Source organism: Winogradskyella sp. (genome assembly GCF_028289625.1).
Taxonomy (GTDB): Bacteria; Bacteroidota; Bacteroidia; order Flavobacteriales; family Flavobacteriaceae; genus Winogradskyella.
The window spans coordinates 1-48,456 of the sequence record NZ_JANQOM010000070.1 but is presented as its reverse complement, the minus strand read 5'-3'; the positions used below and the strand labels follow the sequence as shown (position 1 = coordinate 48,456).

General features: G+C 35.7%; 42 protein-coding genes and 1 riboswitch. Of the genes, 26 read left to right on the top strand and 16 right to left on the bottom strand.

The window, feature by feature from the left end; genetic code table 11:
• Both Q0992_RS14090 and Q0992_RS14085 read left to right on the top strand, forming a co-directional pair.
• A partial coding sequence (locus Q0992_RS14090) for a choice-of-anchor I family protein (protein WP_299525741.1) occupies positions 1-3,797 on the top strand: 3,797 nt, incomplete at its 5' end.
• Positions 3,798-3,854: 57 nt separating this feature from the next.
• Complete coding sequence (locus Q0992_RS14085; RefSeq protein ID WP_299525738.1) at positions 3,855-4,850, top strand: App1 family protein; 996 nt, start codon at positions 3,855-3,857, stop codon at positions 4,848-4,850.
• A gap of 114 nt (positions 4,851-4,964) precedes the next feature.
• Here Q0992_RS14085 and Q0992_RS14080 read toward each other — a convergent pair whose 3' ends face one another.
• The 5 genes from Q0992_RS14080 to Q0992_RS14060 all read right to left on the bottom strand — a co-directional run bounded on the left by Q0992_RS14080 (position 4,965) and on the right by Q0992_RS14060 (position 9,490).
• Positions 4,965-5,723, bottom strand: a complete 759-nt coding sequence (locus tag Q0992_RS14080; protein ID WP_299525735.1) for a flavodoxin family protein — start codon at positions 5,721-5,723, stop codon at positions 4,965-4,967.
• Positions 5,724-5,810: 87 nt separating this feature from the next.
• A complete protein-coding gene (locus Q0992_RS14075) occupies positions 5,811-6,425 on the bottom strand; it encodes a deoxynucleoside kinase (protein WP_299525732.1) in 615 nt (204 codons plus the stop codon).
• A 3-nt stretch (positions 6,426-6,428) separates the two neighbouring features.
• Positions 6,429-7,145: a hypothetical protein gene (locus Q0992_RS14070; RefSeq protein WP_299525729.1), complete on the bottom strand. Its 717-nt coding sequence runs from the start codon at positions 7,143-7,145 to the stop codon at positions 6,429-6,431.
• Positions 7,146-7,281: 136 nt separating this feature from the next.
• Positions 7,282-7,965 carry a response regulator transcription factor gene (locus tag Q0992_RS14065; protein WP_299525726.1) on the bottom strand — a complete coding sequence of 228 codons (684 nt, stop codon included), beginning with the start codon at positions 7,963-7,965 and terminating at the stop codon, positions 7,282-7,284.
• The gene (locus Q0992_RS14060) at positions 7,955-9,490 is read right to left on the bottom strand and encodes a sensor histidine kinase KdpD (protein WP_299525723.1); all 1,536 of its coding nucleotides are present in this window, start codon (positions 9,488-9,490) and stop codon (positions 7,955-7,957) included. Before Q0992_RS14060 ends, Q0992_RS14065 begins: the two co-directional genes overlap by 11 nt.
• A 124-nt stretch (positions 9,491-9,614) precedes the next feature.
• Between Q0992_RS14060 and Q0992_RS14055 the strand changes: the two genes are divergently transcribed.
• The 5 genes from Q0992_RS14055 to Q0992_RS14035 all read left to right on the top strand — a co-directional run bounded on the left by Q0992_RS14055 (position 9,615) and on the right by Q0992_RS14035 (position 15,740).
• Entirely contained in the window at positions 9,615-9,986 is a 372-nt protein-coding gene (locus tag Q0992_RS14055) for a hypothetical protein (RefSeq protein ID WP_299525720.1), read from the top strand.
• A gap of 10 nt (positions 9,987-9,996) precedes the next feature.
• Positions 9,997-10,848, top strand: coding sequence for a GLPGLI family protein (locus Q0992_RS14050; RefSeq protein WP_299525717.1), 852 nt, complete (start codon positions 9,997-9,999; stop codon positions 10,846-10,848).
• 110 nt (positions 10,849-10,958) lie between these two features.
• On the top strand, positions 10,959-11,840 hold the full coding sequence (locus Q0992_RS14045) for a GLPGLI family protein (RefSeq protein ID WP_299525714.1): 882 nt from the start codon (positions 10,959-10,961) through the stop codon (positions 11,838-11,840).
• Between the two features lie 156 nt (positions 11,841-11,996).
• Positions 11,997-12,881, top strand: a complete 885-nt coding sequence (locus Q0992_RS14040) for a GLPGLI family protein (protein ID WP_299525711.1) — start codon at positions 11,997-11,999, stop codon at positions 12,879-12,881.
• A gap of 75 nt (positions 12,882-12,956) precedes the next feature.
• On the top strand, positions 12,957-15,740 hold the full coding sequence (locus Q0992_RS14035; RefSeq protein WP_299525708.1) for a carboxypeptidase regulatory-like domain-containing protein: 2,784 nt from the start codon (positions 12,957-12,959) through the stop codon (positions 15,738-15,740).
• A 74-nt stretch (positions 15,741-15,814) separates the two neighbouring features.
• Here Q0992_RS14035 and Q0992_RS14030 read toward each other — a convergent pair whose 3' ends face one another.
• Together Q0992_RS14030 and metK are read right to left on the bottom strand one after the other, a co-directional pair.
• Positions 15,815-17,638: a hypothetical protein gene (locus Q0992_RS14030; protein WP_299525705.1), complete on the bottom strand. Its 1,824-nt coding sequence runs from the start codon at positions 17,636-17,638 to the stop codon at positions 15,815-15,817.
• 158 nt (positions 17,639-17,796) lie between these two features.
• Positions 17,797-19,050, bottom strand: coding sequence for a methionine adenosyltransferase (gene metK, locus Q0992_RS14025; RefSeq protein WP_299525703.1), 1,254 nt, complete (start codon positions 19,048-19,050; stop codon positions 17,797-17,799).
• Positions 19,051-19,295: 245 nt separating this feature from the next.
• Positions 19,296-19,396, top strand: a riboswitch (SAM riboswitch).
• Between the two features lie 44 nt (positions 19,397-19,440).
• Between metK and Q0992_RS14020 the strand changes: the two genes are divergently transcribed.
• The 5 genes from Q0992_RS14020 (at position 19,441) to Q0992_RS14000 (ending at position 26,142) form a co-directional block, all read left to right on the top strand.
• Positions 19,441-20,442, top strand: a complete 1,002-nt coding sequence (locus Q0992_RS14020; protein WP_299525700.1) for a homocysteine S-methyltransferase family protein — start codon at positions 19,441-19,443, stop codon at positions 20,440-20,442.
• Positions 20,442-23,132, top strand: coding sequence for a methionine synthase (gene metH / locus Q0992_RS14015; protein WP_299525697.1), 2,691 nt, complete (start codon positions 20,442-20,444; stop codon positions 23,130-23,132). Before Q0992_RS14020 ends, metH begins: the two co-directional genes overlap by 1 nt.
• Positions 23,133-23,135: 3 nt before the next feature.
• Entirely contained in the window at positions 23,136-24,092 is a 957-nt protein-coding gene (gene metF, locus Q0992_RS14010; RefSeq protein ID WP_299525694.1) for a methylenetetrahydrofolate reductase [NAD(P)H], read from the top strand.
• 215 nt (positions 24,093-24,307) lie between these two features.
• A complete protein-coding gene (locus Q0992_RS14005) occupies positions 24,308-25,402 on the top strand; it encodes an acyloxyacyl hydrolase (RefSeq protein WP_299525691.1) in 1,095 nt (364 codons plus the stop codon).
• Positions 25,399-26,142: a head GIN domain-containing protein gene (locus tag Q0992_RS14000; protein ID WP_299525680.1), complete on the top strand. Its 744-nt coding sequence runs from the start codon at positions 25,399-25,401 to the stop codon at positions 26,140-26,142. Before Q0992_RS14005 ends, Q0992_RS14000 begins: the two co-directional genes overlap by 4 nt.
• A gap of 21 nt (positions 26,143-26,163) precedes the next feature.
• Here Q0992_RS14000 and Q0992_RS13995 read toward each other — a convergent pair whose 3' ends face one another.
• Together Q0992_RS13995 and gldA are read right to left on the bottom strand one after the other, a co-directional pair.
• Positions 26,164-26,652, bottom strand: coding sequence for a CHAP domain-containing protein (locus tag Q0992_RS13995; RefSeq protein ID WP_299525677.1), 489 nt, complete (start codon positions 26,650-26,652; stop codon positions 26,164-26,166).
• A gap of 167 nt (positions 26,653-26,819) precedes the next feature.
• On the bottom strand, positions 26,820-27,713 hold the full coding sequence (gene gldA, locus Q0992_RS13990; RefSeq protein ID WP_299525674.1) for a gliding motility-associated ABC transporter ATP-binding subunit GldA: 894 nt from the start codon (positions 27,711-27,713) through the stop codon (positions 26,820-26,822).
• A gap of 362 nt (positions 27,714-28,075) precedes the next feature.
• On the opposite strand from gldA, the gene Q0992_RS13985 reads away from it, so the two are divergent.
• Genes Q0992_RS13985 through Q0992_RS13970 form a run of 4 tightly spaced genes read left to right on the top strand, consistent with a single transcriptional unit; the run spans position 28,076 to position 32,010 of the window.
• Entirely contained in the window at positions 28,076-28,903 is an 828-nt protein-coding gene (locus Q0992_RS13985; RefSeq protein ID WP_299525671.1) for a prephenate dehydratase, read from the top strand.
• A complete protein-coding gene (locus Q0992_RS13980) occupies positions 28,900-30,042 on the top strand; it encodes an aminotransferase class I/II-fold pyridoxal phosphate-dependent enzyme (protein WP_299525668.1) in 1,143 nt (380 codons plus the stop codon). Before Q0992_RS13985 ends, Q0992_RS13980 begins: the two co-directional genes overlap by 4 nt.
• 4 nt (positions 30,043-30,046) lie before the next feature.
• Complete coding sequence (locus Q0992_RS13975) at positions 30,047-30,898, top strand: prephenate dehydrogenase (RefSeq protein WP_299525665.1); 852 nt, start codon at positions 30,047-30,049, stop codon at positions 30,896-30,898.
• 29 nt (positions 30,899-30,927) lie between these two features.
• Positions 30,928-32,010 (top strand): bifunctional 3-deoxy-7-phosphoheptulonate synthase/chorismate mutase type II, encoded by a 1,083-nt coding sequence (locus tag Q0992_RS13970; protein WP_299525662.1) that lies wholly within the window; start codon positions 30,928-30,930, stop codon positions 32,008-32,010.
• 28 nt (positions 32,011-32,038) lie between these two features.
• Here the strand turns inward: Q0992_RS13970 and Q0992_RS13965 are convergent, their stop codons facing one another.
• The 7 genes from Q0992_RS13965 to Q0992_RS13935 form a co-directional block, all read right to left on the bottom strand.
• Positions 32,039-32,464: a hypothetical protein gene (locus Q0992_RS13965; protein ID WP_299525659.1), complete on the bottom strand. Its 426-nt coding sequence runs from the start codon at positions 32,462-32,464 to the stop codon at positions 32,039-32,041.
• Between the two features lie 123 nt (positions 32,465-32,587).
• The gene (locus Q0992_RS13960; protein WP_299525656.1) at positions 32,588-33,349 is read right to left on the bottom strand and encodes a LytTR family DNA-binding domain-containing protein; all 762 of its coding nucleotides are present in this window, start codon (positions 33,347-33,349) and stop codon (positions 32,588-32,590) included.
• Between the two features lie 6 nt (positions 33,350-33,355).
• On the bottom strand, positions 33,356-34,423 hold the full coding sequence (locus tag Q0992_RS13955) for a sensor histidine kinase (RefSeq protein ID WP_299525653.1): 1,068 nt from the start codon (positions 34,421-34,423) through the stop codon (positions 33,356-33,358).
• A gap of 10 nt (positions 34,424-34,433) precedes the next feature.
• Entirely contained in the window at positions 34,434-34,736 is a 303-nt protein-coding gene (locus tag Q0992_RS13950) for a hypothetical protein (protein WP_299525650.1), read from the bottom strand.
• 199 nt (positions 34,737-34,935) lie between these two features.
• Entirely contained in the window at positions 34,936-35,664 is a 729-nt protein-coding gene (locus Q0992_RS13945; protein WP_299525647.1) for a hypothetical protein, read from the bottom strand.
• A gap of 36 nt (positions 35,665-35,700) precedes the next feature.
• Entirely contained in the window at positions 35,701-36,339 is a 639-nt protein-coding gene (locus Q0992_RS13940; protein WP_299525644.1) for a DUF6515 family protein, read from the bottom strand.
• 198 nt (positions 36,340-36,537) lie between these two features.
• A complete protein-coding gene (locus tag Q0992_RS13935) occupies positions 36,538-37,026 on the bottom strand; it encodes a hypothetical protein (protein WP_299525641.1) in 489 nt (162 codons plus the stop codon).
• An 82-nt stretch (positions 37,027-37,108) separates the two neighbouring features.
• Here Q0992_RS13935 and rsgA point away from each other — a divergent pair, with 82 nt between their 5' ends.
• From rsgA to Q0992_RS13885, 10 genes are all read left to right on the top strand, one after another.
• A complete protein-coding gene (gene rsgA, locus Q0992_RS13930; protein ID WP_299525638.1) occupies positions 37,109-38,053 on the top strand; it encodes a ribosome small subunit-dependent GTPase A in 945 nt (314 codons plus the stop codon).
• Between the two features lie 47 nt (positions 38,054-38,100).
• Entirely contained in the window at positions 38,101-38,763 is a 663-nt protein-coding gene (locus Q0992_RS13925; RefSeq protein ID WP_299525635.1) for a hypothetical protein, read from the top strand.
• A gap of 14 nt (positions 38,764-38,777) precedes the next feature.
• Complete coding sequence (dtd, locus tag Q0992_RS13920) at positions 38,778-39,230, top strand: D-aminoacyl-tRNA deacylase (protein WP_299525632.1); 453 nt, start codon at positions 38,778-38,780, stop codon at positions 39,228-39,230.
• A gap of 137 nt (positions 39,231-39,367) precedes the next feature.
• On the top strand, positions 39,368-41,272 hold the full coding sequence (locus Q0992_RS13915) for a DUF3857 domain-containing protein (protein ID WP_299525629.1): 1,905 nt from the start codon (positions 39,368-39,370) through the stop codon (positions 41,270-41,272).
• 21 nt (positions 41,273-41,293) lie between these two features.
• Entirely contained in the window at positions 41,294-43,315 is a 2,022-nt protein-coding gene (locus Q0992_RS13910; RefSeq protein WP_299525626.1) for a transglutaminase domain-containing protein, read from the top strand.
• 1 nt (position 43,316) lies between these two features.
• Entirely contained in the window at positions 43,317-43,643 is a 327-nt protein-coding gene (locus Q0992_RS13905) for a nucleotide pyrophosphohydrolase (protein ID WP_299525623.1), read from the top strand.
• Positions 43,644-43,672: 29 nt separating this feature from the next.
• Positions 43,673-44,899 (top strand): 3-phosphoshikimate 1-carboxyvinyltransferase, encoded by a 1,227-nt coding sequence (locus Q0992_RS13900; protein WP_299525621.1) that lies wholly within the window; start codon positions 43,673-43,675, stop codon positions 44,897-44,899.
• Between the two features lie 71 nt (positions 44,900-44,970).
• A complete protein-coding gene (gene queA, locus Q0992_RS13895) occupies positions 44,971-46,020 on the top strand; it encodes a tRNA preQ1(34) S-adenosylmethionine ribosyltransferase-isomerase QueA (protein ID WP_299525619.1) in 1,050 nt (349 codons plus the stop codon).
• A 100-nt stretch (positions 46,021-46,120) separates the two neighbouring features.
• Complete coding sequence (gene rlmN, locus Q0992_RS13890) at positions 46,121-47,161, top strand: 23S rRNA (adenine(2503)-C(2))-methyltransferase RlmN (protein ID WP_299525616.1); 1,041 nt, start codon at positions 46,121-46,123, stop codon at positions 47,159-47,161.
• Between the two features lie 68 nt (positions 47,162-47,229).
• On the top strand, positions 47,230-48,285 hold the full coding sequence (locus tag Q0992_RS13885) for a T9SS type A sorting domain-containing protein (protein ID WP_299525613.1): 1,056 nt from the start codon (positions 47,230-47,232) through the stop codon (positions 48,283-48,285).
• Positions 48,286-48,456 lie beyond the last annotated feature (171 nt).

The window sequence follows — 48,456 nt, the reverse complement described above, 5'->3', positions numbered from 1 at the left end:
AGCCCGGCCATTTGGATATTGCCTTTGCCAACGCCTTCGGTGTTGACGTATCGACCTTTGGGAACCACGAGTTCGACCAAGGTCCGGGAGAGCTGTTCGACTCGGCTTTCCTTAGCGAATCGAGTGGTGGTGTGACCTTCCCTGGTTCTGAGTTCCCGTGGTTGTCCACTAACATTGACTTTTCCCAGGATGGCGATTTCTCAGGGATAATAGGAACGGACGGCAACGACATATCGACCTTGAACAGCCAAGTGGCTAAATATGCCGTGGTCACTATTGATGGTGAGACCATCGGAATTGTTGGGGCAGCATCGCCTAGCTTCCCCAATATCACTACATTGGGAGACGTCACGGTTTCACCGGCTCCGGATGCCACTGTAAACGCACTGGCCGCTGAAATACAGACCAGTGTCGACGCCCTTACAGGTAGCGGCGTGAACAAGATTATCCTATTGGCGCACATGCAGTCCATTGCCATCGAAAAGCAGTTGGCAACATTGCTTGATGGTGTTGATATCATCGTAGCGGGAGGTTCCAATACCAGAATGGGTGACGGCAACGATACGCTCTTTAGCAACACATTCGTAACCGACAACGCCTTTGACGAGACCTATCCATTCCAGACCACTGATGCTGGTGGCGACCCAGTGCTTGTGGTCAACGTTGACGGTGACTACAAATACCTTGGAAGGTTGGTCGTTGAGTTCGATACCAATGGTGTATTGGACCTTAGCGCCTTGGACGATACTATAAATGGGGCCTACCCGGCCACCGAGGCCTTGGTGGCTTCGTTTAGCGCAACACCTGACCCAGCGGTCGTCGCCTTGAGGGACGCCGCGCAAGGCGTCATAGATGCCCAGTTCAGTAATATTGTGGGATTCTCCAGTGTCTATCTGGATGGAAGGAGAGCACAGGTAAGGACCCAAGAAACGAACCTAGGGAACCTTACCGCGGATGCCAATCTTTGGTATGCCAACCTACTGAACCCTGATACCGACGCTGACGTTGATATATCCTTGAAAAACGGTGGGGGCATAAGAACTCAGATTGGTTCGGCGGTTCTTCCAGGTGGGTCCAATGACCCAGACGATATCGTGTTTTCCCCACCGCCGAACAACGAAGTTTCTGAGGGTAACTTAAGGGCAACATTGCGTTTTGACAACGGACTGGTGCGATTGACCATGACACCTGCGGAATTGATAACCATCGTTGAGCACGGTCTTAGCGGAGTTGCTCCTGGTGAGACCCCTGGCCGTTTTCCTCAGATTGGTGGTATGAACTTTGTGTACGATCCCAACCTTGCACCTGGAAGCAGGCTCGTTGAATTGGTTGTTGATCGAGGGGATATGGACGCTTCAAACGATGTTGTGGTCGTGCAGAATGGCGCGAACGTAGCCCCGGGCGGGATTACCTTCAACATGGTGACCTTGAACTTTTTGGCCAATGGCGGTGACGGTTATCCATTCGACCAATTGGCGTCACCGAACAGGCTTAACTACTACGACGGCTTAGGTTTTGGGGACCCGATGGACTTCCCTGACGGTGTTCTGGCCAACGATCCTGGCAACAATACCACGTTTAGCGATACCGGAGGTGAGCAGGACGCTCTGGCCGAGTTCATGTTCGCGTTCCACCCTGACAATGCTTCAGCGTACAACGTGGCAGAAACACCAGCTGACCAAGATATGAGGATTAGAACAGGGTCACTTCCAATAGTCACTTTTGATACTGATTACGCCTCTGTTTCAGAAGATGGAACAAGTATTACTGTAACGGCAACAATTTCTGAAGCACCATCTTCAGTTGTATCTGTTGATGTTGTATTGGTTTCAGGAGGTTCCGCTGTTGAGGGCACAGATTTTACATATCCCACAACGCAAACTATTACGTTCCCTATGGGATCTGACGCTGATCAAACAATCAGTATCCCAATTATAGATAACGGTGATGATGGATCTGATGTATTCTTTGTAATCGAGCTTCAGAACGCTAGTAATGCGGTTATAGGTGATGACGATACGTTTTCAGCCTATATTTTAGACGATGACACGATTGTTCCAACTGCCGATGCAACTGTTTTGAATGCCAATTATTTGACAAGTTATTTGGTCGATGCTAGTGGCACTGCAGAAATAACGGCTTATGATGCAACTACACAACGTTTATTTGTAACAAATGATTCTTCTATTGAAGTTTTAGATTTTTCAGATCCGAGTAATATCAGCTCAATAACGAGTATTGCGTTACCTCCAAATACAGATGGAGTTCAAAGTGTTGCAGTAAGTAATGGAGTTTTGGCTGCGGCGATTGCTGCTGACCCAGCAACTGACCCTGGATTAGTCATGTTTTCCGATACTGATGGTAACAATCAAGTGATGGTTACTGTTGGAGCCCTACCAGATATGATTACCTTCACACCAGATGGTACCAAATTATTAGTGGCCAATGAAGGTGAACCTAATGATGATTATACAATTGATCCAGAAGGCGGTGTATCTGTTATCGATGTCACTGGTGGATTAGGTGCAATCGACCAAAGTGATGTAACCAACTTGGGCTTTACGGCCTTTAATGGGGATTTGGCAGCATTATTAGCCGCTGATGTGAGGATTTTTGGACCTGGTGCCACAGTTGCACAAGACTTGGAGCCTGAGTATATTGCAGTTTCGGATGATAGCAATACAGCCTATGTAGCACTTCAAGAAAACAATGCTTATGCCATTGTCGATCTTACAGTACCTACTATCACTCAAATTGTACCATTCGGTCTAAAAGATCATAGCATCGCATCCAATTCCTTAGATACCAGTGATGAACCTGACTTTATTTTCAATGCGTCTTGGCCAATTTTTGGTATGTACATGCCAGATGGTATTGACTATTACAATGTTGGTGGTACAGCTTACATCGTTACAGCCAATGAAGGTGATGCACGCGAATACGATACCTTTGAAGAAGAACGCAAATTAGATGACTCAGATTATAATTTAGACCCAGCGGTTTTTCCTAACGCGTCCATACTGGAACTAGAGAATAATCTTGGCGATATTAACATTTCGAATGCATCTGGTAATACGGATGGTGATCCAGAGTTTGAAGAAATTCATGTATATGGAGGTCGTTCCTTTAGTATTTTTGAAGCGAATTCTGGAAATATCGTTTATGACAGTGGTAATGACTTTGAAGTGATTACAGCAGCAGATGCAACCTATGGAGGTATTTTTAATGCAAGTAATAGTAATAACAACTTTAAAAATAGAAGTGATAATAAAGGACCTGAGCCTGAGGCTGTAATAGTAGAAGAAATTGAAGGTGCGTTTTATGCCTTTGTTCTTCTAGAAAGAGTTGGAGGTGTTATGATTTATGATGTGACAGATCCAAATGCTCCAGTTTTCTTGCAATATTTGAACAATCGTGGTAGTGTAGAGGGTGATCCAGAAAGTGGTGACCTTGGTCCTGAAGGTATCGTTTTTGTTGATGCGGATGATAGCCCAACAGGAACAGCCTTAATAGTGGTGTCTAATGAAGTGAGTGCTACCTTAAGTATTTATTCACTAGATAATATTTTGAATGTAGAGGATTTTGAAAATCCAAACAACGAATTTAAAATGTTTCCAAACCCAGCAAAAGAAATAGTTCATTTTAGCATAGCAGATGATTATAAGCTTTTTGATATATCAGGTAGATTGGTGAAACAAGTTAGTAATCAGGATTATATAAATATTGAAGGTTTAGGTGCCGGAGTTTATATAGTGAATAATGCCAATGGCCTATCAAAGAAACTGTTGATTGAATAATTTTTTAAATTGTGAATTTAAAGCCTCATTTTTAATGGGGCTTTTTATTTTTGTATTGTGTTCAAGAAAGACCCACTACAAATTATTCCATTTGATTCCTACGGAACATCTTCGCAGTTGTATCTTAGAGGCAGGGCTTTAGAAGATGAAGGTATCGACTTAAAAAAGAAAAGCTGGATAAGTCTTTTTATAAACTCTTGGAAACGATTCGAAACTGATGAAATTCGAAACACGCCTCTATCTATCAAGCTACCCAACAATGAAATTATAAATTTTAGAACAGATGCCGAAGGCTATTATCTAGCAGATAAAACTATTAAAGATTTAGAAAGCTTTGTTTCAAACGATAGATGGCTAGACTATGAGGTGTCTTATGCATCTTCGCACAAGAATAAAATACAGAATGATAATAGGTTCTTTGGAAGAATGCTCGTTCCAAATGCAAATTCATCCTTTGGTGTGGTCAGTGATATCGATGATACTATTTTATACACAGGAGTAACCTCTAGATTAAAATGGCGTGTTATTATTAATACATTTTTTAAAACACCACATAAGCGTCAGGCCTTGGAAGGTGCCGCAGATTTTTATAAACTGCTCCATAAAGGAAAATCGGGAAACGGTAGTAATCCCATCTTCTATGTAAGCAATAGTCCTTGGAACTTATATCTTTATTTGAGCATGTTTTTATCGGTGAATAAATTTCCAGATGGGCCTATTCTTCTTAGGGATATTCGAATGCCTTATGATAAAACTCCAAAACCGGAATTGGCGCATAAGTATAATGAGATCTATAAAATTTTAAATACCTATCCTAATTTAGACTTCATTCTTATTGGCGATTGCGGTGAGAAAGATGCCCATATTTATTTAGACGTTGTAAAAAAGTTTCCCAATAGAATTTTGACCATTTATTTAAGAGCTGTTAAACACAACAGACGTATGCAACGAATTAAAAATCTGTTTTTAGACTATGACGAAGTCCCTGTTTTAATTGTTGAGAGTGGTGAAGAGGCATTGGCTCACGCAAAAAAACTTCAGTTTATTGTTTGAGATAATTGCGAATAGGTTTCTTAAAAAAAGATTTGTGTCTTCTTCTGAAATTACTGAAACTGGAAGCGCAAAGTCTGAACCTTGTATAATGGAGCTAATTATAGAATTAAAAGTTTACCTTTTATGCTCTGGGCTATCGAAGCCTGCTTTGCAACCGGCACTCCACTCGTCTGGCATGTTGCCGTAAGCCGGAATACCACCATTATCTTTCAACATTCTGGCAAGATGAAGACAGTTCCAAACTAAAAATGTGGTATTACGGTTGGTAAAATCATTTTCAGGTCCGCCAGACCCTTCATCTCTATACGATGGGCCAGGTCCTGCTTCTCCCATCCAACCAGCATCAGCTTGTGGAGGAACCGTATAGCCAATATGTGATAGAGAAAATAATATATTCATGGCGCAATGTTTTACACCATCTTCATTTCCTGTTATTAAAGTAGCACCAACTTTTCCGTAGTCCCTGTACTGTCCTTTAGAATTAAAGTCGTGTGTGTAGCCATACATACGTTCTAAGGTTCTATTACAAACCGAGGATTTTTCACCAAGCCAAACAGACGTGCATAAGATGAGAATATCACAGTCGTCAATTTCCTTTTGAATTTGAGGCCAATCGTCCCTGTCCCATTCGGGAGTTTCTGACATATCATGACCCAAACCTGCCGGAATAACATAATCTACAGGTCTAATAATTTTGGTCTGTACACCATTGGCTTCAAAAATCCTTTGGGCAACATGAATGAGCCCTTCGGTGTGGGATAATACAGGTGTTCTATTTAAAGTACAGTTAAGGAAAAGTACTTTTAGATCGTCATACTTTGCTGGTGGATTCTTACAAAGCGCATTAATCTTTTCATCGAGTTGCCTAGACATTTTGGAAGATTTTAAAATTAGTGAATTACTAAAGTTACAACCTTTTTGTTAAACTCTAAATCGAAAATTATTAAATCTACATGATGCTTAAAATAGACCGTGAATTTCGGCATCAATTTTATTGATGATGCCACCTAGATCTTCAGGATTGACTACAAAATCTAATTTATCGACGTCTATAATCAATAATTTGCCTTTGTTATACTTAGTAATCCAAGCTTCGTAGCGTTCGTTCAAACGGCTTAAATAATCAATACTGATAGTATTTTCGTAATCGCGGCCACGTCTATGAATCTGGGCTACTAAATTAGGAATAGAACTCCGAAGATAAATTAACAGGTCAGGACCTTTTACAAAGGATTCCATTAGCTCAAAAAGGGAAGAATAGTTCTCAAAATCGCGATTGGTCATTAAGCCCATGGCATGCAAATTTGGTGCAAAAATATGAGCGTCTTCATAAATGGTTCTGTCTTGAATAATGTCTTTACCGCTATTTTGAATTTGGTTGATTTGACGAAATCGACTGTTTAAGAAATATACCTGAAGATTGAAGCTCCAACGTTCCATCTGGTTATAAAAATCATCGAGATAAGGATTGTCTACAACGTCCTCTAATTGGGCTTCCCATTTGTAATGTTTTGCTAATAATTTGGTCAGAGTCGTTTTACCTGCTCCTATATTTCCTGCAACAGCAACATGCATAGTCTATTCTGGTTTAAGTTGGTATTGACGTAGAATTTCGTCGTGGTAAATATACAAGCTTTCGTTGGTTACCAAAAACTGATTTATTAACAAATTTGGATGTGAAATGGGTTTTATCTCACCACTATTTTTGGATAATATACAGAGGCTTTCTGCTTTTCTGAGCACTAAATGCGCTTTACTAAACGCCATATTTTCATAACCTTCATTCTTATGTTTAGCGATTAAGCTGCCAAAGTAATTATAGACATACAGATAGTTTTCGGTAAGCATGTAGCAATTGTTATAATCGCTTTTAAGATCTAAAATCTCTGATTGAATGGGGACAGTTTTGAGTCTTATTTTGTTACTCTTGTAATCGTAAAGTTCGAGTTGCTGTAAGTCCTGATTGAAAATCCAAATGGTATTATCAAAACCTGTTGAGACAAAACTTACATTTTTATAAGGTTGTGTGGTATTAAAATCTATTTTAAATACTTCTGCCAAACGATTATCTAAAATAATAACCGTATTAAATTCTTGATAAAAAAGATTGATTTTTAAAGGGTTAAAGGCATTGGCGGTTGTGATTTCACTTAGCTGAAAATTGGTATAGGTAATGGTAGTGTCTTTGGTCTTTTTATTAAAAGTATTATCATCGGTTGAATAATACAATGTCCCGAAAGTATCAATGCCAAAAATATCTTTCGCTTTTAGCAATGTGGAGTCTTTTAAATGCATTTGTGCTTGTTTTTGCGCAAATACAGAAATACTCAAAAAAAAGAAGAAATAAACTAACTTATGCATACGAGATAGAAAAATACAAAAATTGCACCATTCTATAACTCAAAAGAATCTGTATTTAGTGTGTTATACTTTAAACAGTGAGCTTATACCCAAAGCCTCTAACATTTATGATTTGTATACTTTCGTCTTTTTTTAGTTTTTTTCGAAGTTTGGTAATAAAGACGTCCATGCTTCTTGCCGAGAAAAAATCGTCAGTGCCCCAAAGTTTGTTTAAGATTAATGAGCGGTCTAAAACCTGATTTTTATTCTTAATGAGATGAAATAACAAATGGGCTTCCCTATGGGTGAGTTGAGCAGGTACTTCGTTGTTATACTGTAATTGCTGTTTTGGAAAATCGAAGGTGTAACCACCAATTTCCAGAATTTTGGATGTTTTTTGAACCTTCGTTCTATTCAAAAGATTATGAATTCTCACGATTAATTCTTCCATACTAAAAGGTTTCTTCAGGTAATCATTACCACCAATAGAAAAGCCTTCAACTACATCAGCAGTTTGAGATTTGGCCGTTAAGAATATAATAGGAATGGTATCGTCTATAGCCCTAATCTCCTTGGCTAAAGTAAAACCATCTTTTTTTGGCATCATTACATCCAAGACCAAAATTTCGGGATTATCAGATTGGTAGGTCTCAAATGCTTTTTCACCATTGTTGCACAACACCACTTCAAAGTTCCTGGTTTCTAGACTTTCTTTTATAATTTGCCCTAATGCTGCTTCATCTTCGGCCAAGAGCAATTTAATCTTATCTGTCATTGGGAAGTGTAATTTTAAAAGTCGTTAAATTTTTGGTTAAGTTTAAATCTATTGAACCACCATGTTTTTCAATAATAGTCTTAGTATAGTATAAACCAATACCAAAGCCTTTGACATCGTGAGTATTTCCCTTGGGTACACGGTAGAATTTTTCAAAAATTCGATCTTTATTGACTTTTGAAAGCGTATTGCCGCTATCTGAAATTAAGATATCAAAGCTATTTTGCTTTGGAATTAAATCGACGGAAATAATGTGCCCTCCGTATTTTACAGCATTGTCCAAAATATTGTTTAGTGCGTTTTCAAAATGAAACAGATCGACCTTAGCTTCAAGATTTTCAACTTTAAGGCTAATGTTAAATTCCTTTTCAGGATATTGTATTTTAAATCTATTGGCTAAATCATTAAGAAGTGCTACAATATCAATACCTTCTTTATTCAATTCTAAACTATCGCTATCTAGAGTTGCAGTCTCTAATAATTTTTCAACCATAATGTTCAACTTGTTAAGTTGCTCAGAAGACATATTGATGTATTTTTTGGTTTTTTCTTTATCATCAATACCATTAAAACTACTAATACTTTCCAAGGCTACTCCAATGGTTGCGATTGGTGTTTTAAACTCGTGTGTTATATTGCTAATAAGGTCATTTTTAACCTCGGCCAATTGTTTTTGGTGCTTAATGATTTTTAACAAGTAGAACAGACAACTAATCACGGCTAAAACCAAAACAGTGGAAATTAAAACTCCACTTAGGCTACGTTTAAGTACGGTAGCTGTTTCATTGGTGAAATCGACTTTTAGAGTACTACCTTTTGGTAAAAAAGTAGATTTGGATGTTGTACTTAAGGTATATTGTGAATCTGGGTTAGTTTCTGAAATTATTGAATCTCGCTTTTTTGAAAATCTATTGAACCTATCAGATTCGTAGAATGTGAGTTTACTTTTTAGGTCAATGTTTTTTCTGTTAAGCTCATTTTTCAATATGCTATCTACCACTTTAACATCTAAGGTATCGTTACTAATAGAAATAAAAACTTTAGAGGTTAACATCGAAATATTTTTTAAATCTATACTATCATTTAATTTAAACTCATCTACTTTTAGTTTAAAGGAATCTGCACTGATAGGTTTGTGCCTTTCACGATAGTCAGCCATCATAGAGTCTGCCTTCCGTCCTCTTACTACGGTGATGCCTTCTAAGTTATCGACCTCAAGAGAATCAAGGTTATTAAACTCTGCGGTGGTTTTGTCAATTTTTTCTAGGAATTTTGCCAGTTCACTGTCTTCGCCAAAAGCATCTAGTTGATTTTCGCCAACCAGAGAGACTCCTAGGGTGGTGCGTTCTGCTAAATCTGCATAATAATCATCTACAGCTTTGTCTAAACTTACTTGTACGTCATTGATAAGCTGTTGTTTATTAGCCTGATAATTCTTATAGTTCCAAAACACCTGAATACCAATAGTAACTACGATTACGGCTACAATTGTATACAAAATCCATTGATATCGTTTATCATTCATGCTTCAAAAGTAAATGTTAAAATCTAGTTTGACGAATCGGTTAACACACGTTAACACTAGTTAACTAAAAAGACAAAATTGTGTTTTGATATTTGTGGTGTACTAAACTTAAAAGCACATAATTATGAAAAACTTAATTACAGGCTTAGCAATAATCATTACAATGTTAGGCTTTAGTCAATCGCAATCAATTAGTGGAGTAGTTGCGAAAGAACAACCAAAACTAGAAGATGTTTCCGTAACGGTTACCGTAGATTCCGCTGCCGAAATTGAATCAACGTTTCAAGTAGAGGATATCAAAGAAATTTTGGACGCCACAGGAAAAAATGAAGCACTTACATTTAAGATAATCTGTAATGGCAGAACAATGTCTAATGGTGAAAAATCCCATATGTCCTATTCAGTGGAAGGGAACTCTAGTAAGCCCGAAGAATTTCTGAAAAGTGTAGAGAAAATTAGAACTTCAGCAATCAATTATTATAAAAACAAAAATTAAAATCAATCAAATGACAACAATTATTAGAGTTTTAGTTTTGGCATTAACAGCGGTCTTTACCACTGTTGGTGCTCAAGACTTTCAGGGAGTGGCGACTTACAAAACGCAACGACGAATAGATGTAAAGATCGATAGTACTAAAGTCGATGCGGGAATGCATGCCAAGATGATGGAAATGATGAAAAAACAGTTCCAAAAAACATTTAAACTAACCTTTAACAAAGAAGCGTCCATTTATAAGCAAGATGAAGAATTAAGCAAACCTCAAGTAGGCGGAGGGGGATTTGAGGTAGTAATGATTGGCGGTGGCGGTGGCGGCGACGTGCTTTATAAGAATACTAAAGAGCAACGTTACGCAGAGCAAGTTGATACCTACGGAAAAATCTTTTTGGTGAAAGATGCAATAGAGAAAATAGATTGGGAATTAGGTTCCGAAACCAAGTATATTGGTGAATACCCATGTTATAAAGCAACCTATACCAAAATGGTGCCTAAAACCATTGAGATGACCAGTGAGGACGGGGAGATTGATTTAGATGCCGAGCCAGAAATGGAAGAGCGTACGGTTACGGCTTGGTACACACCACAAATTCCCGTAAATAATGGTCCTGACGACTATCAAGGTCTTCCAGGTCTAATATTAGAAATTCATGATGGTAAGTTAACCATAGTATGTAGCAAGATTGTATTGAATCCTAAAGAAAAAGTTGAAATTACTGAACCTACAAAAGGTAAGGAGGTTAGTAGGGAAAAATACGAAGAAATCATGGAAAAGAAAGCTAAAGAAATGATGGAGCGTTACAGACCTAAAAAAGGAGATAGAAATGATGGTAGTAGCTTTAGTATAAGCATTGGAGGTTAGGATATATTGGTATTCACTTTGTTAATTTTATGATAAACAGAATTAATTTTGTTTAATGTTTAAATATATTTGTTAAACAAAACAACAACCAATCCAAATTCTTTTTTGACATGAAATCAATTTTTATCAAATCTGGCTTTCTTTTATTTCTATTTTTATTTACCAACGAATTAAATGTAAACAATGTCGTTTTACCTATCGAAGACAATAAAGCAGAGGACTTTCAAGGTCAGGCTTTTTATGTATCAAAGTCTACTATGGAACTTGGTCGATGGGGAGCACGTCTAAGTGAAGCGCAAAAGAAGCAAGTTGAAGCACGTTTAAAAAACAGGTTGGAAAAAGAATACATTTTAACCTTTAATAAAGAAGAAGCATTATTCTACGAGGATGAAAAGTTAGATGCCATGACAGGAGCAACAGATTCTTGGGGGAAAAATTTTGCGCCAGGTAAACAGTATAAAAATGTTAAAACCAACATGCAGATTCAAAGTCAAGAATTTTACGGTAAAAAGTTTTTGGTAAAGGATAAACTTCAGGATATAAAATGGATTTTGGGAAAAGAGACAAAGCAAATAGGCAATTATACTTGTTTTAAGGCTACGGCTTCAATACCAACTAACGATTTGGCATGGTATGATTTTTCATGGAGTCGATTGAGAAACACTACTAATGCTGAAAAGAAATCAGATTCAAGTAGTACAGCTACTGAAGAACCAGACGTAGCTATGACAGATGTCGAAGCATGGTATTCACCACAAATTCCTGTTGGCCATGGGCCTCTGGAATATTGGGGACTTCCAGGATTAATCATGGAAGTTAATGCTGGTAATACCACGATGCTTTGTACTAAAATAGTGATGAATCCAAAAGAAAAATTAGAAATTGAGGCTCCGGATAAAGGAAAGGTAATTACTAAGTCTGGGTACCAAGAAACCATCGTCAATAAGATGAAGGAGTTTCGAAATAATCGTATAGGAAGAAGACGTGGTTAAAGTATTAACAGAAGTTTAACGTTATTGAACTTAACTATTGGCATTTATATTAGTCTAAGGTTATGTTTATTGATAGACAAAAATCAATGTAACTTTTTTTTAAGAAACTCTTAAAATTATAAACTTACATTTGTTAATCAACCTTAAACTCTTAAGATGAAAAAGCCACTCATTAAACTAACATCATTATTATTGTTATGCTTCTGTACATTGACCTCTGCACAGCAAGACTTTCAAGGTAAAGCTTATTATATGTCCAAAACTACTATGGATTTAGATCAGTGGGGCGGACGGGAACTGACACCAGAACAAAAAAAGCGAATGCAAGAACGTATGAAAAGTTTTCTTGAAAAGGAATATATATTAACGTTCAACAAAGAAGAGTCAATCTACAAAGAAGATGAACGATTGGAAACTCCAGGATCTGGAAGAGGTTGGGGAGGTTTTAGTAGTAGTTTTAGTGGTGGCCCGAAGTATAAAAATGTAAAATCCAAGGAGTTGTTGCAAGACCAAGAGTTTTTTGGTAAGCAGTTTTTAATTAAAGATGAACTTAAGTCATTAGAATGGAAAATGGGTACTGAAACCAAGCAAATAGGTAATTATACTTGTTTTAAGGCTACAGCAACTAAAGAGGTCGACCAATTCGATTGGCGAAGTATGCGAAGAAGGGGAAGAAATAATGACGATAAAAAGAAAGGGGAAATTGCTAAAGACTCCACGAATAAAGATCGTAATGACCCTATGAGTGATATTGAAGTGCCAAAAACTATAGAGGTAGTGGCTTGGTATACACCACAGATTCCAATTAATCAAGGGCCAGATGATTATTGGGGTTTGCCAGGATTAATTTTAGAAGTGAGTGCAGATAGAACCACAATATTATGTAATAAAATTGTTATGAATCCCGAAGAAAAGGATGATATAGAGAAGCCTAAAAAAGGGGATGAAGTCACGCAAGCCGAATACAATGATATCATTACTAAAAAAATGCAAGAAATGCGCGAAATGTACCGTGGTCGAAGAGGAGGGCGCAGAAACTAATATGTAACACATTAAAATTTATGGAACTGGACAGCGAAAAAGTTCCATATACCAATCAAAGAAAACAATCAAAAAATGAAAAAAATAATAGTACTACTATGTTTAGTAGTAGCAGGCAATTCCTTTGCTCAAATTAAAATGCAAGGAGTTGTAAAGGATAGTATAGGGCAGCCTTTGGAATTGGCTAATATTATTGCCATAAACCAAGAGACCAGTGCATTAGAATCTTATGCCATTACCAACGACAAGGGTAAATATATATTGTCACTAGGAAAAAACGGGAAGTATAAAATCCAAGTGAGTTACATAGGTCTTAAGACGCTCGAAGAAATCATAACTACTCAAGAAGCCAACATTGCAAAGGACTTTACTCTATTACCAGATAAATCCTTAGACGCAGTGGAGATTACCTATGAAATGCCAGTAACCATTAAAGGGGATACCATTGTATATAATGCAGATTCCTTCAAAAACGGCTCTGAACGAAAGTTAGAGGATGTCCTAGAAAAATTACCAGGTGTTGAAATAACAGATGATGGACAGATTGAAGTTGAAGGGAAGCCGGTGTCCAAAATCATGGTTGAAGGGAAGGATTTCTTTGACGGCGATACCAAATTAGCGACTCAAAATATCCCTTCAAACGCTGTGGATAAGGTACAGGTATTACGAAATTATGCTGAGGTTGGACAGTTAAGCGGTGTTACTAATAACCAGGATAATGTTGCTATTAATATTAAATTGAAAGAAGGGAAAAAGAACTTTTGGTTCGGTGATATTACTGCTGGAGCAGGGATTGCTCCTTCCCCAAATGATGAACTCTATTTAGTGCAACCAAAACTTTTCTACTACAGCCCAAAATATAGTATCAACCTTATTGGTGATATGAACAACATCGGTGAAGTAGCCCTTACTAACAGAGATTTGAGAGGTTTTGGTGGTGGATTTAGATTGCCAAGTAGAACCAGTGGTACCAATATTAGTCTTGGGAATAATGGTTTAGGTGGACTTACCAGTATTGCAAATGCTCAAGAAGTCATAACAAAATTAGGTTCTGCTAATTTTAGTTATTCTCCAAATAAAGCATTAGATCTCAGTGGCTTTTTAATCTATAACAGTAGTCGGTTAAGAACAAGAGAAGAAAACTTTATTGATTATATTGAAGTAGAAGATGATCCCAGCACACCAATAGATGAATCTACAAGTATTCCTCCAGATGAAGCTACAGTTTCGAGAGGAAGAGAAGCCTCTAATCAATTTATTGCCAAATTAAGTGCGTCATATAAACCAAACGTAAACAATCAATTGGATTATGATATATTGGCACGTGTATCTGATGATGAGGAACGTCAAAGCTTGGTGTCGTCAGTAGTTGGGGCAACCGAACAATTAGATCAGGTCAACCCTTACAGTATAAACCAAAATCTAAATTACTATTATACCCTTGATGAGAATAATATTTTTGCTTTTGAGGCGCAACATTTGTTAAGGGATGAAGATCCATTCTATAATGCATTGCTAGTCAATGATCCCACCAATAACGATAATCCAGACAATGATGCCTTTGATAATACAGCTGAAGGACTAGGTTTAGACAGAGATCAATTTGGCTATAATATTAATCAAGAAAGGTTTGTTAAATCTAACCAGTTGGATGCTAAGCTTGATTATTATAATATTTTAAACGCAAAGAGTAATATCAATTTAACCTTAGGTGCCATTTTTAGCAATCAAGATTTTAATTCTAATATTTTTCAATTTTTAGATGACGGAACACGCCTAGATCCTTCACCATTAATTACAGATTTGGATGGTAACCTTTTATCAGCAGAGAATAATGACGTCGAGTACCGCTTTAGTGATGTATATTTAGGAGTGCATTATCGCTTTAAAACAGGTAAATTTACTTTTACACCTGGTATGTCTTTCCATGCCTATGGCAACCAAAATATGCAAGATGGTGATACTTTTGAAGATAACTTTTTTGATATCCTTCCGGATTTTGAAATGCGGATACAGTTTAAGAAAAGTGAAGCACTCCAACTTAACTACAATATGTTAAATACTTTTACCGATGTTACTAATATTGCGGAAGGTTTAGTATTAAATAATTTTAATAATATTCAGTTTGGTAATGCGGAATTACAGAATGCTTTATCTCACAATATAAATTTAGTCTACACAAGCTTTAATTTATTCAACTACACCAATGTATTTGCAAGGGCCGCTTATAGTAAAAACATTGATCAAATTAGACCCTTGACTAATTTTGAAAGTGTTATTAGAACAAGTACGTATTTTAATTCGCAATTTGCCGACGAGACCGCTTCTCTAGGTGGTCGTGTAGAGCGAACCTTTGGAAAAATAAGAGCACGATTAGGGGCTAATTTCTCTTACAGTAAGTTTAACCAGTTCATACAGAATGAAAGATCAATTAATGAGAGTTTTGCTCAGACGTATTCTCCAGAATTACGCACTAACTTCAGAGAAGCACCAAATATTAGGCTTAGATATACGCATAGAATAAACAACAATGATCAAGGGACAAATTCGACACGATTTGTAACCAGAGCCCCATCCATACGTTTCGATGCTTATATCTGGGATGCTATAACATTTATTACGGACTTTCGTTATACAGAACAAGATAATGACGATCAAGTAGAGTCCTTTAAAACATGGGATGCTTCCTTGCGCTATAGAAAAGACAGAGATGCCAAATGGGAATACTCACTTAGAGCATCTAATATTCTAGATATTGATTCTAATATTAGCAATGGTGCTGGTAATATTTCGGTCTTTAGTTCCGAAACCTTTATACAACCACGATTTATTACGTTTAGACTAACGTACACACTATAGAACAAAAAAGCCTGCTACACTTCGACTACGCTTAGTGAATAGCAGGCTTTTACCCTAACATATGATTATTAGTTCTAATTATCCCTTAGAACATGGACAACACCTGTAATAGTATGAGGATTTCCTTGATAATCCTCATAGGATCCGTTAAAATTAATATCAATATATTCACCAACGTCTCCTAGAGCTGTTAAGTTGTATATGATATTATTATTGGTGTTTGAAACACTGATACATTCACCTATAGTGAACCCTGTATCATTCATTACATCCCAATCTAGGAAATCGTAAGTGCCTACATACTCTGGCTGATTTAAAACAGCAAATAAATAAAAGCAATTGTCCTGATTGTTATTGTTTCCAAAAATATCTAGAGATGGACCTTCCGTTTGTCCTTGACCTTCGGTGTAAAAGTTAGCACTGATATTTTCGAAAATAAGCACACTTTCCTCATCGTCAATGGTATATTCAATAAATTCCGTGACAGCATTGCAGGCACTAATGGTTCCTATATCGGTATTAGGAGTTGTAAAGGTATAAGCAATCTCATCAGTAGTTTGAACATTGGCATAATCACTTCCTTTGATGCTAAACGTGTTGTCCTCATCACATCGTATCAAATTGATTTCAAAAGTACCGTCATCTACGGCATCAATAAAAGTCTGGTTGCCATAAGTGAGTTGCACATAGCCATCGGATACAGGGTCACCATTGCAGGTGTTAAATGTTCCGGTGACCGTTTCATTGATGGTGTCTGAAGAACTGCTGTCAATGGTTATTTGTACAAAGGAGTCGACAGTAAATGGTCCTACGGATTGTGTGTAAAGCGAATCACTGCCACAAACATTATAGCTATAGACGTTGAGTTCTAAAATTTCATTACTTGGTACATAACCGCATACTTCACCCTCATCATTGGTATAACCATATGTGGTTCCGAAGGTTGTGCTAGTAATGGATACTTGTAGATTGCTTAATGGCATATTATTACCATCAGTAGTCGTCACACAAAGTACAATAGCTTCTGCAGGTATATCACAATTCCAGAATGAAAAATGGGAAACCGTACCAACATACATATTGCCTTGCAAAGTCGCTACACCCTCTTCCTTCCAGTAGCCATTTACTTCATCGAAATACCAAAGCGGAATGGAAGCAGGTGCCAAAGGCATTAAACTGGCATCAACGGGAATTTTAATTTCGGATGTTGACCCTGTAGCTAAATTTAAGTCTTCACCACCAGTACCACGCAGTTCCACAGCAAGCATACCAAGGGTTTGCAACATACGTTCAGCACCAGCTTCATTTTGGGCATAGAGCATACCTGGCATTTGCATAGGCATATCGTCATCGGTTGGGTCTAAATGATGCATGATTACATCCACAGAACCTTCGTAGGCAGTACCATCTTCTTTAATAAAGTTTCCGTCAAAGCTTACGGAACTTCCATCGTTACCAGTAACGGAATCAGAAATACCACTATTTACTGTACCAATAACTGTGGCTTCGAGCATCATAATGGTCACCTTGTTAGTGCCATCTGAAGGCACAACACTCCGAGAGGCATGGATATAGCCTGCTTTTTCGGCCTTGATATAGCCAAAACGTTCATTGACTGGAGCATTATTAATAATGAAAACACCATTACTATCAGTAATTGCAGTTTCAGTGCCTATAGTTACAGTCACGCTCTCTATTGGCAGATGATTTTTGTCAATGACGTTGCCAATAAAATCTCTTGAAATTGGATTTCCAAAATACTCGGAAAACGTATCTGGAATATCTTCTTGTTGTTGCTGACTAGGTGAAACACCATCATCCTCTTGGCAAGATGTTACGATCAATAGTGAAAGTAAAAGCATTAAAATAAGATTTGGGTAGTTTTTAATTCTCTTCATTGTTTGTAGGTTTAGTTTTAAACATGCCATATTTGGCGTTTTTGAAATAGAACAATTGAAATTGTAAAATTCCTACCAATGGCAAAAATAACTGACAATGAAAAACCCTGATTAACTGTACTAATCAGGGTATTAAAAAAATATTAATAGCATATATTTTAAATGCCAAATGTTGCCTTAACCTTATTTACATAGTCCAATTTTTCCCAAGTAAATAATTCTACATCTAAAGTTTTGGATTTGCCATTAGGTTGAACAAAAGTCTTACTAACGACTTCATTTTGTCGTCCCATATGGCCATAAGCTGCAGTTTCACTATACATAGGCTGACGTAATTTTAAACGATTTTCAATCGCAGCAGGGCGCATATCAAATACTTCAGAAACTTTTTGGGCAATCTCACCATCCGTTAAATTGAAAGGACAGGTACCATAGGTATCAATAAAAATTCCCATGGGTTCAACAACTCCAATAGCATAAGACACCTGTACTAAAACTTCATCACAAATTCCCGCAGCAACTAGGTTTTTGGCGATATGCCTTGTAGCATAAGCTGCACTGCGATCTACTTTACTAGGATCTTTTCCAGAAAATGCACCACCCCCATGAGCGCCTTTACCACCATAAGTGTCCACAATGATTTTACGCCCTGTTAAGCCTGTATCACCATGAGGGCCGCCAATAACAAATTTTCCAGTTGGGTTGATATGATAGGTAATATCTTCAGTAAATAAAGGTTTAATATGGTCCGGTACCTTGGCAACAACTCTAGGCATTAAGATGTCAACGATGTCCTTTCTGATTTTAGCTAACATGGCTTCATCAGAGTCAAAATCATCGTGTTGAGTAGATATAACAATCGCATCAATTCGTTGAGGTGTATTATCGTCGCTATATTCTATGGTTACTTGACTTTTAGAATCAGGTCTCAGATAGGCAATGTCTTTATTTTCTCGGCGTAGCGCTGCCAGTTCCTTCAGAATAAGATGGGAAATATCTAAGGCTAATGGCATATAATTGTCTGTTTCGTTGGTAGCATAGCCAAACATCATACCTTGGTCACCAGCACCTTGCTCTTCTTTAGAAGCTCTATCAACGCCACGATTGATATCTTCAGATTGCTCATGAATAGCAGAAAATACACCGCAAGAATTACCATCAAACATGTATTCGCCCTTTGTATAACCAATTTTATTGATGGTGTCTCTAGCAATCTTTTGCACATCTAAGTAGGTGTTTGATTTTACTTCCCCAGCTAATACAACTTGTCCGGTCGTTACTAAGGTTTCGCAAGCCACTTTAGATTCTGGGTCAAAAGCTAAAAAGTTATCAATTAACGCGTCACTAATCTGATCAGCAACTTTATCTGGATGTCCCTCTGAAACACTTTCAGAAGTAAATAAATAAGGCATATCTCCTGTTTTATGTTAATTTTTGAATTTGCTAGATTACTTGGTCGCTAGAGAAGTAGAAAGTTTACTGCTTTAGCATTTTTTTACAAGGTTGCAATCAGACAAATTTTTCCTTTTTAAATCGAAGTGCAAAATTAGAAAATTAAATTAAATGAAAGGCCAATTTTATATTTTTATAAATTCATTAGGATATTAATTCTTTGTAGACCATATTTGTATTTGTTAAGTTCAAATAAATTACTGAAATGTTATCAAGAAAGGTGGAGGGATTAGACCCAATGAAACCTTAGCAACCCTTACTCGTAAGAAGGTGCTAAATTCTACTGTTAAACAGAACAGATAACGGAAATTAAATCTTCACTTTCCTGATAACAATAATAATTAATCAGGATGCCTAACATATATACTGAATTACAAAAACGAATCCTAGTCCTTGATGGAGCCATGGGCACCATGCTTCAAGCTTACAACTTCACAGAAGAGGATTTTAGAGGAGAACGCTTTAAAGATTACCCATCTCCCTTGAAGGGAAATAATGACTTGTTGTCCATAACACAGCCTAAGGCGATTGCTGAGGTACATACCAAATATTTTGAGGCTGGTGCAGATATTGTAGAAACGAATACCTTTTCAAGTACAACCATATCAATGGCTGATTATAATATGGAAGATTTGGTTTATGAACTGAATTTTGAATCTGCTAAAATAGCTAAGGAAGTAGCGAATAAATTTACCTCCCTTAATCCAGATAAGCCACGGTTTGTAGCTGGCAGTATTGGGCCTACCAATAAAACAGCGAGTTTGTCTCCAGATGTCAATAGACCAGAATATAGAGCCATTACCTTTAATGAGTTGCGAATTGCTTACAAAGAACAAGTAGAAGCTTTGATAGATGGTGGAGTTGACACACTTTTTGTGGAAACCATCTTTGATACTTTAAACGCAAAAGCTGCCTTATTTGCTATTGAGGAGGTTAAGGAGGAGCGAAACATTGATGTGCCAATTATGGTATCTGGTACCATTACTGATGCTTCAGGAAGAACCTTATCAGGACAAACCGTAGAGGCCTTTTTAACATCTATTTCCCATATTCCACTATTGAGTGTTGGGTTTAACTGTGCTTTAGGCGCAAAACAATTAAAACCCTATTTACAGAGATTGTCTAACGAAACCACCTTTTATACATCCGCACATCCCAATGCAGGATTACCGAATGCATTTGGTGAATATGATCAAACAGCAAGAGAAATGCAAAGCTTAATAGAAGAGTATTTACAAGATGGATTGGTCAATATCATTGGTGGCTGTTGTGGTACAAATCCTCAGTATATAAAGGCCATAGCTGAAGTTACCCAAAACTATCAACCAAGATTAACACAAGATTTAGCCTAATGTCAGAGAGTGATTGTAAGAAATATTTAACCCTATCTGGACTAGAGCCTTTAGTGGTGACTCCAGAAAGTAATTTTATAAATGTAGGCGAACGTACTAATGTTACAGGGTCGCGAAAATTTCTTCGATTAATTAAGGAAGAAAAATACAATGAGGCCTTAGAAGTCGCAAGAGATCAAGTTGATGGTGGGGCGCAGATTCTAGATGTCAATATGGATGAAGGAATGCTCGATGGTGTAGAAGCGATGACCACATTCTTGAATTTAATTGCGTCAGAACCCGATATCGCAAGGATTCCCATAATGATAGACAGTTCTAAATGGGAAATCATTGAGGCTGGTTTGCAAGTTGTTCAAGGCAAATGTGTTGTCAATTCCATAAGTTTAAAAGAAGGTGAGAAAGAGTTTAAGCGACAAGCCAAATTAATAAAGCGTTATGGAGCAGCAGTTATCGTTATGGCTTTTGATGAAAAGGGTCAAGCCGATAATTATGAAAGGCGTATAGAAATTTGTCAGCGCTCTTATGATATTCTAGTTGATGAGGTCAATTTTTTTCCACAAGACATTATTTTCGACCCCAATATTTTTCCCGTAGCCACAGGTATGGATGAGCATCGCAGAAATGCGCTCGACTTTTTTGAAGCTACTAAGTGGATTAAGGAGAATTTGCCCTGCGCTAATGTATCGGGTGGCGTGAGTAATGTGTCTTTTTCGTTTAGAGGCAACAATGTGGTAAGAGAAGCCATGCATTCGTCGTTTTTATACCATGCCATACATAACGGGATGAATTTAGGTATCGTTAACCCAACGATGCTTGAAGTTTATGACGAGATTGATAAAGACTTATTGATGCATGTTGAAGATGTTCTATTTGATAGGCGAGATGATGCCACAGAGCGTTTGTTGGATTTTGCAGAATCTGTAAAAGGACAGAAAAGAGCTCAAGAATCTCAGACGCAAGAATGGCGAAATGATGCCTTACAAGAAAGAATTACCCATGCACTAGTTAAAGGAATAGATACTTATATCAATGACGATGTCGAAGAAGCCAGATTATTATCTAAAAAACCTATAGAAGTCATTGAAGGGCATTTAATGACTGGGATGAATGTGGTAGGAGATTTGTTTGGAAGTGGAAAAATGTTCTTACCACAAGTCGTTAAATCCGCTCGTGTAATGAAAAAAGCGGTAGCCTATTTGCAGCCTTTTATTGAAGCTGAAAAAGATGGGAAACAAGAATATGCTGGCAAGATTTTAATGGCAACCGTAAAAGGCGATGTTCATGATATAGGAAAGAATATTGTAAGCGTGGTTTTGGGTTGCAACAATTATGAAATTGTTGACTTAGGCGTTATGGTGCCTCCAGAAAAAATTATTGAAACCGCACAAAAAGAAAATGTTGATATTATTGGGTTAAGCGGGCTAATTACGCCATCATTGGACGAAATGGTCTTTGTGTCTAAAGCTATGGAAAAAAAGAAGCTCGGTATTCCATTGATTATCGGTGGGGCAACGACCTCCAGGGCACATTCAGCAGTTAAGATTGCGCCACATTATAGTCATACCGTAATTCATATCAATGATGCATCAAGAGCAGTTACCGTAGTTGGCAATCTGCTTCAAAAAAATAATACTGTTTACAAAACTCAAATCCGCGAAGAGTATGATACGTTTCGCGAACAATTCTTAAAACGGGGAAAGAAAAAGGAATACCTTACCATACAAGAGGCACGGAAAAACAAGTTTCAAATTGATTGGGAAGCCTCTGAGATTATTACACCAGAGCATTTGGGAATTCATGTTCTAAAAGATTTTGACATTACAAAGCTCGAAGCATTTATTGATTGGTCGCCATTCTTTAGGAGTTGGGATTTACATGGTCGATATCCAGATATATTGGATGACGAAGTCGTTGGAGAACAGGCTAAAGAGCTCTTTAAAGATGCACAAGACATGCTAAGAAGTATTTTTAAAGAAAGGCTCTTAAAGGCCAAAGCTGTTTTTGGACTTTTTGCTGCAAATACAGTCAATGATGATGATATTGGAATTGTTTTAAAGGATAGGGCACAAAATGAAAGCATCTATAAATTCTTGACATTACGACAACAATCAAAGAAAGCTCAAGGAAAACCTAACATGGCTTTGGCAGATTTTATTGCACCTCTGGCCTCAGGAATACAAGATTATATAGGCTGTTTTTGTGTGTCGACCGGATTTGGAACTCAAGAAATAGCTTCAAAATATGAGGCGGGAAATGACGATTACAATTCCATAATGATTAAAGCCTTAGCCGATAGATTGGCTGAAGCCTTTGCGGAGTATCTTCATAAAGAAGTGAGGACAAATTATTGGAGTTATGCTAAAAACGAGAATCTTACCAATGAAGAATTAATTAAGGAAGTCTATAAAGGCATAAGACCAGCACCTGGTTATCCGGCTTGCCCAGACCATTTAGAGAAACAAACCATTTGGGATATTCTTAAAGTAGAAGAAACCATTGGTGTAAAATTAACTGAAAGCTTAGCCATGTGGCCAGCAGCGAGCGTAAGTGGTTATTACTTTGCAAACCCAGAAGCAAGATATTTTGGTTTAGGAAAAATTACAGAAGACCAAGTTGAGGATTATAGTAATCGAAGGGGAATAACTGTTGAAGAAGCCCAAAAGTGGCTCAACCCAAATATTGTGAGCTAACATATGAAAGTAACTGAGCATATAGAAAAGTCGAATGGGAGAACGCAATTTTCATTTGAAATTTTACCACCATTAAAAGGACAACACATTCAATCTATTTTTGATAATATAGATCCTTTAATGGAATTTAAACCGCCATTTATTGATGTCACGTATCACAGAGAAGAATACGTATACAAAGACGTTGGAAATGGACTTCTAAAAAAACAAGTTGTTAAAAAACGACCAGGTACCGTTGGTATTTGTGCTGCTATTCAAAACAAATATGATGTAGATGCCATACCTCATATATTGTGTGGTGGATTTACGAAAGAAGACACTGAAAACTTTTTGGTCGATCTCGATTTTTTGGATATAGATAATGTGATGGCACTGCGTGGCGATGCCGTTAAGAGTGAAACTTATTTCAGACCCGAAAAAGAAGGGCATACCTATGCGAGTGAGTTGGTTGATCAAATAGAAAATCTAAACCATGGTAAATTTCTAGATGATGAACTACAGAACACCTCTTGTACCAATTTTTGTATAGGTGTCGCCGCTTATCCAGAAAAACATATGGAGGCACCAAGCTTAGAAAGTGATATTCATTTCTTGAAAAAGAAAATTAAGAAAGGGGCAACTTATATCGTTACCCAAATGTTTTTTGACAATAAAAAATATTTTGATTTTGTTGAGAAATGCAGAAAAGAAGGTATAACAGTTCCAATAATCCCTGGTCTAAAGCCCATTGCCACAAAAAAACAATTGAATTTAATTCCGCATCGTTTTCACGTGGACTTACCTGAAGCGCTAATTATCGAAGTTGTGAAATGCAAGGACAATAAACAAGTAAGGCAGGTCGGTATTGAATGGTGTGTGGAGCAATCCAAAGAACTTCAAAAGGCTGGGATTCCTGTATTGCATTATTACTCTATGGGGAAAAGTAATAACATTAAAGCCATCGCCAAAGAGATTTTCTAAAACGTGACATTTTATTAAGTTTTTCGTAACATTTGCAATATGGATTTATTCTTAATTTTGCGCCGAATTTAATGCCCAAATCATGAAGTTTATAAAGCGAAATAAAACCGAGTTTAAATTTGCACTCCAGCTATTAGCAATTGCTGTAGCATCTTTATTAGTAGCCTTCTTCATAAATTAAATAATCTATTACTTTTGCCAGTAATAGATTATCCATGAAATATAGACTTACGAGTTTAGTATTCCTTTTAGGGCTCATATTATTTTCACAAGAAAAGAAAGTCACTGACTCTTATTTCGATATCAATTACTTTTCAGGAACTATAGCGCTTCACAATAATGATATCTTACATCTTATTACTGGTCATCCCGAAGGTATCATCTTTAGTTGGAATAAGAAAACTTTTGGTGATGAGGACTGGCAACAGCGCTTTAATTATCCTGACTATGGGGCCTCATTTATTTTTCAGAATCTAAGAAATGATGTTTTGGGTAATAATTATGGATTATATGCCCACTATAATTTTTATTTTTTTAAGAGACATCTAATGCTGCGTATTGGACAAGGCATCGCTTATAACACCAACCCTTATGATAAGGTTGAAAACCATAAGAATATTGCTTTTGGATCACACTTATTAAGCTCAACCTACCTGATGCTGAACTATAAAAAACCACGTCTCTTTGATCGTGTTGGGTTAGAGGGAGGATTGTCCTTAATCCATTATTCTAATGCCAATGTAAAAGCACCAAACACAAGTATTAATACTGTGGCGATTAATTTAGGATTAACTTACGATTTAGATGAGGAAGATTCTGAATATATAGATGATTTGGAAGACGAGAAGTACACCGAACGAATTAAATATAATCTAGCCTTTAGAAGTGGTATTAATCAAAGTGATATTATAGGCAGCGGGCAGTTTCCATTTTATATTCTATCTGCTTATGCCGATAAGCGTTTAAGCCATGTCAGTGCTATTCAGTTAGGCGCTGATGTCTTTTTTTCCAATTTTTTAAAGGAATTGATTTATTATCAGTCAGTATCCTTTCCTGAATTGGATGTCAGTGGCGATGAAGATTTTAAACGCGTTGGTCTTTTTGTTGGGCACGAGTTATTCATCAATAAAATGTCCATAGAGACACAATTGGGTTATTATGTGTATTACCCATTTGATTTTGAAGGTAGAACATATTTTAGAGTCGGTTTAAAACGCTATTTTGGCAACACATTTTTTGGTGCCATCACCTTAAAGTCACATGGCGCCAAAGCAGAAGCTGTTGAATTTGGAATAGGTGTAAGATTATGAAAAAACTAATTTTTATAGCTGTGTTATTTGTTTTTGCTTGCAATAGTGAAGATGCCAATGATTGTTTTCAAACAGCAGGAAAAATTATTCAAGAAGAGGTTTTGGTGCCTTCTTTTAATAGGATTTTGGTGAATAGGAATGTGGAGCTGATTATTTCTCAAGCCGAAAACTACAAAGTGACCATTGAAACAGGTGAAAATTTATTGAATGATGTAAAAGTGGAAGTCATTGAAAACCGATTAGTACTTACTGATAATAATACATGCAATTTTGTGAGAGACTTTGGCATTACAAAAATATATGTAGAAGCTCCCAACATTACAGAAATACGTAATTCATCACAGTATGAGGTGTCTTCTAACAATAGTTTGTCTTATCCAAGTTTGAGTTTAGTTTCTGAGGATTTTAATGAGAATATGGAATTTACTGTTGGTGATTTTAGACTAAGTGTACACAATCAGGATTTAGATATTCTTTCCAATAACATTTCTTCATTTTATATCAAAGGAATAACGGAGAACCTTTCTGTTCGATTTGCTTCTGGTTCTGGTAGATTTCAGGGCCGAGATTTAATTGCTCAAAATGTTCGGGTGAATCATCGCGGAAGTAACGATATGATTATCAACCCTATCCAATCTTTAATAGGCATACTTAGAGGTACTGGCAATGTCATTGCAGTTAACGAACCACCTTTTGTAGATGTGGAACGCATTTATACAGGGCAATTAATTTTTGATTGATGGAAATCCTTCTTTTCTAAATCACTTCCTTAACCAGCCTAAAACACGAGAATTATTAATTAGCCATTGCCCATCCTCAAAGGATAAACTATATGTTTCTCTTGAATTACCATAAGGTCCAGGATTCTGTTGTATAATTTCAATTTCTTTCTCTTTAACTTTAGAAATAATTGAAACATGCCCATATTTATTTGAAAGTGTTCCTGAATAAACCAACAGGTCGTTTACTTTGGGTTTTGATTTACTAGGATTGGTATGTTGAATTAAACCTCGCTGTTTATTTATCTGTCCATCTTTTAGATTTGAGTTAAAAAAATCTTTAGCATGACCATAACTTTCAGGCATTTTATGGTTTAATGCTTCATAGTAGTAGCGTTTAACGAATTCAACACACTGGAATTTTAATCCAAGATTATAACCATCTTCAGTTAATGCTCTACCGTTGACATTATCAACTCCACCATTATAATAAACCGATACTCCATTTAGATTGTCTAGTTCTTCACCCACATTATATTTAGGGTTTAAGCTTATCTTTTTTAATATAAGAAATCCACTTATTGTAAAAATGGAAATTCCAAATAAAAATAGACCCCATTTTTTAATTTATTCATAGCTGTTTTCTAAACTAAAGGTGAAAAATCTCTTTCCTTTGGAAAGGTAAAGATGGACCTTTTCTAGCTTGTCAATTCTCTAAACAAACTTTCCAAACTTGCATTTTTCTGATTGAGTTGTAGAATTTTCAATTCATTATCGTGCGCAAAATCAAACACATGAGAGCGCATATCTTCTTTTGTAGAGAACGTTACTTCATAAACAAAACCATAGGGATTTTTCACCGATGCTACTTTTGGTAATTTTAATAAAAAGGTATCTTCAACTCTATAATCAAATTCAACCACTACAACTTGTTCTTGCCCTTTCCTTAAGTCTTTTAAGTATTTGTCAGCAACGATTTCACCTTTGTTGATGATAATCACACGGTCACACATGGCTTCAACTTCTTGCATAATATGTGTTGAAAGGAAAACAGTTTTTTCTTTACCAATAGTTCTGATGAGGTTTCTAATCTCTACTAACTGGTTTGGGTCTAAACCTGTGGTGGGTTCGTCTAAAATTAAAACATTAGGATTGTGTAGTAAGGCATTAGCTAAACCTACACGTTGTCGGTAACCTTTAGATAGTTGACCAATTTTTTTATGCGCCTCTGGTTTAAGTCCTGTCAGTTTTATAACCTCGTCAATTCTAGATTTTGGAGTACCATAGACATTGGCATTAAAGCTTAAATATTCCCTAACGTATAAGTCCATATAAAGAGGGTTGTGCTCGGGCAAATACCCAACACTGCTTTGTACATTTTTTTTGTTAGTATTAACATCAAAACCATTTACGTTAGCAGAACCTTCAGATGCTTCAATATAAGTGGTCAGAATCTTCATCATTGTAGACTTACCTGCGCCATTTGGTCCTAAAAAGCCAACAATTTCGGCGTCATTCACTTTAAAGGAAACATTATTCAGCGCCTTTTGGTCTTTATAAAGTTTGGTTATGTTTTTTACTTCTATTGACATTTCTCGGAATATTTAATCAAAAATAATAATATAAAACAGGACTCAAGGTTTATCACTAAATCTTTAAAATCGTACTAATTTGTTAAAAAGCAGGGTTAACAATTTTGATTTGTAAAAATATTAATTACATTAGCCATTCAAATAATAAGAATGAATATATCTAAAACATATTTTAACTGGTTTTATTTCTTTTTTAAGTAAAGGAACGAGACTGCGTATGTTTTATTTAAATATAAGTTATGAAAGTCTCGATTTAATCGAGACTTTTTCTTTTTCAACCAGTAAAGATTGAAAAAGTCCAGAACTGTCACACTGAGCTTTGCCGAAGTGTTGATTTAGGATTATATAATAAAGAAAGACATTTGAGAAAACCAATAGCAATACAAGGCATAAAGGGATCGTTTCATCACGAAGTGGTACAGCAATACTTCAATACCCGGGCAGAAGTTGTTGAGTGTATGTCTTTTGACAGTGCTGTAGATAGTCTTATTAATGGCGATACGGATAACATAGTGATGGCTTTAGAGAATTCAATTGCAGGTTCCATTATTCCAAACTATGCGCTTATAGATAAGCATAATTTAAGTATAGTAGGGGAATATTATTTAGAGATTCAGCATAATTTATTGGCTTTACAAGGTGAGACTATAGCATCGATTAAGGAAGTGCATTCGCATCCAATGGCGTTGTTACAGTGCAAAGTCTTTCTTAAGGATTATCCACATATCAAATTGGTAGAAGCAAAAGACACTGCTGATGTGGCAAAGCAAATTTCAGATGGTGAAGTTAAAGGAATTGCAGCGATAGCGAGTAAAAATGCTGCAAGTTTATATGGACTCAATATTTTAGCAGAGAGTATTCAAACTATAAAGCATAACGAAACGCGATTTGTCATTGTAAGGCGTCAAAATCATATTTTTAAAAAAAGTGAACTCAGTAAAGCATCGTTAAAATTTGAATTGGACCACAAACGTGGTAGTTTAGCCACAATACTCAATGTTATGAGTGATTGTAAACTCAACCTAACCAAAATTCAATCCTTGCCAAAAATCGAGACGCCTTGGAAATATGCTTTTTTTGTAGATGTTACTTTTGATGACTATAAAGACTATGACAAAGCCAATTCCATTATGAAGATTATGGCAGAGAATTTTAAAGTATTAGGCGAATATAAAAATGCGAGATTATGATAGAGATTGCCGACCGTTTAAAACATGTAGAAGAATACTACTTTTCTAAAAAACTTAGAGAAGTTGCGTTTTTAAAATCGCAAGGAAAACCGATTATTAACTTAGGGGTTGGTAGTCCGGATTTAGAGCCACCTTTTAAGGCGACCATGTTGCTAAAAGATAGTTTAGATGAAGAAGGCGCAAACAAATATCAGAGCTATCAAGGTCTTCCAGAGCTTAGAGAAGAAATCGCCAATTTTTACAAAAAGCGTTATAAAGTTAGTTTAAGCGGTCAGACCGAGATACTTCCACTCCTTGGAAGTAAAGAGGGGATTATGCATATATCGATGGCGTTTTTAAATAAAGGTGATGAAGTATTGGTGCCAAATCCAGGATATCCAACCTATTCAGCTGTGACCAAACTTCTAGAGGCCAAACCTGTACTTTACGACTTAACAGAAGACAACCATTGGTTGCCAGACTTTATTGCGTTAGAACGCTTAGATCTTAGTAAAGTAAAAATAATGTGGATCAATTATCCGCACATGCCCACAGGTGCCAATGCACCTAACAAGTTTTATGATGAAGTTATCGCTTTTGGCAGACGTCATAGTATTCTAATTGTAAATGACAATCCTTACAGTTTTATATTGAATGAAAAACCGATAAGCATAATGCGTTACAACTATGCAAAAGAGGTATGCTTGGAGTTAAATTCTTTTAGCAAGACTTTCAATATGGCAGGTTGGCGTGTGGGTATGGTCGTTGGTAGTTACGAGCATCTTAGTGCCGTATTAAAAGTGAAGAGTAATATGGATTCTGGAATGTTTTATGGCATTCAGAAAGGTGCTATCGAAGCTTTGAAATGTTCGGATATGTGGTTTGTAAGTTTAAATAGTGTTTACGAACAAAGACGTGAACTAATTTGGAAATTGGCTGAAGCGTTAAACTGTACATACGATGAATATGCATCAGGACTATTTGTGTGGGCAAAATTACCACCACATATAAAATCGGAGGAATTTTCGGATGTTGTGCTTAAAGAGCATTCCATATTTATAACGCCAGGAACTATTTTTGGAAGTAATGGTGAAGGCTATGTGCGTTTTTCTTTATGTTCACCAGAAAAATTAATAGAAGAAGCAATAGCAAGGGTTTAGGCTTATGAAGGATATTTTTGTCATTGGAGTAGGATTAATAGGAGGCAGTTTTGCACTAGATATTAAGAAGCAAAATTCTGAATGTACAATTTTTGGAATTGATAATAATGAGGGCCATTTAGAAGAAGCTATTGAATTAGGAATAATAGATAAGAAAGCTAACTTTGAGAATTTACATAAAGCTGACTTGGTAATACTAGCTATTCCTGTCGATGCAGCTTTAGAGGTGTTGCCAGAAGTTTTAGATAGTGTTTCTGATGAAGCCATTGTATTTGATGCCGGATCTACCAAAGAAGATATATGCCTCAAAGTGAAAAACCACCCAAAAAGAAGAAATTTTCTTGCAGCACATCCTATTGCAGGTACAGAATTTTCAGGTCCTAGAGCTGCTTCAGAAGGATTGTACAAGAACAAAACCAATATCATTTGTGAGGTTGAGGAGACCGCCTTCAAGCTTCAAGAAAAAGCCTTAAAATTGTTTTCGGATTTAGGCATGCGCATTCGTTACATGAATCCTAAAGCTCATGATAAGCATATTGCTTACGTATCGCACTTATCTCATATCAGTTCATTCATGTTAGGAAAGACCGTGATTGAAAAAGAAAAAAACGAGCGAGATATTTTTGATATGGCTGGTAGTGGTTTTGAAAGTACCGTGCGCTTGGCAAAAAGTTCACCAGCTATGTGGACACCCATTTTTGAACAAAATAAAACCAATGTTATTGAAACGCTAGATGAGTATATTAATAACTTGAAACATTTTAAACATCTGATGGAAGATGGTGATTTTGAAGCGGTTTACAATGAAATGGAAACTACAAACCACATTAAAGATATATTGAACGGAATACAATAAAAATTAAGAAAGAGAAGATTAATAGTCCTATGGAAAATAAAAAACAATTGAGGAATTGGCTAGATGCATTTAACTTAGAACACCCTTTGGTTATTGCTGGGCCGTGTAGCGCAGAAACTGAACAACAGGTGCTTCATATTGCACATCAACTAAAAGACAGTGATGCGACAGTTTTTAGAGCTGGAATCTGGAAGCCAAGAACACGTCCAGGAAATTTTGAAGGTGTAGGAGCACTTGGTTTAAAATGGATGCAAAAAGCAAAAGAAGAAACTGGGATGATGATTACCACCGAAGTTGCCAACCCCAATCATGTCGAGTTAGCTTTAAAACACGATGTGGATATTCTTTGGATTGGTGCCCGAACAACGGTAAGTCCATTTATAGTTCAGGAAATTGCTGATGCTCTAAGAGGCACCGACAAACCTGTATTAATTAAAAATCCTGTTAATCCAGATTTATCCCTGTGGTTGGGTGCTGTAGAGCGTTTTTACACAGCAGATGTAAAAAATCTTGGTGTAATTCACAGAGGGTTTTCGACTTATGAGAAAACGCGTTACAGGAATAACCCAGAATGGCAGTTGGCCGTGGATTTACAGAATCGCTTTCCAGATTTGCCTTTAATCTTAGATCCTTCGCATATCGCTGGACGTCGCGATATTATTTTCGATTTAAGTCAAACGGCATTAGATTTAAATTACGATGGATTAATGATAGAAACCCATCACGATCCCGATAATGCTTGGAGCGATGCCGCGCAACAAATTACACCTGATACTTTGATAAAATATACCGAGGATTTGCGCATTAGAAAAGAAGTAGGTGAGGACGCTGAGTTTAAGAACAATATAAATACTTTAAGAACTAAAATTGATGTTATCGATCATCAACTGATTGAAATTTTGGGAAAACGTATGCAAGTCGTAGAAGGCATCGGAGCCTTAAAGAAAAAACATAATGTGGCGGTATTGCAAAACAAACGTTATAACGAAATTCTAGGTAAGATGATATTGGAGGGCGAAGAAAAGAACTTAAGTGAAGAGTTTATTCTACGTATGTTTAAAGCGATACATCAAGAATCGATTAATCATCAGGAGGAAATCATTAATCACTAAAAAAAGGCTCGCCATGGCGAGCCTTTTTTCAACTTTCGGTCCATTCCCAATCACTTTTAAAATAGACCACTTTCATCATATCATTCCAGTTGTTTACGTGCACCTCAAACTGTTGTTCTGTTAAAATAGGTTCTATTTTCGCGTTCATTTTAACAATCAGTTTCTCAAGTTCCTCCTTAATTTCTTCTTTGGTGTAATCTTTGTCTCTGTCATTAAGACGGTGCATATCATACACATAGTGCAGAAGGTATCTGTAGTACTCTTCCTCAACTTTTTCGGTGAGGTTCATTACTTTAGTTTTATCGTAGAACAGTAATTGTAAGTTTGCCCGTTCTTCGACCGAGAATATTTCGACTTTGTTTTTTTCTCTTTCTAGTTGTTTTTGCGATTGTCCAATAACTGAAGTGCATGTTAATGCAAAAATTGGGACAAAAATTAGTTGAATAGTTTTCATAATGTTATGTTTTTAAATCTATACCAAAAGTAATTCTGAATGCACTTATATTTCGGAATCAATTAACTGAACCGTCTTAATTACTGAGTGAATTAACCTTTTCTCAACCTAAAGCAAATCTGATTAAGAATTCATCCAACTTTTAACCTCGTTCGATTTTGCTTTACTCACAACAATGCGCTCTTGGTAAGGTGGTTGTGTTATAACAATTAACTTACCGTTGAAGTAATATTTGATTTTTATAACGGAATCTTTATTTAGAATAAATTGGCGATTTACGCGAAGGAATAATTTAGGGTCTAATTCTGTTTCAATATCCTCGAGCTTTTTATTTATGATGTAAGATTGGTTATTGAAAGTTATTGCTTTTACAATACTAGAATCTATAAAGAAATAGGCAATGTCTTTTGTTTTTAAGGGTAATAACTCATCACGTTTTTGAACTAAATAGGTGGATTTATAATTGGCGGATTTTGTGTCTAACATTTGCATTAAGGCCTCAATATTGTTTAAAGTAGAACCTGAGGGCTGCTTTGCGGATACGAACTGGTTTATGGCTTCCGAAATCTCTTCCTTGTTAAGAGGTTTTAATAAATAATTGACACTATTCACCTTAAATGCTTGGATTGCATATTGATCGTATGCCGTCGTGAAAATGATAGGTGTAGTAATAGTAACTTGCTCAAAAATTTCAAAAGAAATGCCGTCTGCTAAATGAATATCCATAAAAATTAAATCGGCCTCTTGCATTTCAGAAAAATAAGCAACCGAAGACTTTACAGAATCAAGTGTTTTCAATACTTCAATAGTTGGGTCAATTTCATTCAATAAATAGATAAGATTTTCTGATGCTGCAATTTCATCTTCTACAATAACTACTTTCATAAGACTTTAAATTAGAGGTAATTTAACAATGAAAAATTCATTCTGTTTGGTAATCATAATCTCATTGCCTTTTAATAATTTATAACGCTTATTGATATTTTCAAGACCTTGCCCAGTACTATGGACTAAAGTTGATCTTGATCTAATTTTATTTTTAACGACGATTGTATGGTTTTCAAGATAGATACTTACTTTCAATGGGTTCTCCTCAGAGATTTCATTGTGCTTTATGGCATTTTCGACCAAGAGTTGCAAAGCAAGCGAAGGGATATTCTTGTTTAAGGTATTTTCAGGGATGTTAATGTCCAAAACAAACCGGTTACGATATCTGGTTTTTATTAGGTAGATATAGCTGTTCAAAAATTTAAGTTCTTCATTTAGGGTCACTAAATCTTGCTGCCCACTTTGTAAGATGTAGCGATACATGTATGAAAGTTCATTAACAAATGTGGTAGCTTCTTGGTTACCTCTTACCAATGTGTTTAAAGAATTTAAAGCGTTAAACAAAAAATGAGGATTGATCTGATTTTTTAGGGCTGTGAGTTCATTCTGTAGACTTTGTTGCTTTAGTAATTCCTTTTCAGCCAAATCATCGCGATGGATAACCTGAAACCGCAATATTCTTGATATAAAAATAACGATAACTAGAATCGTAAAATACACAAAGTAAGACATGCCTTTGCCAGAAGAGGTCAATGTCGTTGCTGTAATCATTTGATGACTGTAGAAAAAGGAGAAGACTGCTCCGAAAAACAGTCCTATATTAGCCAATACTGTAAATACGCCATTTGTGATTTTGCTATAGTTTAATCTATATCTCCAATTTGTGTTTAATTGAAGCCCAATAAAGGAATAAGCAAATAGAAAGAGCAGCCTCGTTAAAACATCTTTGACCGAAACCTGATCAAATGACTTACTAATATTACCGAATACTTCATATAGTTCTAGTGTTCTAGGTAGATTTATTAAAAACGAGATTAATAAAGCTATTGTGACTAATGTAGACGGTTTTACATATTTTACTTTCGAAGCCAAATTGTAAGATTGAATGCTATAGATTGGTAAAATAGTCAAAATATATGATTTAGTGCTTTTGATTGATTATTAGTAAGTCTATATCATCTTCAACTTCTATGACTTTAATATCGCTTGGGTCAATGACATCGAAATCTTCAATGTTTCCAAAGATTTTCTTTTCTAAGTGTTCAATTTCACATTCGAGACTACATTCATCAATGTCTAATGTACAATCATCACAGAAAGCCATCTCTTGTGATTTTTCGGTGTTGTAACTTTTATCATAGAGATCTAACTCTGTATTGACTCCGATAGAAGTAATTAAGCAAATAATAATTCCGCTAACGATTGTAAAAAGTTTGGTTTTCATAATTTCTGATTTTTAGTATTATTTCTTATACAAATTTACTTCTCGAAAGGGCTACAAATCATTGAAAAACAGGTGAAACGACTTAATTCTAACGTGAAATGACTTTTGTGAATTGTAAAGCAATTTCTACTAGATTGAAGACATAAAAAAACCTCTCACCATAGGGTGAAAGGTTTTTACGTAATAAAATGTCTATGTTCTACCAGCCTCTACGTTTCTTCTTTATATCATTTTCATTACGTTCGTTTCTATCATCTCTTCGCTCTCTTCGGTCTTCATTGCGCTCTCTGTTATCCTCTGCCAGTTCTCGTTTTGTAGCCTCTATATCCTGTTGCATTGAGCCGGCAAAATCTAAAACGAGTTGCTTTTTGGCTAGGGCATCTTCACTATTATCAAATGTGAAATTGTAGGACTTTAGCGTTTTTAAGATTTCCGCTTGACGATCAGCTCTAGCAATTTGCTGTTCAAAATCCCTGACATCGTCTCGTCGGTCTCTTTTGTCGTCTCTTTTATTTACTCGATCTCGAGCCATATCGCGTCGGTCATCGTCTCTATCGTATCGTCCTCTTTCGGAATCTTCCCTGTTGCGTCTTATTTCTCTTCGGTCCGATCGAACCTCTGCTGAACTTTGAGCTATCTCCCTTCTTGCTTTTTTAGCTTTTTCTCCGCTTTGTTCAACTTCCCTAACCATATCGGCCACTATATTAGCCTTTAATTGGTTGACCTCGTCAGAATTCTTGGTTTCAAACGATCTGTTCAATAATTCTAGCTGAGCTTTAAAGACTCCGAGTTCTTTAATATCGCGCTCTAGCATTTTTTTGCCTTCTACGATTTGCTTTGTGTTTTGTACAGCTTCTTTAGCATTTTGAGCATTGGATGTAAGGCCAAAACCTAACAGAACCAATACTAATTTTAGTGATGTTTTCATTGTGTTTGCAGTTTTATTTAAAATTGATAATTAGTTCTAATTATATACGACTTCGTATGTTACCTTTTCGTCAGAATCTATAGTCTTTTTGTAAAGAATCTCATTGTACTCGTAATAGGTTTTTCCATCGAGAACAACTTCTTCAGCATCTTCATGTATTTTAGAGACTACAGTTCCTACTGGTGGTTTTGCTACTTCATATTTTCCCTCATCTTCATCAGGTTCGGGAGATTCTATGTAATAGATGCCAGAGTGATAGAAGTAGACAGAAGAGCCCATAACAATTCTTACGTGGCCGACAGGTAACACCGTAATTCTAAACCCTACAGGTGGCATTACAACTATGTATTGGTCACCATATTGCGTATAGTAAATACCTGAATAATAGAAATATGGTAATCCTCTATAGACGATTCTTACATGATGTCTTGGTAATGTTCTTATAACACGTCTATGTCTTGGATACCTGTAATTTGGGTTTCTTCTAATGGATTGTGTACTGTATCTATCATCGTACCTGTTACGATTAGTGTTCACTCTGTCTTTTGTGCTGATACGTTCAGTTTTTACGCTTTTGTTTTTTGTGCCGTTCCGTTTTTGCCCGTTCATTTCAGTAGAAAATAAAAATGAAATAATAAGTAGACTTATTCCTAATGTGTGTTTTACTGTTTTCATGATTAATAAATTTTTAATGTGGTTACACTTGTTTTAAAATTCTCCTACAAAGTTATTTTGATAAATAGGTTATAAGTGTTGCTAAATAAGTGAAGCGACCAAAACACCCAGTGAAATGTCTATTGTGGAGTTTGAAATAATTTAGGAAATAAAAAAGGCTCGCCAATGCGAGCCTTTTAGTTAGGATGTTCTATTAATTTACCGACTTCTTTTAAAAATATATCTGGTAACAAAAATTCCTTGATTGTCACCTTTACCCGCATCGCTTTCAGATGAGCTACTCACAAAAGCAAGTTCCCAACCTTCCTCACTCATAGCAGTTAGTTTAGATGTAATAATGGCATCATTAGCTACAATGTTTTGAAATCTAATACCTCCAAGATTAAAGAAATTAAGAAGTTTGGTTTCTTCAAAATCCTTGACTCTTATGTCTTTTCTTTTAGATTTGTTTCGAGTGTTGTCCTCTTCAGTTTGTTCAGAAGTAAATTCACTATAATCCCTATTTGCGTTAGAGGAAATTAATCTAGATCGCCCTAGTCCATTTGGTACAATCGATTCTACACTAGTAATAACTTTGTACTCTACCTGAGCAATTGGTTTTTCGTCATTAGAGTCCTTCTTGTTTATAAACGAAAATGAAATTAATCCTGCAGCAAATGCTAAGAGAAATAAAAAATTTTTTTTCATGATTGTTGATTTTTGTTTTATGCTTATAAAGTAAAGACTTTTTTAGCTAAATGTTGTTACTTTGTTGTTATTGATTGGCTTAATGATAGGAACTGTTTATAAATCTACTGGAAGTTGGTATACCGTTAAAACAATGAACGGTAAGTTTTATGAGTGTAGAATAAAGGGAAAGTTTAGATTGCAGGGCATAAAAAGTACTAACCCTATTGCTGTAGGCGATAAGGTTCAGTTTGAGTTAGAAACCAAAAATAACAAGGAAACAGGAGTTATTAATCGTATTGAAGAGCGCACTAACTATATCGTTAGGAAATCCGTAAACCTTTCGAAACAAACCCATATTATAGCCGCTAATATTGATCAGGTTTTTCTTTTGATTACCATAGATAATCCGCCTACATTTACAAGTTTCATCGACCGCTTTTTGGTAACTGCTGAAGCGTATTCAGTCAAGACAATATTGTTGTTCAACAAAATTGACACGTATGATACAGAGGCCTTACTTGAAGTTAAATATTTGTCGAATATGTATAGAAAGATAGGGTACGAGTGTATTGAAATTTCAGCAAAGACGGGTCAAAATATTGATAAAGTAAAAGCATTAATGATGGATAAGGTGAGCATGTTTTCTGGGCACTCAGGTGTTGGGAAATCGACTTTGGTTAATATTATAGAACCGTCGCTAAACCTTAAGACTAAAACCATTTCAGAACAGCACATGCAGGGACAGCATACCACTACTTTTGCAGAGATGTTCGATTTAAGTTTCAATGCTAAAATCATTGACACACCAGGTATTAAAGGTTTTGGTGTTGTGGATATGGAAAAAGAAGAAGTTGGTGATTATTTTCCTGAATTTTTTGCGCTTAAGCAATATTGTAAATTCAATAATTGTTTGCATCTAAAAGAGCCCAAATGTGCAGTAAAGTTGGCACTCGAAAATGATGAGATTTCGTATTCGAGGTATCGTAGCTATCTTCAAATTTTAGAAGGAGAAGACGAGCATTACAGAACAGATAATTGGGATTAGGTATGCCCAAAAGATAAAATTCTAAGTCTTATATAAGTAAATTAATTATGAAAAAAACATTGTCCTTTTTGTTAGTTCTATCACTATTCCCATTAAAAATTCTATCACAAAACCATAATCAATATATTGATCAGCTATTTGTTAAGAAAATTGCGGATATAAATGCTGGGACAGCCACTTTTGAGAATATAAAGCATAAAATGTATTTGACCAGTGAATCGCAAATAGCTAAAATAGAAGGTTATCAGAGCAAATTTCATCTTATTTATAATTTGCACAAGGACGAGATGGAATTAAATTATCAAGGACAAGTTTATAATTTAAAAAAAACTATAGGGAGAATTGTTGAATTTGAAGAATTGGGACACCAATACAAGGTATTGTCATACGAAAAAAGGAAAGGATTTTTTTTGTTACATAATAAAGGGAAGAATGCCCTTTTAACAAAGCAAAGAGTTGTCTTAGAAATTAATAAAGCCCCTAGCGATGAATTTACTCAGGATTTGGTGGCGGATTTTAAAAGGAAAGAAGATACTCTTCTACTTTTAGTTAATAATAAGGTCCATAAGATACCATCCAGAAAAAAAGCATTCTGCAAAATCTTTGGAAATAAATTTGATGAAATTAATTTTTTTATTGAAAGTGAAAATCTAAGCCTAAAAAGTAAAGAACATTTAATCAAAATTGTTAATTTTTCTAATACTTTATAGTTTAGTTACGGGTTATGAAAATTGTTTTACAACGTGTTTCTGAAGCATCCGTTACCATAAATTCTGAATTAGTTGCATCCATTGATAGAGGTGTTTTAGTGCTTTTAGGTATAGTAGATGATGATACTCAAGAAGATATAGATTGGCTATGCAAAAAGATTGTTAACCTGCGTATTTTTCCTGATGAAAATAATGTGATGAATAGATCAATACTCGATTCAAATGGCGATATTGTTTTAGTCAGTCAATTCACATTGCATGCTAGTACAAAAAAAGGAAATCGACCAAGCTATATAAAAGCGGCTAAGCCAGATATCGCTATTCCTCTTTATAAAACCTTCATAGAAAAACTACAATTAGAATTAGGAAAATCCATTAAAACAGGGCAATTTGGCGCAGATATGAAAGTTCATCTAATCAATGATGGACCAGTAACCATAATTATAGATTCAAAAGATAGAATGTAATCGTGTTAAGTGCGATTAGAACCTTAAAAATCACCAATTGTCTAAAAATCAGCAGCTTTAGTGGTGTTTATGATAATTGTCATCTTATAAAATAGATTTGCGCTTTATCTTGTGTCTTCTATAAATCAATCCGCTGTATGCGTAGCATAAAAATTTTCCAGTTTGTAGCATTAATATTCATTTGCTTTTTTGGTTCTTCACAATCTGAGGATGCTTATATCGCATTAACTGTGCCTGTAGAATTAAAGATTAATGCTAATGCTGTAGTCCGATATGATAGCCAGGTTATTGAAATTAATGATTTTAATGATATGGTCGTTTTTACTAAACGTATCGTAACTGTTTACAATAAGTATGGAGATAAGCATATTAATGCTGTTGAGTTCTATGATGAAAACACCAATATTAAAGACCTTGAGATAAAAATATACAACAAGTTAGGTAACCAAATAAAAAGAATAAAGAAAAACGAGTTCTCAGATCAAAGTGCTGTAAGTGGTGGGACTTTATATTCTGATAGTCGTGTAAAGTTTTATGAATACAAGCCTATCGATTATCCTTACACCATTGAGTTTGTGTCTGAAGTGAAGTATAGAAGTACTGCCTTTGTGCCACAATGGCGACCCATTAGCGGTTATTATTTAGGTGTGCAATATTCAGAATATAAAATCATTAATAATTCTGATATTGAGATTAGAAAAAAGCTTAGCCCAAGACATTTTAATATTGAGGAGAATACTGAAGATTATTATCAGATTAAAAATACACCAGGTATAAAATATGAGACCTTCAGTCCATCTTTATCAGAGATTACGCCATTACTTAAAGTTGCTTTGACTAGTTTTAATATGGAAGGTGTGCCAGGGATTAACAACAATTGGCAAGATTTTGGAAAATGGATGCACGATAAGCTTTTAGTAGGTACAGATGACTTACCACAAGATGTTATTGACGAGGTAAAAGCGCTCACTAATGGTGTTGATGATAAAATTGAGCGTGCTAAGATAGTCTACAATTATCTACAAGATAAGACACGATATATAAGTGTTCAGATAGGTATTGGTGGCTGGAAACCAATAGCCGCCGAGGAAGTAGATCGTTTAGGTTATGGTGATTGCAAAGGTCTTTCAAACTACACTAAAGCTTTATTAGAGGTGGTGGATGTGCCGTCTTATTATACAGTAGTATATGGTAGTGATGACATAAAGAGCCTAGATTCTAGTTTTTCTGTTACAGAAGGTAATCATGTCATCTTATGCATACCAACTGAAGATGAAAATATTTTTTTAGAGTGTACTAGTCAAAGTAATCCATTTGGATTTACTGCTGGTTTTACGGATGACAGAGCTGTACTATTGGTTAAGCCAGACGGAGGTGAAATAGTCCATACTAAGACTTATAATGCCGATGATAGTGTTCAAAATACTTATGCGACCGTAGATTTAGATGAGACTGGTAGTTTTTCTGCAGACGTATCTATCTCTACCACAGGTTACCAATATCATTTGCACGAAGGCATTCAGAATGAAACTACAAGAGATCAACAAATGTATTACAAGGACTATTGGAGTCATATCAATAATTTATCCATTGAAGCTATAGATATAGAGAATGACAAAGACGCTATTGTTTTTAATGAAAAAGTAAAGTTGTCTACAGAGAATTATGCCTCTAAAAGTGGGCCTAGGTTAATACTACAGCCCAATATTTTTAATAGAGTTACTAAAATACCTCAAAGATATTCTGATCGACAATTAGATTTTAAAATAGATCGATCGTTTAAGGATACAGACGAGTTTATAATAACTTTTCCAAGTTCACTTAAGATAGAAGCCATGGGAGAAGGCGAAACCCTAAATACAGAGTTTGGATCTTACATGTATAAATTAGAAAAAATTGAGGATAATAAAATTAAGTACACAAGAACGTATGTTTTAAACAAAGGAAATTATACAAAATCAGATTATAAGGTATTCAGGGACTTCATGAAGTCTATCGTAAAGTATGATAAAACAAAAATTGTACTTGTAAAATCCAATTAATAACCATCAAACTCAAATCCAATGAAATATTTAATAACTATCGCTTTGTCGCTATTATTCTTTGTTAGTAATGCGCAAAACATCAAATTTGGAAATGTTTCCAAAGCGGAATTACAGCAAAAGGTACACCCTAAAGATTCTACTGCAAATGCTGCTGTGATATACAGAAAAGAATATATTTACTTTATTTATACGGATGATGACGGATTCATGCAGCATCGAGAAATCCATGAGCGCATAAAAATATATAACAAGCAAGGGTTTGATTTGGCAACCGAGAAGATTTATCTTTATGAAGGAAGTGGTGGTAACAAGGAGAAGTTGTTAAAATTAAAAGGCTACACGTATAATTTGACCGATGGTAAGATTGAAAAAGAAAAACTGAAAAAGGAGGGCATTTTTGAGGAAGATTATAACGAATTCACTGAGATTAACACCATTACGATGCCTAATATAAAAGAAGGTTCGGTGATTGAATATAGTTATAAGATTGTGTCACCCTTTTTAGTAATTGATGATGTGGTTTTTCAATATAATATTCCAATCAATAAATTTGATTTAGAAATAAAAACGCCAGAATACTATGTCTATGATACAAAAGTGAATCCTAAGGCTTTTTACTATCCTAATATAAAAACTTCAACTTCAGAATCTAAAGGAAAATATACTGCTACAAACCAAGCTGCGGCGAGTAACCTAACATCAGGCAGTAAGGGATATAGCCAAAGATCTTTTGATTATAAAGAGAATGTTTTATCGGCCAATGAAGTAGATATTCCGGCTCTTAAAGTTGAAGCTTATGCAGGAAGTTTAGATAATTACAGAGCAAAATTAACTTTAGAACTTTCGGCTATTCTTAATAGCTATGGAGGAATCGAAAAATCGTTTTCCACAGACTGGAACAAGGTCTGTAAATCTATCTTAGCAGATTCAGATTTTGGCGATCAATTAAGTCGTTCTAACTTTTTTAAGAACGATATTCAAGAAGTTGTGGCCATGGGTAATGATGATTTTCAAAAAGCGTTATTACTTCAATCTTTCGTAAAGTCAAAGGTGAAATGGAATGGGTTCTATGGATATACGGCTATGAAAGGGACAAAAAAGGCCTATAATGAAGGCGAAGGCAATGTTGCGGACATCAATTTATTACTTATTGCCATGATGAGATCGCAAGGTATTAGTGCTAGTCCAGTACTGGTAAGTACTAGAGATAATGGTATTCCTGTTTTCCCAACTCGAAAGGGATTCAATTATGTTATATGTATGGTAGAAAGTGATCAAGGCTATGTTCTGCTAGATGCTACTGAGCCTTATAGTATGATTAATGTACTGCCGTCACGAACTTTAAATTGGCAAGGTCGAGTTTTAAAAGACGATGGGTACTCTTCTTGGGTGTCACTAAGACCAACTAAACAATCGAGTGAAACCACCTCATTAAACATTAAAATCAATGAAGACTTTTCTATTGAAGGCAAAATAAGACAAAGTATTACAGATCATTTAGCATTGAGTTATAGAAAAAGCCATAGTAATTTGTCAACCGAAGATCATATAAAGCGATTAGAAAACGGTAAAGGGGATATAGAAATATCCAATTTAGAGTTTGAAAATGATATGGATATCACAAAGCCTATTAAGATTTCTTATGACTATGAAGCCTCTGATGCTATCGATGAAGTTGGTGGAAATCTCTATTTTTCCCCATTATTATTCTTTACGATGGACGAAAATCCATTTAAGTTAGAAACAAGAGAGTACCCAATTGATTTTGCATTTCCATTTAAAGATAGTTATTTAGTAAATATTATGTTGCCAGAAGGTTACGCAGTGGAATCATTACCAAAAAGCGAGATATTTGAGTTTAATGGAGGTGAATCGAAATTTAAATACATCATTAAGCAAAATGGTAGTTTTTTACAGTTAAGCATTGAATTAAATTTGGGGAACTCTTTAATTAAACCAAATGACTATTCTGTGTTTAAACAATTTTTCAATAAAGTAGTAGAAAAACAATCTGAACAAATAGTACTTAAAAAAGCATAAGATGAATATAAAATATGCACAGAAAGATGTCGATGATTGGATAAAAGCACATGGGGTCAGGTACTTTAATGAACTTACCAATATGGCGCAACTTACGGAAGAAGTGGGAGAAGTGGCAAGAATTATTGCACGACGTTATGGTGAACAAAGCGAAAAAGAAAGTGATAAGAATAAAGATTTAGGAGAGGAATTAGCTGATGTCGTATTTGTAGTGCTTTGCTTGGCAAATCAAACAGGCATAGACTTACAAGAGGCCTTTGATAAAAAAATGAATAAAAAAGCGAAACGCGACCACGATAGACACCATAATAATGATAAATTAAAGTAGATTTGCTACTTAATTAATATCAGAAGTTCGTGGATATTCATATTCTCCAATCAACGATTAATCGCAAATCGTCACTGACTATTACAGGGTCAAAAAGTGAGTCAAATAGATTGCTATTGCTTAAGGCTTTGTACCCACACCTAAGTATAGACAATGTATCCAAGTCTGATGACTCCCAACTTATGCAAAAGGCCTTGGCTTCTAAGGAGGAGCTTATTGACATTCATCACGCAGGTACAGCTATGCGTTTTTTAACAGCATATTTCTCTATTCAGGAAGGTAGGGAAGTCGTGTTAGCAGGTTCTTCTAGAATGAGGGAACGACCGATAAAAATTCTTGTAGACGCCTTAAGGGATTTAGGAGCTGATATTCAATATTTAGAAAACGAAGGGTTTCCACCATTACGAATCAAAGGAAAAAAACTCACTAATTTCGAAGTAACGCTCAAGGCCAACGTGAGTAGCCAATATATTTCTGCCTTATTATTAATTGCATCAAGATTACATAATGGGTTAAAACTTACTCTAGATGGAAAGATTACTTCTGTACCTTACATTACAATGACGTTACGTCTTTTAGAAAGACTAGGAATAGAAACAAGTTTTAAGGATAATGTTATTTCAATAAAACCTTTTTCTAAAACGCCTGAATCTAAGACCATAGTTGTGGAGTCTGATTGGTCTTCAGCATCCTACTTTTATAGTATTGTTGCTTTAAGTGAGTTGAATACCGAAATTACATTAAGCGCTTATAAGGAAGATTCACTTCAGGGCGATTCGGTTTTGGCAGAGGTATATCGAGAATTTGGTGTAGAAACAAGCTTTGATAGACATTCTATTCGAATAAAGAAATCACTCATCACTCATCATCCTTCACCAATACATTTAGACTTAAGTGATGCTCCAGATATTGCACAAACCATTGCGGTAACAGCTTTTGGTCTAGGGTCAGAATGTTATTTAACAGGTTTACATACCTTAAAAATTAAAGAGACTGATCGGTTGGTGGCGCTAAAAACTGAGTTGGAAAAACTTGGGGCAGAAGTTACCATTACTGATGCGACCTTGTATCTTCATCCATCAAATTCGATTGAAAGCGATATTTCAATTGCAACTTATAATGACCATAGAATGGCGATGGCCTTTGCTCCATTAGGATTAAAAACGTCTTTAAAGATTCAAGATGCTGATGTCGTGAGTAAATCCTATCCTCAATTTTGGGAAGATTTAAGAACAATTGGATTCCGTTTAAAATAAACCTTTAATTACTTGACAAGGCCTATTTTGAGATTGTATATTTGCAACTTCAAAAAAATAAACCACCTAATATGAAATTATCGCACTTCAATTTTAACCTCCCAGAAGAATTATTAGCAGAGCATCCAGCAGAACACAGAGATGAATCTCGACTAATGGTTTTGGATAGAGCTAATCAAACCATTGAACACAAATTGTTTAAGGATGTTATTGATTATTTTGATGAAGGCGATGTGATGATTTTAAATAACACCAAAGTTTTTCCTGCAAGACTTTATGGTAATAAGGAAAAGACAGGTGCACGTATTGAGGTGTTTTTGCTTCGCGAATTAAACCAGGATCAGCGTCTTTGGGATGTTTTGGTAGATCCAGCGCGTAAGATTAGAATTGGAAATAAATTATACTTTGGAGATGACGAAACCTTAGTGGCAGAAGTTATTGACAATACAACTTCTAGAGGTCGTACCTTACGATTTTTATATGATGGATCGTATAATGATTTTAGAAGAAAACTGACCGAGCTTGGCGAAACTCCACTGCCAAAATATATAAAGCGTGCCGTAGAGCCAGAAGATGAAGAGCGTTATCAAACCATATTTGCTAAAAATGAAGGTGCTGTAGCTGCACCAACAGCAGGATTACATTTTTCTAAGCACTTACTAAAGCGATTGGAGATTAAGGGTGTTGATATGGCCGAAGTAACACTTCATGTAGGCTTAGGAACCTTTAACCCAGTAGAGGTTGAGGATTTGTCAAAGCACAAAATGGATAGTGAAGAAATCGTAATTACCGAACGTGCAGCAGATATTGTAAATAGAGGTATAGATAGCAAAAAACGCGTCTGTGCTGTAGGTACAACGTCTATGCGTACTATAGAAAGTTCGGTGTCTTCCAATGGACGATTAAATCCTTTTGAAGGTTGGACGAACAAGTTCATTTTTCCACCTTATGATTTTAGTATTGCCAATAGTATGATTACTAATTTCCACACACCAAAATCAACACTATTAATGATGATTTCGGCATTTGCAGGACACGATTTTGTAAAGCACGCTTATGAAGAAGCCGTAAAAGAGAAGTACAGATTCTATTCTTATGGAGATGCTATGCTTATTATCTAAGCCGGAATTCAAAAACATATCAAAGCCTCTGAATAAGATAAAGTTCAGAGGCTTTTTCATTCTCAGTGGATTATATTTCATTTAAGTATTTTTGTATCAAATGGAAGTCAAAAAGAAAGACATACGTGCATTAACTAAGGATCAATTGAGAGCATTCTTTGTAAAGCAAGGGGATAAAGCCTTTAGAGGAAATCAGGTTTACGAATGGTTATGGCAAAAATCTGCACACAGTTTTGAGGATATGACCAACATATCTTTACAAACACGCGATATGCTCAAAGACCATTTTGTAATCAATCACATAAAGGTCGATCAGATGCAACGCAGTGCCGATGGTACTATCAAAAATGCTGTAAGATTGCACGATGATTTAATAGTTGAGTCGGTTTTGATTCCCACACCTACACGTACCACGGCGTGTGTGTCTTCGCAAGTGGGTTGTAGTTTGGATTGCAAATTTTGTGCTACGGCAAGATTAAAACGTATGCGCAATCTCAATCCAGATGAGATATACGATCAAGTAGTTGCCATAGATAATGAAAGTAGGTTATATTATGGGAGACCTTTGAGCAATATTGTATTTATGGGCATGGGCGAGCCACTTATGAACTATAAAAATGTACTCAAAGCCATCGACAAAATTACCTCACCCGAAGGTTTAGGGATGTCACCAAAACGCATTGTAGTTTCAACTTCTGGTGTGCCAAAAATGATTAAAAAAATGGCGGACGATAATGTAAAGTTTAAGCTAGCGGTGTCATTACATTCTGCGATTGATGAGGTAAGGACGTCCATAATGCCGTTTAACGCAACTTTTCCATTAAGCGATTTGCGGGAAGCCTTACAGTATTGGTATACTAAAACAAAAAACAGAATTACCTATGAATATGTGGTTTGGGATGGGATTAATGACCAACGAAAAGATGTAAATGCATTAGTTGAATTTTGCAAATTTGCACCAAGTAAAGTCAATCTTATAGAGTACAATCCCATTGATGATGGGGAGTTTCAGCAAGCAGATTCTAAGGCTTTAGATATGTACGTCAACATCCTTGAAGCCAATAATATTACAGTAACTGTTAGGAGAAGTAGAGGAAAAGACATAGATGCGGCTTGTGGGCAATTAGCAAATAAGAGTTAAATTTTTGAAAATTCTGTGATTAAGTAAGAAAAACCATATATTTAAGAAATAAATTTAAAACTAAAATTATGCGAACAAAATTACTTTCTTTATTATTTATTTTACCATTAATAGGCTTCTCCCAAGTCTTAGATTCAGATAATTTTGATGCCCTAACAATTGGTAACTTTGGAACAGACCTTACGGGAATGACTCCTGGTCAAGGCGGTTTCCTTACTTTTGGAAATAATGGCAATCCTCCTTCAACATCAACTAACGCTGCTGATTCAAATTTTCAAGTTGTTGCTTCTGGAAATAATGGTACTCAAGGCGCACAAATAACATCTCCTGATGGTGATGCTGGCGTACGTTTTTTATTTAAATCTATACAAACCGCTTGGGCTTCTAGAACTTCAGGGAATGATATAGTGGAGTTAGAGTTTTCTTTTTTCACGGGCTCTACCACTAGTGCAGCTCCTTTAAGAGGTCTTATCTTTGGTGACAATGCTGGTGCAGGCGCTACACTTGCAGCAATTCAATTCGATCCTGCAACTAACGAATTATCAGGTTTAGCAACTTTAAATAATGGTGGGACTATAGGACTTTTTGGATTTAACTTAGGAGCTGGTAATACGGATTTAATATTGCCTGCAAATACATGGGTTACTGCAGGTTGTGCTTATGACACCATTACGGGAGAGATAAGATGGAAAACGGATTTTATGAACGTTAATGCTACTTTTACCGTTGGAGCAAATATTATCCCAGGAATGGCGCCATTAGAAGCAAATTTTCTAAGCTTTGGTACTGGTGGTAATACAACTGCAACAAATTATATAATTGACGATTACACATCTAGAGCTTCTGATACAGATCAATTATTAAGTGTAGATGATGTTCAATTAGAAGCGTCTACAATCTCTTTATATCCTAATCCAGCAGATGATGTTATAACGCTTAAAACAGATATATCTATTAGTAACCTCTCAATAACTAACAATTTAGGCCAGGTGGTTATGACTAAAAGTGCAAACTTTAGCCAAACCAATGACATTGACACTTCTAGTCTAAGTCCTGGAATTTATATTATGTCTATAAGCTCTGAAGATAGAAGAACAGAAACTAGAAAGTTTATTAAGAATTAAGAAGAGTTAATTTAAGAATTAGCGCACATAAAAAGAGAGGTTTTGATTAATAAAACCTCTCTTTTTTATAATTGTATTTTAAATATTTTGGTAAGTTATTCTATTGTAATATTTTCCAAAACTTATAATTCCTGATTAGAAAGAGCAGGGTAATTCAAAGGGTGTCTAAAA

Excerpts from the sequence above, each read along its gene's own strand:
- Q0992_RS14080 (WP_299525735.1), bottom strand. The coding sequence starts at position 5,723 with ATGTCTAGGCAACTCGATGAAAAGATTAATGCGCTTTGTAAGAATCCA.
- Q0992_RS14075 (WP_299525732.1), bottom strand. The coding sequence starts at position 6,425 with ATGCATGTTGCTGTTGCAGGAAATATAGGAGCAGGTAAAACGACTCTG.
- Q0992_RS14070 (WP_299525729.1), bottom strand. The coding sequence starts at position 7,145 with ATGCATTTAAAAGACTCCACATTGCTAAAAGCGAAAGATATTTTTGGC.
- Q0992_RS14065 (WP_299525726.1), bottom strand. The coding sequence starts at position 7,965 with ATGACAGATAAGATTAAATTGCTCTTGGCCGAAGATGAAGCAGCATTA.
- Q0992_RS14060 (WP_299525723.1), bottom strand. The coding sequence starts at position 9,490 with ATGAATGATAAACGATATCAATGGATTTTGTATACAATTGTAGCCGTA.
- Q0992_RS14055 (WP_299525720.1), top strand. The coding sequence starts at position 9,615 with ATGAAAAACTTAATTACAGGCTTAGCAATAATCATTACAATGTTAGGC.
- Q0992_RS14050 (WP_299525717.1), top strand. The coding sequence starts at position 9,997 with ATGACAACAATTATTAGAGTTTTAGTTTTGGCATTAACAGCGGTCTTT.
- Q0992_RS14045 (WP_299525714.1), top strand. The coding sequence starts at position 10,959 with ATGAAATCAATTTTTATCAAATCTGGCTTTCTTTTATTTCTATTTTTA.
- Q0992_RS14040 (WP_299525711.1), top strand. The coding sequence starts at position 11,997 with ATGAAAAAGCCACTCATTAAACTAACATCATTATTATTGTTATGCTTC.
- Q0992_RS14035 (WP_299525708.1), top strand. The coding sequence starts at position 12,957 with ATGAAAAAAATAATAGTACTACTATGTTTAGTAGTAGCAGGCAATTCC.
- Q0992_RS14030 (WP_299525705.1), bottom strand. The coding sequence starts at position 17,638 with ATGAAGAGAATTAAAAACTACCCAAATCTTATTTTAATGCTTTTACTT.
- metK (WP_299525703.1), bottom strand. The coding sequence starts at position 19,050 with ATGCCTTATTTATTTACTTCTGAAAGTGTTTCAGAGGGACATCCAGAT.
- Q0992_RS14020 (WP_299525700.1), top strand. The coding sequence starts at position 19,441 with ATGCCTAACATATATACTGAATTACAAAAACGAATCCTAGTCCTTGAT.
- metH (WP_299525697.1), top strand. The coding sequence starts at position 20,442 with ATGTCAGAGAGTGATTGTAAGAAATATTTAACCCTATCTGGACTAGAG.
- metF (WP_299525694.1), top strand. The coding sequence starts at position 23,136 with ATGAAAGTAACTGAGCATATAGAAAAGTCGAATGGGAGAACGCAATTT.
- Q0992_RS14005 (WP_299525691.1), top strand. The coding sequence starts at position 24,308 with ATGAAATATAGACTTACGAGTTTAGTATTCCTTTTAGGGCTCATATTA.
- Q0992_RS14000 (WP_299525680.1), top strand. The coding sequence starts at position 25,399 with ATGAAAAAACTAATTTTTATAGCTGTGTTATTTGTTTTTGCTTGCAAT.
- gldA (WP_299525674.1), bottom strand. The coding sequence starts at position 27,713 with ATGTCAATAGAAGTAAAAAACATAACCAAACTTTATAAAGACCAAAAG.
- Q0992_RS13980 (WP_299525668.1), top strand. The coding sequence starts at position 28,900 with ATGATAGAGATTGCCGACCGTTTAAAACATGTAGAAGAATACTACTTT.
- Q0992_RS13975 (WP_299525665.1), top strand. The coding sequence starts at position 30,047 with ATGAAGGATATTTTTGTCATTGGAGTAGGATTAATAGGAGGCAGTTTT.
- Q0992_RS13970 (WP_299525662.1), top strand. The coding sequence starts at position 30,928 with ATGGAAAATAAAAAACAATTGAGGAATTGGCTAGATGCATTTAACTTA.
- Q0992_RS13965 (WP_299525659.1), bottom strand. The coding sequence starts at position 32,464 with ATGAAAACTATTCAACTAATTTTTGTCCCAATTTTTGCATTAACATGC.
- Q0992_RS13960 (WP_299525656.1), bottom strand. The coding sequence starts at position 33,349 with ATGAAAGTAGTTATTGTAGAAGATGAAATTGCAGCATCAGAAAATCTT.
- Q0992_RS13950 (WP_299525650.1), bottom strand. The coding sequence starts at position 34,736 with ATGAAAACCAAACTTTTTACAATCGTTAGCGGAATTATTATTTGCTTA.
- Q0992_RS13945 (WP_299525647.1), bottom strand. The coding sequence starts at position 35,664 with ATGAAAACATCACTAAAATTAGTATTGGTTCTGTTAGGTTTTGGCCTT.
- Q0992_RS13940 (WP_299525644.1), bottom strand. The coding sequence starts at position 36,339 with ATGAAAACAGTAAAACACACATTAGGAATAAGTCTACTTATTATTTCA.
- Q0992_RS13935 (WP_299525641.1), bottom strand. The coding sequence starts at position 37,026 with ATGAAAAAAAATTTTTTATTTCTCTTAGCATTTGCTGCAGGATTAATT.
- rsgA (WP_299525638.1), top strand. The coding sequence starts at position 37,109 with ATGATAGGAACTGTTTATAAATCTACTGGAAGTTGGTATACCGTTAAA.
- Q0992_RS13925 (WP_299525635.1), top strand. The coding sequence starts at position 38,101 with ATGAAAAAAACATTGTCCTTTTTGTTAGTTCTATCACTATTCCCATTA.
- dtd (WP_299525632.1), top strand. The coding sequence starts at position 38,778 with ATGAAAATTGTTTTACAACGTGTTTCTGAAGCATCCGTTACCATAAAT.
- Q0992_RS13915 (WP_299525629.1), top strand. The coding sequence starts at position 39,368 with ATGCGTAGCATAAAAATTTTCCAGTTTGTAGCATTAATATTCATTTGC.
- Q0992_RS13910 (WP_299525626.1), top strand. The coding sequence starts at position 41,294 with ATGAAATATTTAATAACTATCGCTTTGTCGCTATTATTCTTTGTTAGT.
- Q0992_RS13905 (WP_299525623.1), top strand. The coding sequence starts at position 43,317 with ATGAATATAAAATATGCACAGAAAGATGTCGATGATTGGATAAAAGCA.
- queA (WP_299525619.1), top strand. The coding sequence starts at position 44,971 with ATGAAATTATCGCACTTCAATTTTAACCTCCCAGAAGAATTATTAGCA.
- rlmN (WP_299525616.1), top strand. The coding sequence starts at position 46,121 with ATGGAAGTCAAAAAGAAAGACATACGTGCATTAACTAAGGATCAATTG.
- Q0992_RS13885 (WP_299525613.1), top strand. The coding sequence starts at position 47,230 with ATGCGAACAAAATTACTTTCTTTATTATTTATTTTACCATTAATAGGC.